Raw genomic sequence first — 57,671 nt, forward strand, 5'->3', positions numbered from 1 at the left:
GACGCAGTGGTCGATGGCCTGGAAGAAGCGCATGGGGGCACCTCCCACGCCTTCAGCAGTGGGGGAGGGCGGCTCGACGATCGGCTCGGCGGCCACGAAACCGGGCAGGTAGGGCCCGTCGTAGCCGGTGCGCTCGACGAGGGTGTGCCGGGTCTCGCCGTACGTGGCGATCGCGGCGAGGACGACGGTGCCGTGCTCGTCCTTCAGCTCGTACGGCTCGGCGAGCGGGCGGGCGCCGTGCTCGACGGCGTAGGCGAACGCGGCGCGCGCGTCCGGGACCTCGAGGGCGAGGTCGACGACGCCGTCGCCGTGGGCGGCCACGTGCTCGGCGAGGAAGGCGCCCTGTTCGGTGGACTGCTTGATCACCGAGGTGAGGACGAAGCGGGCGGAGCCGCTCTCCAGGACGTAGCTCGCGGTCTCGCGGCTGCCGTTCTCCGGTCCGGAGTAGGCGACCAGCTTCATGCCGAAGGCGGTGGAGTAGTAGTGCGCCGCCTGCTTGGCGTTGCCCACGGCGAAGACGACCGCGTCCATTCCCTTGACCGGGAAGGGATCGGCCTGCCGGGCGGTCGGGTCGGGAGCGTGGTGTGTGGTCTGCGTCATAGGTGCAGGGTGGGCCAGCTCCGCAAGGTGCGCAATAGTTCGCCTGTTCACTGGGCATAGTGTCCAGTGACCTGCCGCGATCGGCGGGCTTTCTGTACAGGATGACCAGGCGACCAGGAGCGGAGGCCGGCATGGCGATCGATCGGCTGGACGGCCGGATCATCCTGCTCCTCGCGCGGGAGCCCCGCGTCGGGGTGCTGGAGATGTCCCGGCGGCTGGGGGTGGCGCGGGGGACGGTGCAGGCGCGGCTGGACCGTCTTCAGTCGAACGGAGTCATCCGCGGCTTCGGTCCCCAGGTGGATCCGGCGGCCCTCGGCTACCCGGTCACGGCGTTCGCGACGCTGGAGATCCGGCAGGGTCAAGGGGCGGATGTCCGGGCGCACTTGGCGACCGTTCCGGAGGTCCTGGAGCTGCACACCACGACCGGCAGCGGGGACATGCTGTGCCGGCTCGTGGCCCGCTCCAACGCCGATCTCCAACGGGTGATCGACCGTGTCGTCGGTTTTGATGGCATCGTCCGGGCCGCCACGGCGATCGTGATGGAGAACCCCGTTCCGCTGCGGATCATCCCGCTGGTGGAGCAGGCCGCGCTCCTCGAACCGCCGGGCGGGGACCCGGACGGACCGGACTGAGCCGGACCGAGCCGGGCCGACCGGACGGGCGTGGCCGAGGTGGGGTGAGCGGACGTGAACTTCTGGGAGTACCTGGGCAACCGCCACCAGCAGCTGCTCGTCGACACGTACCAGCACGCGAGCGTGGTCTTCCAGTGCATGGTGGCGGCGACCGTGATCGGCGTGCTGATCGGGGTGGCGACGTACCGCAGCGACTGGGCGGGCAGCATGGCCACGACGGCCACCTCCACCCTGCTGACCATCCCGTCGCTGGCCATGATCGGCCTGCTGATCCCGATCGTGGGGCTCGGGGTGCCGCCGACGGTGATCGCGCTGACGCTGTACGGGCTGCTGCCGATCGTGCGGAACGCGATCGTCGGCCTGCGCGGGGTCGATCCCGCGCTGGTGGACGCGGCCACCGGTATCGGCATGTCGCGGGTGGCCCGGCTGGCCCGGGTGGAGCTGCCGCTGGCCTGGCCGCCGATCCTCACCGGGATCCGGGTCTCCACGCAGATGCTGATGGGCATCGCCGCCATCGCCGCGTACGCCTCCGGCCCCGGCCTCGGCAACCTGATCTTCCGCGGGATCGCCTCGCTGGGCAGCAGCAACGCGCTCAACCAGGTGCTCGCGGGCACCCTCCTGATCATCCTCCTCGCGCTGCTGTTCGACGCCGGGTACGTCCTGATCGGGCGGCTCACCATCTCCAGGGGGATCCGTGCCTGAGTCACCCGCTTCGGCGTCGCCCGGCTCACCCGAAGCGCCCGGCGCCGCCACCGGATCCGCCGCCGCCACCGGCGCGACCGGCACCACCAGCGCTACCGGCACCACCGGCGCGACCATCGAGCTGGAGAGCCTCACCAAGCGGTATCCGGGCAGTCCGCAGCCGGCCGTGGACAACGTCGACATGGAGATCAGGGCGGGCGAGACGGTCATCCTCGTCGGTCCATCCGGCTGCGGGAAGTCGACCACCCTGAAGATGATCAACCGGCTGATCGAGCCGAGCGGCGGCCGCATCCGCATCGGCGGCGAGGACGTCACCGACATGGACCCGGTGAGGCTGCGCCGCCAGGTCGGGTACGCGATCCAGTCCAGCGGACTGTTCCCGCACATGACGGTGGCCCAGAACATCGCGCTGGTGCCGAAGATGCTGCGCTGGCCGGCGGCCCGGGTGCGGGCGCGGGTGGAGGAGATGCTGGACCTGGTCGGGCTGGACCCGGGCGAGTTCCACGGCCGCTACCCGCGCCGGCTCTCCGGCGGGCAGCAGCAGCGGGTGGGCGTGGCGCGGGCGCTGGCGGCGGATCCGCCGGTGCTGCTGATGGACGAGCCGTTCGGGGCGGTGGACCCCATCACCCGCGACCACCTCCAGGACGAGCTGATCCGGCTGCAGCACGAGCTGCACAAGACGATCGTCTTCGTCACCCACGACTTCGACGAGGCGATCAAGCTCGGCGACCGGATCGCGGTCCTGCGCGAGCGCTCGCACATCGCCCAGTTCGACACCCCGGAGGCGATCCTCACCAACCCGGCGGACGACTTCGTGTCCGGCTTCGTCGGGGCCGGGGCCGCGCTGAAGCGGCTGAACCTCACCCGCGTACGGGACGTGGGGATCACCGACTATCCGACGGTGACCGTCGACGACCCGCTCCAGCGGATCTTCGACCTGCTCCGCTCCAGCGGCTCCAACGAGATCCTGCTGCTCGACCGGCGCCGCCGCCCCTACAAGTGGCTCCGGCGCGGCGACCTGATGCGGGCCAAGGGCTCGCTGGCCCGCGCGGGCACCCTGGTGCACGACACGGTGACCCGGGACGCCACCCTGCGGGACGCGCTGGAGGCGGTGCTCACCGACAGCTCCGGGCGGGTGGCGGTCACCGGCGGGCGCGGTACGTACGAGGGCGTCGTCGACGTGGAGACACTGATGAACTCCGTGCACGAACTGCTGGAGGCCGACCGGCTGGAGGCGATGGAGGCCCAGCACGAACTGGAGGGGCACCGGGCCGGCCGGACGCACGCCGAGCAGGAGGGTGCGGGCGGGGAGGCGGACGCGTGAGCGCCTCCTCCCGGCGGCGGACGCCCCGCGAGCGGCGGCCTCCCGGCGAGCACGAGGCCAAAGGAGGGCTCGCCTTCCGGAACGGGGACGAGGACCGGAACCAGGACGAGCACAGCGGCGGGGACAGCGGTGGCGGCGGGGCCGGGAAGGGGGCGGCCGGATCCGTGTCCTCGGCCGCGGACGCCTCCCGCGTGACGTGGCAGAAGCTGACGCTCCTGCCCGTGGTGCTGATCGTCCTCCTGTTCGCCACCTGGCTGTGGTTCACGCAGGCCGACCTGGACGCGCTGTCCGAGAACGCGCTCTCCGACGGGCAGGTGACCAAGGCGCTCCGGCAGCACGTCGTCCTGACCGTGATCTCGACGTTCTTCGTGCTGATCATCGCGATCCCGTCGGGCATCCTGCTGACCCGGCCGGCGCTGCGCAGGGCCGCCCCGGCCGTGATGGCGTTCGCCAACATGGGCCAGGCGACGCCCGCGATCGGTCTGCTGGCCCTGCTGGTGATCTGGCTGGGCATCGGTCGCAGGGCCGCCCTCATCGGGATCATCGCCTACGCCGTGCTGCCGGTGCTCTCCAACACCATCGCGGGCCTGCGGGCCAACGATCCGACGCTGCTGGAGGCGGCGCGCGGCATCGGCATGTCCCCGCCGGGTGTGCTGGCCCGCGTGGAACTGCCCCTGGCCGTCCCGCTCATCCTCGCCGGGGTGCGCACGGCCCTGGTCCTGAACGTCGGCACCGCCACCCTGGCGACCTTCGGCGGGGGCGGCGGCCTGGGCGTCCTGATCACCACCGGGATCACCAGCCAGCGGATGCCGGTGCTGGTGCTGGGCTCGATCCTCACCGTCGCCCTGGCCCTGCTGGTGGACTGGCTGGCCTCGCTGGCCGAACTGCTGCTGCGGCCGCGGGGGCTGGAGGCGGACGCGTGACGAGGCGGTACGGGTGTCCGCTGCTCGCCGGGGTGCTGCTGGCGGGGGTCTTTTCCTGCGGGCTGACCAGCGGGTCCCCCATGGTCGACGACGTGGAGCCGGGCACGATCGGGCGGGGGAAACCGCTCGAGGGCGCGAAACTCACCGTCACCTCGAAGGAGTTCACCGAGCAGCTGATCCTGGGCGCGATCATGGGCATCGCCTTCCAGGCGGCGGGCGCCGAGGTCGTCGACCGCACCGGCATCCAGGGCTCCGTCGGCGCCCGGGAGGCGGTGGTGGGCGGGGACGCGGACGCCGCGTACGAGTACACCGGCACGGCGTGGATCACCTACCAGGGCAACAGCAAGCCCCTTCCCGACCCGCGCGAGCAGTGGGAGGCGGTGCGCGAGGCCGACCGGAGGAACGGGGTGGCCTGGCTGGAGCCGTCGGAACTGAACAACACCTACGCCCTGGCCATGAACCAGGCCAACTTCAAGAAGTACGGCACGAGGACGCTGTCCGAAGTGGCCGCGCTGGCGAAGTCCGATCCGGCCGCGGTGACCCTGTGCGTGGAGGGCGAGTTCGCCAACCGGACGGACGGGCTGCCGGGCCTGGAGAAGGCCTACGGCATGAACCTGGCCGCGGGGAACGTCACACAGATGGACACCGGGATCATCTACACCCAGACGGCCAAGGGCGCCTGCACCTACGGCGAGGTGTTCACCACCGACGGCCGGATCAAGTCCATGAACCTGGTGGTGATGGAGGACGACAGGAAGTTCTTCCCCAACTACAACGCGGCGCCGGTGATCAACGCCGGCACCCTGAAGGAGTGGCCGGCGATCCCCGGGGTCCTGGACCCGGTCTCGTCGAAGCTGGACAACGAGGTGGCGCGGACCCTGAACGCCAAGGTGGACGTGGACGGCGAGGACCCCCACCAGGTGGCGCTGGACTGGATGGTGGACGAGGGGTTCGTCAAGGAGAAGTAGAGCGGTGCGGCGGCGCGGCCGTGCCGGGCGGTCAGCAGCTCGGGACCTTGCCCGCGCCCTTCTCCAGGTCGACCAGCGCATCGACGGTGCCCTCGAGGGTGGTGACCGGGATCAGGCGCAGGCCGTCGGGGAGTTCCGCCTGCGCGTCGGCGCACTCGGCCTCGGGGACCAGGAAGACGGTGGCGCCGTCCCGCCGGGCGGCCTGTGTCTTCAGCGGCACTCCGCCCACGGTGCCGACCCTGCCCTCGGCGTCGATCGTCCCCGTACCGGCGATGATCCGGCCGCCGGTGAGGTCGCCGCCGCTGTCGTCGCCGTTCAGCTTGTCGACGATGCCGAGGGAGAAGAGCAGGCCGGCGCTGGGGCCGCCGACGTCGGCGAGTTTCAGGTCGACCTCGATGTCCTTGCCGTCCAGGTCCAGGTAGCCCAGCGCGGCCCGGGTCGCCTCCTCCTGCGAGGAGCGCATCTGCTTCTCGTTGTACTGCTCGATCTCCTCGAGGTTGTCCCCGGTGGGGTAGACCGAGTCGCGGGGCATGACGGCCCGGTCGGTGTCGAACCAGGCGTCGAGGACGTCCGGGAGGCTCACCCGGGTGTCGGGGGAGGTCGCCTCGATCGTCGTCATCCGCAGCTGGCCGGTGGTCGCACGGGTCTTCGCGCCGGAGATGGTGATGACCTGCGTGCCCTTGTTCTCGCCGAGCACGTCGGCCGTCAGCCCCGGCTGCGCCACCGAGAACGGCAGCGGCGCGAACACCGCCGTGGCCAGCAGGGCGACGACGGGAACGGCACAGACGGCCAGGGTCTGGAGACGCGTGAGGCGAGAGAGCACGGGATCAATCTAACGTGACGCTCCGGCCCGGCCCCGGCCGCCTGCGGGCGGGGCCGGGGCCGCCCCTGCGGCACCGGCCGTCAGCGCAGCGCCTCCGCGACCTCGCGGGCCGCGTCCATGACGCGGGGGCCGACCCGTTCGGGGACCACGTCGGCCAGCATCACCACGCCGACACTGCCCTCGACGCCGGTGACCCCGAGCAGGGGCGCCGCCGCTCCGCACGCGCCGGCTTCCAGTTCGCCGTGGGTGAGGGTGTATCCGGGGTCGCGCGGCCGCTGCCGGGCCGCGATGATCGCCCGGCCGGCGGCGCCCCGTTCCAGCGGATGCCGGAATCCGGCCCGGTAGGCCACGTGGTAGTCCGTCCACGACGGTTCCACCACGGCGACGGCCAGCGCTTCGGCCCCGTCCACCAGCGTCAGGTGCGCGGTCGCGCCGATGTCCTCCGCCAGCGACCGCAGGGCCGGCATCGCGGCCTCGCGTACGAGCGGGTGCACCTGGCGGCCCAGCCGCAGCACCCCGAGTCCGACCCGGGCCCGTCCGCCGAGGTCACGGCGGATGAGCGCGTGCTGTTCCAGGGTGGCGAGCAACCGGTACACGACAGTCCGGTTCACGCCCAGTCTGTGGGAAAGCTCGGTGACGGTCAGACCGTGGTCCGTGTCGGCCAGCAGTTTGAGGACCCGCAGTCCCCGGTCGAGCGTCTGAGAGGTCTCCGCGGTCACGACGCCCACTCCTTCGGGGTCAGGTCGGCGGCCTCTCGCGGCAGGTGCGTCACCGAGTCCCGTCGGTGACGCGCTCCAGAGGCCGCCGATCGGCCGGCGGCCCGGCTGTGTCCCGGGCGCAGTCGCTTCACGGCTGCGCTCCGCGGCGGCGCTGCCACGGGGCGTGTGCGTAGCGGGACAGTAGCGAGCCGGTTCGGTCAGCGGAAGGCTCCGTCCAGAATCCGGGCACCGATGACCGTGAAGTGGCACCGTTTGACGCGATATGCACAGAGGGCGAAGGGAATTCACCGCATGCGGGTGGCCCACTCCTGCACCTTGGCGATCCGCTGACGCAGCTGTCCCGGTGTGGCCTCGGCGGCGGGCGGCCCGCCGCAGGCTCGGCGCAGCTCGGTGTGGATGACGCCGTGCGGTTTGCCGCTCTGGTGCACGTAGGCGCCGACCATGTTGTTGAGCTGCCGGCGCAGTTCCATCATCTCCTTGTGGGAGACCACGGGGCGCCGCTCGGCGGGCAGTTCGAGCAGATCGGCCTCGGTGTCCGGCTTCTTGCGGCTGTGCGCGATCTGCCGGGCCTGCCGCTTCTGCAGCAGCAGCTCCACCTGGTCGGGTTCGAGGAGCCCCGGGATGCCCAGGTAGTCCTGCTCCTCCTCGCTGCCGGGGTGGGCCTGCATGCCGAAGTCGGCGCCGTTGTAGGTGACCCGGTCGAAGACGGCGTCGGACTCCAGCGCCTCGAAGGGCAGCATGTCCTCGCCGGTGTCCTCGTCCTGCTCCCGGTTCGCCTCGTCCATCTCCTGCTCGGACTCGGCGTACGGGTCCTCCTCGCCCTCCTTCTTGGGCTTGTCGAGGACGTGGTCGCGCTCGCGCTCCATCTCGTTGGCGAAGGTGAGCAGGTCGGGCACGGTCGGCAGGAACACGGAGGCGGTCTCGCCGCGCCGCCTCGACCGCACGAAACGGCCGACGGCCTGGGCGAAGAACAGCGGGGTGGAGATGGTGGTCGCGTACACGCCGACGGCCAGGCGCGGCACGTCGACGCCCTCGGACACCATGCGGACGGCGACCATCCACCGGTCGTCGCTGCCGCTGAACTCGTCGATGCGTTTCGAGGCGCCGGTGTCGTCGGACAGGACGACGGTGGCCTTGCTGCCGGTGATCTCGCGGATCAGCTTGGCGTAGGCGCGGGCGGAGTCCTGGTCGGCGGCGATGACGAGGGCCCCGGCGTCCGGGACGGACTTCCTGACCTCGGTCAGCCGCTGGTCCGCGGCGCGCAGCACGGACGGCATCCACTCGCCGCGCGGGTCCAGGGCGGTGCGCCAGGCCTGGCTGACCGCGTCCTTGGTCATGGGCTCGCCGAGGCGGGCCTCGATCTCGTCGCCGGCCTTGGTGCGCCAGCGCATGTTGCCGCTGTAGGAGAGGAAGATGACGGGACGGACGACGTTGTCGCGGAGCGCGGAACCGTAGCCGTAGGTGTAGTCGGCGGCCGACCGGCGGATGCCGTCGTCGCCCTCCTCGTACGCCACGAACGGGATGGGGTTGGTGTCGGACCGGAACGGCGTACCGGTCAGCGCGAGCCTGCGGGTGGCCGGCTCGAACGCCTCCAGGCAGGCCTCGCCCCAGGACTTGCTGTCACCGGCGTGGTGGATCTCGTCGAGGATGACGAGGGTCTTGCGCTGCTCGGACCGGTTGCGGTGCAGCATGGGGCGCACGCCGACACCGGCGTAGGTGACGGCGACCCCGTCGTAGTCCTTGCCGACCGGGCCCGCACTGTACTCGGGGTCCAGCTTGATCCCGATCCGGGCGGCGGCCTCGGCCCACTGCTTCTTCAGATGCTCGGTGGGCGCGACGACGGTCACCTGCTGCACGACGTGGTGGTGCAGCAGCCAGGAGGCCAGCGTCAGCGCGAAGGTGGTCTTGCCGGCGCCGGGGGTGGCGACCGCCAGGAAGTCGCGCGGCTGCGTCTGGAGGTACCTCTCCATCGCCCCCTGCTGCCAGGCCCGGAGCTTTCCGGCGGTGCCCCAGGGGGCCCGGCCGGGAAAGGCGGGGGACAGGTGGTGCGAGGAGGAAGCGGCGGTGGTAGTCACGGTCTCCGTTGTGGGGACGGGGGCGGGTTCGGGCGGCTCGGCCGCGCCGGGAACCCGGCCGCAGGGGCAGCCGGCCGCACCCGGCGGTCGGCGTACGGCAACCGGGCCACCCTATCCGCGCCCCGGCCCGGACGACGCCCGGGCCGGGCGGGGGCACTCGGGGGTGGGACCGACGTCACAGCCTCCGCAACCGCCCCGCGATGCTTCCCACATCCGCCTCCGCTCCTGAGGCCACCTCGATGACCAGCGCATACGCCGCGTCCTGGTCGACGGAGGCGAGATCGACGCCGTTGAGGGCGAGGAAGGTCGCGGTGGCCAGCCAGGCGGTGCGCTTGTTCCCGTCGACGAGGGGGTGGTTGGTGGCGATGGCGTGGAGGAGGGCGGCTGCCTGTTCGTACAGGTCCGGGTAGGCGGCCGTGCCGAACATGCGGGCGCGGGGGCGGTGCACGGCCGAGGCCGGCAGGCCCGGCTCCCGGGTCTCGGGCTGACGGCCGCCGAAGGCGACCTCCGCGAGGGCGGTGACCTCGTCGACGGTGAGGTGCCGGGTCGCTCCCCGCGGAGCGGCCGGCTGCCGGTGCGTGGTCATTCGCCCAGCCTCCGCAGCAGGTCGGCGTGCTCGCGCGCGAGGTGCTCGCCGACGGCGCGCACCGTCCGGCGCTCGGCGCGCAGGTACGCGCGCACGGCCTCCTCGGCCACGGCTTCGGGCGTGCGGCCCTGCGCGTCGGCGAGATCCTGGAGGGCGCGCAGCCGGGCGGGGTCGAGCTGAAGGACGAACTCGGTCATCCCCGGAGGCTATGGTCCGCGATCATCCGGAAGCGACCGGTTTACGGCTCGCGTTCCCGCAGCCGCCTCGTCACCCACACCCCCGCCAGCGCCACCGCCGCCATCGGCAGGAACACGGCGACGAAGGCGGCCGGGTGGGAGCCGGTGGCGTCCGTGGCCCCGTGGGCGACCGCGCCGCCGCCGAGGGCCGCGAAGGCCGCTCCGCCGGCGGCCAGCAGGAGGACGTTGGAGAGGCCGTCGGAGATCTGGAGGGCGGCGGAGTTGGTGCCCGCCTCCTCGGGGGCGGAGAGCTGGAGCAGCAGGACGCTGGTGGAGGAGATCACCAGGCCCATCCCGAGACAGCCGAACGCCCAGGCGACGGCCAGGGCCCAGGCGGGGACCGCCTCGATCAGCACGCTCGGGGCCGCCGCGATGGCCCCCGCCACCAGGAGCATCCCGAGGGTCGTCAGCCGCTCCCGGTGCGGTTCCAGACGGGGCCGCGACTGGATCCAGGAGCCCAGTGCCCAGGTGACGCCGCCCGCCGCGAGGGAGAACCCGGCGAGGGTCGGGCTGAGGCCGCGCTGGGTGACCAGCATCAGCGGGACGAAGGACTCGGCGGCGATGAAGGACCCGGCGGCGACGCCGCGCAGCAGCACCACCGAGGGCAGGCCGCGCGCCGCCCGCCAGGTGCCGCGCGGGAGCAGTCCCAGCACCGCGGGCACCAGCAGCGCCAGGCCCGCCGCGCCGGGCAGCAGGGAGAGCCAGCGCAGGTCCTGGGCGGCGTACTGGAGCAGCCCGGCGCCGAAGGAGATCGCGAGGGCGAGGCGGATGCGGCGGCCGCCCGAGGAGGCCGGCGCGTCCGCGCCGTCGCCCGCCGGACCGGACGCCCGGCGGCGTATCTGCGGGAGGGCGAGGGCGAGGGGGAACGCGACGAGGACCGGGATGCCGAGGAACACCCACCGCCAGCCGAGGTGTTCGGTCACCGCTCCGGAGGCGAGCGGGCCGACGATCGACGGCACCACCCAGCTCGCCGCGAACGCGGCCATGATCGCCGGACGCAGCCGCTCCGGGTAGGCCCGGCCGACGACGACGTACAGCGCGACGATCACCATCCCGCCGCCGAGGCCCTGCACGGCCCGTCCCAGGATGAACAGCCACATCGAGCCCGCCGTCCCGCCCAGCAGCAGCCCCGCGGCGAAGGCGGCGATGCCCGTGGTCAGCGGCGCGAGCGGCCCGCGCCGGTCCGACCACTGGCCGGAGAGCACCATCGCGAACAGGCTGGTCGTGAAGAACGCCGAGAACGCGAACGCGTACAGCGACACCCCGTCCAGCTCGCGCGCCGCGACCGGCATGGCCGTGCCCACCGCCGTCGCCTCGAAGGCGATCAGCAGCACCACGGAGACGATGCCGATGCTCAGCGCCCGGTAGGGACCGCTCAGCACGCTGTCGCCCTGCTCGCCGCCGGGGGCGGTGAGCCCGGACGGCGTGGTGGGCCCGGGCGGGGCGTCGGAGGTCTTGGCGACAGAGGTGTCGCGCGGGTGCGGGGCGGCCATGGGCGTCAGGGTAAGGGTCACAGGGCGCTGTGACGCCTGTCGGGGGTCGGACCGGCACCGGGACCTTGGTCGTACTCCCCCGGCCGCCCGCCCCGCCGTTCATGAACGGCGTGTGGCAGTCCCGTTGCACCGCACCGGAATACCTTGAGCGCCGCTCCCGCCCCGCCGTACGGTCGGTGTACCGAGTTCGCGGCGGCGGGGTGGCGAAGGCCACACCCCGTCCCCGGCCTTGGCCGTGTGCCCGAGTGGCTCAGGGATTCGCCTGCAAAGCGAATAACGCGGGTTCGATTCCCGCCACGGCCTCCGGTACGGGCGGGGTGCCCTCAGAGCACCCCGCCCGCTTCGTCCTGGAACAGCTCCGTCCAGTAGTGCCAGTCGGCGTCGCCGGTGGCGCCCGTCGGGTCGACGGAGGACAGGACCTGGATCATCGTCATGGCCAGCTGGTCGTACGTCTCGCTGGTCAGCGCGTGGCCCGACTCCTCGTCGATGGCGTGCTCGCGGCGCAGCAGCCAGAGGGTGAAGGCGAGGGTCGAGATGTCCGTGTTCAGCGGGTACAGGACGGATTCCGGCTCGCTCCAGTTCAGGACCGCGCCGGTGGCGCCGTCGACGACCAGGCTGTTGTCCTCGACCAGATGACCGAGGCGGACGAGCCGGTCGGCGTGGGCGGGGAGACGGCCGGCCGGGAACGCGCCGGGGTCGGCGCAGCCGTCGCCGCGGTCCTCGTCGTGGTACTCGGCGAGGGTCCGCAGCGGCAGGTCGGTGTCCAGCTGGAACAGGAAGCCGTCCTCGGGCAGCCCCGTCTCGCGCAGGAAGCGGCGGGTCGGCTCGTGCGTCAGCGTCGCGGGGAAGTCGAACTCCTCGAAACGGACCACGCCCCGCCGGCCGAACTCCTGGTCGAGCAGGCGGAGCGGGAGGTCCAGGGCGAGGCCCGAGACCGTGCCCGGACCGGCCACCAGGGCCAGCGGGCGGATCAGCGCGGCCATCCGCCACAGCGGCGCCGGCTCGCCGTCCGCCCCCTCCTCGAACACCGCGAGCAGCTGCCGCGAGGCCTCCGCCACCGCCTTCGTGCCCCAGCGGTCCGCGTAGGCGGCGAACTGGCCGCGCAGCCCCGCCAGTTCGTCCGTCGCGGCGGCGAACCGCACCAGGGTCGGCAGCGACGGGGCGAGCGGGCGACGGTCCATCAGATCGGGCCGGTCGTGGAAGAAGTACGTCGTCGACACCTCGCCGGTGGCGCCGTCGAGCAGGACCGACTCCGTCTCCAGGCCGGCGGGGCCGAGCAGTCCGCCGATCACCAGCTGGTCCCGCAGCTCCGCGGAGAGCCCCTCGGCCGGGTCACCGGTCGAGCCGGCGACCGTGCGCAGGCCCTCGCCCCGCAGCTGCGTGAAGCTGAACAGACCGCTGTCGCAGGGCAGTCCGGGGCCGGTCAGCCAGCGGCGCGTGGACGCGTGGGTGACAAACGGATCGAGGTCGCCCTCGGTCAGGGTGATCGCTGCCGCGGTACCCGTGGCGTTCATGGCATCCGTGACAACGGTGTCGGTCGTGCTCATGGCTCCCCCGTGCATACGTGTGCTCAGTCCCGTGCTTCGCCGCTCCGGACCGCACCGTCCCGCCCGGACAGGACGGATCCCGGCCCTCCGAACCCGGCAGCCGTCCCCACCACTCGGAACACTACGTGCCACCACTGACAACACCCCGGAGCGGGAACGGGCGGGCGACCGGCCGGAACACGGATACGGACGCCCCACCCCACAAGACGCTCGAACACCCCCTGTGCGTTGCCTTCGCACGGAAATCGACGTGAACGTTCTCCGGCCGCCCGGCCCCGGCGGCCGGCGGTCGGCAACCGGCGGATGCCGGCCGGCGCATGCCGACCGGCTGACGCCGACCGGCGGAGGTCAGTCGGTGGACCTGACCGGCCGGTCGCGGCCGCCGGTCACCACCGCGGCCTGCGGGCGGATCGGCAGGCGGTTGACCGGGCGGCCGGTGGCCGCGCGGACGGCGGCGGCGATGGCCGCGGGCGAGGTCACCACCGGCACCGCGCTGACCGCCTTCGCACCGAACGGCGCGACCACGTCCCGCTCCTCGACCAGCTTCACGATCTCGATGTCGGGCGCGTCCAGGGCGGTCGGCAGGGCGTAGCCGGTGAGGTCGGGGTGCCGGACCAGACCGCGCGGCGTGCGCAGGTTCTCGGTGAGCGCGGCGCCCATGCCCTGGGTCACTCCCGCCTCGATCCGGGCGGCCAGCTGGGCCGGGTTCAGCACCCGCCCCACGTCCTGGGCGACGGCCAGTTCCACGACCCGTACGGAGCCGATCTCGATGTCGACGTCGACCACCGCGCGGATCGCGCAGAAGGACATTCCGACGTAGGCGTCGCCCTGGCCCGATGTGTCCAGGGGCTCCGTGGGATGCGGACGGCACTGGGCGGTGGCCCACAGTTCCTTGCCCTGCAGGGCCTCGGTCACGGGCGTCGACAGCACTCCGTCGTACGAGGTGATCCGGCCGTCGGTGATCTGGAGCAGCTCGGCGGACATGCCGAACTTGTGGGCCAGGGGCTGGAGGAGCTGGGTGCGGACCATCTTCGCCGCGCGTTCCACCGCGCCGCCCGACACCCAGGTGTGCCGGCTGCGGCTGCCCGCGCCCGCGGCGGGCTGGTCGGTGTCCACGGGCGCCACGCGCACCTCGTCGACACCGAGGATCTCCTGGACGATCTGCCGGGCCAGCGTGGTGAAGCCCTGGCCGGTCTCGACGGCCGCGCACAGCACCGTCGCCACCCCGTCCTGGACCTTCACGGTGGCCGTGGACACCTCGTCCGCGCCCTCGCCGCCGAGCATGTGCACCATGCCCAGGCCGTAGCCCACCCCGCGGCGTACCGCGCCCGGTTCGCCCGCGCCCTCGGGGCCGCCGGGCAGCAGCCACTCGTCCTCGGGGGTGTCCTTGGGCAGCGGCGGCAGCGGGTGGTCCCGCACCGCCTCCAGGAGTTCGGCGACCGGGGCCGGGCAGGTCACGGTCTGGCCGGTGGGCAGGACGTCGCCGGTCGCCATGACGTTGCGCATGCGCACTTCGGCCGGGTCGAGGCCGAGCTTCTTGGCGAGCTTGTCCATCTGCGCCTCGTAGGCGGCGCACACCTGCAGGGCGCCCTCGCCGCGCATGTGGCCGGAGGGCGGGTTGTTGGTGCGGACCGCCCAGCCCTCGATGAAGGCGTTCGGGACGACGTAGGGGCCGCAGGCGAAGGCGACGGCGGCGGCCAGCGCGTCCGACGACGTGTCGGCGTAGGCGCCCGCGTCGAGCAGGATCTGCGCCTCGACCTTCACCAGCCTGCCCTCGGCGTCGGCGTGGTGGCGGTAGCGCAGCAGGGTGGGATGCCGGTGGGCGTGGCCGAGGAAGGACTCCTCGCGCGTGGCGGTGAGTTTGACGGGGCAGCCGGTCTTCAGCGCCAGCAGGCCGAGCGGCAGCTGGAAGCTCTGGTCCTCGCGGTCGGCGGTCGCGCCGGGCACCCCGGTGACGACGACCTTCACGCGGTCGGGTTCCAGGCCGAACGCGGCGGCGGCCGCGTCCCGGTCGCCGTGCGGGTCGGTGGAGGCCAGGTACAGCTCGACCCCGCCGTCCGGGCGGGGGACGGCGAGTCCGGCCTCGGCGCCGATGGGGGCGGGGTCCTGCCGGCCGATGCGGTACAGGCCCTCGACGACGAGGTCACCGGCCGCGTCGGGGTCGCCGTGCCGCAGCGGGATGTGCCGGATCAGGTTGCCGTCGGGGTGCAGCGGCTCGGCCTCGAAGGCCTGCTCGGGGTCGATCACCGGGTCGAGCACCTCGTACTCGACGATGACGGCGGCGGCGGCCATCCGCGCGGTGTCCGGGTGGTCGGCGGCGACGGCGGCGATGGCCTCGCCGTGGTGGCGCACGACGTCGGAGGCGAAGAGCGGGCGGTCGGACCGGCCGCGCTCGTACAGCGGGGTGCCGGGGACGTCCTCGTGGGTGACGACGGCGTGCACGCCGGGCATCTCGCGTGCGTGGGTGGTGTCGATGGACGCGATCCGCGCGTGCGGGTGCGGGGAGCGCAGCACGGCCGCCCACAGCAGGCCCTCGGCCCACAGGTCGGCGGCGTACGGGAAGGTGCCCTCGGTCTTGGCGCGGGTGTCGGCGGCCGGCAGGGAGACACCGAGTCCGCGCGGGGGCGATTCCGTCCCGGTGGTTTCCTCCGTGGCCTGTGCGGCCTGCACGGTGGTGGCCTCGTTGCTCATGCCTGGCCTCCGTCCCGGCCGTAGAGCCGGTCATGCGGTCCGGGGTCCGGGAAGGCGGCGGGGCCGACACCGCCGGCACCCGGTCCCGCCTGGTGCGGAATGCGGAACTCGCCCGTTTCGCCGCCGGCGCCCCGGCCCGCGCCCCGGGCGCCGTCCTGGCCGGCCTCGGCGAGGGCCTCGCGTTCGGCGACGACCTCCTGGACGGCCTCCACCACGCCCCGGTAGCCGGAGCAGCGGCACAGGTTGCCGCACAGGGCCTGGCGGGTCTCCAGCCGGGTGGGCGCCGGGTTGCCCTCCAGCAGGTCGTGCACGGTCATCGCCATGCCCGGCACGCAGAAGCCGCACTGCACCGCGCCGCACCGCGCGAGCGCGCGCTGCACGTCCGACGGCCGGCCGTCCTGGGCGAGGCCCTCGACGGTACGGACCTCGCTGCCGGCCGCGGTGACGGCCGGGACCAGGCAGGACGCGACGAGCCGGCCGTCGACCTGCACGTTGCAGGCCCCGCACTCGCCCTGTGAGCAGCCGTCCTTGGCGCCGGCGAGGCCGAGGCGCTCGCGCAGCACGTAGAGCAGCGACTCGCCGATCCAGGCGTCGGTGACGGGCCGGTCGGTGCCGTTGACGCGCAGCACGTAGGAGGCGAGGGGATGGTCGTCGTGCGCGGCACCGGACAGCGGTTCGTGCCCGGGTGACGTGCCGTCGGGTGCGTCCGGGCCGGTTCCGGTGCCGGTCTCGGTGCCGATTTCGGTGCCGATTTCGGTGCCGATTTCGGTGCCGATTTCGGTGCCGATTTCGGTGCCGACGGCGGATGCGGGGCCGGCGCCGGCGGGTTCCGGTCCTGCGTCCCCGGCCGGGGACGTCCCGGCGTGGTCCCTCGCGCCCTCCGGGGCCGCTATGTCTTCCGGCGCTGCCGGGCCCTCCTCGGCTCCGTGCGGGCTCTGGGGCCTCTGGGAGCCCCTGGCGGCCTCGGCGGCCCCCGGAGCCTCCCCGGGGCCGCCGACGGGCCCTGCGGTGCCCTCCGGGCCCGGCTGCGGGTGCTCGCGGAGCTCCGGGACGGACGGACCGCCGGCCGCCTCGGGGTGGGCGTCGGCGCCGGGCCGCCAGGAGGGCTCGGCGAAGGCCGGCTGCGGCACCCCGCTCGACAGGGGCGGTGCGTCGTGGCCGGGGGCGGGCCGCGCGTCGGGCCGCTCCCGGACGGGGTCGGCGGTGCCCGCCCGGCCGTGCGCGGGGGCTCCCTGGCCGTGGTCCGCGTGCCAGTCGGGTTCCGGGCCGCCCTGCTCCCGGCCCTGCTCCCGGCCGGGAGCGGTGTCGGGGTGAGCCGGATCCACGCCCGGCACGCCCGGTCCCCACGGCTGCCCGATGGCCTGCGTGGCCCAGGGCGCGGAGGCGCCGCCCGGGAGGGTGGGGGGCGGGGTGACCGGCGGGACGGCCCCCCACTGCTCGGCCAGCGCGGAGGTGGTGAACTCACCGGACTCGTCCGGGAGGTCGCCGCCCGCGACGGGGATCGACCACTGGCCGGTCACGTCGGAACCCGGTGCCGGGTCGCCTGCGCCGGGCGTGTCCTCGAAGTGCCACTGCCCGGAGGCCCCGGGGTCGTACGTGAACCGGTCCTGGCCGCCGTGCTGCTGCGCCGCGCGCGCCCCGGGGTCCTCCCCCGGCCGGCCCGCCTGCGGATCGTGCCACTGGGCGCCGTCGACGGGGGCGCCCGGCACTCCGGTGCCCGGCGCCGCCCAGCTGCCGGTGACCGCGGGGTCGGTACCCGCCGTGGTGGCGGGGGTGACCGTGATGGGCGGCGGCACATAGCCGTGGCCGGGCGCGGCCAGCGGGCTCTCCATCGAGTCCAGCAGGGCGTCGATGCCCCCCTCGGGGAGCTTCACGAAGGCCGTGGCGCCGTCGTCGTAGTCCCCCTGGGGCAGCGGGTCCCAGCGGCTGCCGCCGTTGCGGGACGTTCCGGACGTGCCCTCTCCGTGCTGGTCGTCGGTCACGACAGCGCCCTCCCCAGTGCTCGTCGGGCCAGTGCGGCGACGGTGCGCCGCAGGTGCAGTACCGCGGGCGGCAGCGACGGGACGGAGCCGTCCTCGTCGGGGGCCGGATCGGGGATGCAGGCCGCGGCGACGTACTCCCCGAACGCTTCCAGCGCCTCCGGCACGAGCGCGCGGTTGTTGTCCCAGTCGATGAGCTGGGCGACCCACTGCTCGGCCTCCAGGGGCCGCAGCGCCATCGGCGCTATGGCGCCCACCGCGCAGCGGACACCGCGCCGGCCGGGGTCGAGCACCAGGGCGACGGAGGCGACCGCGCGGCCGGGGCCGGTGCGGCCGGTGGCCTTCAGGAAGACCTGCGGGGCGTGCAGCAGCGGCACGCGCACGTAGCCGATGAGTTCACCGGCCCGCAGCATGTCCATCCCGGCCAGCAGGTGCGACACCGGGATCTCCCGGCGGGCTCCGCCCTGACCCGCGATGATCAGCGTCGCCTCGAGCGCGGCCAGCACGGGCAGCGAGTCGCCGGTCGGGGCGGCGGAGGCGATGTTGCCGCCCAGGGTGCCCGCGTTGCGGATGTGCGGCGGTCCGGCGGCACGCGCGGAGGCGGCGAGCGCCGGGATGAGGGCGGCGAAGTCGGGGCGGCCCATACGGGCGTGGGTGAGGCCGGCGCCGAGCAGCGCGTGGCCGTCCTGGTACTGCCAGCCGCGGATCTCGCTGATCCTGCCGAGGCCGACCAGCGCCGTCGGTCTGAGCTGCCCGGAGTTGACGGAGGCCATCAGATCGGTGCCGCCCGCGACGGGCACTGCGGCGGGCATGGCGGTCAGCGCCGCCACCGCCTCGTCCAGCGTCGTGGGCAGCGTCACGGCCTGCGCCGCCTGCGGTGCGTGCGTGCTCAAAACCGGCTGCCCCTTCCCGCGGCCCCACCTGGTCCCACCTGTTGCAGCCGTACGGTACGACCTGACAGGGCGGACGTGGCAACTCTGGCACATCTTCGCGAGCGCCGAAGACAGGGGTCCGCTAGGAGACGTTCACCCACCTCACAGACCACTTGACCCGTTTTCGCACCTCATCGCCCGTGTGATCGAACGGGCACCGTTCGGTGATTCCTGCGACTTTTTCGTGCGCCCTGTTCGATGAGGGGACGAACTTCCGTGCGCGGCCGGTTCCGGAGGCGGCACGCGCCACCGGTCCGGCACGCGCCACCGGTTCGGGGGGCACCGGTGCGGGGGCCCCATCGGCGCGGAGAGCTACCGCTGCGGGGGTGCGCCGTCGATGGGGCGGCCCAGCACGCCGGGGCGCCGCTGCCAGGGCAGCGGTCCGGCGGGCGGGCGGTAGGCGACGCCGAGGGCGTCGAGTCGCCGGTAGTGGGCGGCCATCCGGCGCTCGAAGTCCGCGAAGTCCCGTTCGGCGGGGGCGGGCAGCGCGCTCCAGGCGACCTCGGCGAGGGCGGCGAGCCGGGGAAAGACCTGGTAGTCCACCCTCGCCTGGTTCTCCGTCACCTCGGACCAGGCGTTGGCCTGGGTGCCGAGCACCCGCCCGGCGTCCTCGGGCGTCAGCTCCGCCGGCACGGGCTCGAACCGGTAGACGTCCTCCAGGGTGCGCACGTACCCGATCGGCACCGGCTCCTCGGGGCCCGCGTCCTGCCGGTGGTCCAGGTACACGTGCTGTTCGGGGCACATGACCACGTCGTGTCCCGCGCGGGCGGCGGCGACCCCGCCGGCGTAGCCGCGCCAGGAGGACACGGCGGCGCCCGGGGCCAGGCCTCCCTGGAGGATCTCGTCCCAGCCGATCAGCCGGCGGCCCCGCTCGGCGAGCCAGCCGGCGAAGTGCCCGATGAACCAGGACTGGAGGGCGTCCTCGTCGGCCAGTCCCAGATCGGCGATCCGTTTCTGCGCGACGTCCGAGGCGCGCCACTGGTCCTTCGGGCATTCGTCGCCGCCGATGTGGACGAACGACGAGAACGACGAGAACGAGGAAAAAGACGAGACCGGCGGGGCCGGCGAAGACGGCGGGGCCGACGCGAACGCGGAGGGCCCCGTGGCGTCGGCGGGGAACAGTTCCAGGACTTCCTCGAGCACCCCTTCGTAGAAGCGCAGGGTGGTGTCGGTGGGGGCGAGTACGTTCGGATTGATCCCCCAGGTGTCCCAGACGGCCAGCGAGGAGGTGTCGACGACATCGGTGTTGCCGAGTTCCGGATACGCGGCGATGGCGGCCTGCGAGTGGCCGGGCACGTCGATTTCGGGAACGACGGCGATATGCCGTTCGGCCGCGTAGGCGACGATCTCCCGGATGTCGTCCTGCGTGTAGTGGCCGCCGTGCGGCGTGTCGTTCCACAGGGGCGAGGCGCGGTGGCCGAGTTTCGTCCGGGCGCGCCAGGAGCCGGTCTCCGTCAGCCGCGGGTACCGCTCGATCTCGATGCGCCAGCCCTGGTCGTCCGTCAGGTGGAAGTGCAGCACATTGAGTTTGTGCGCGGCCATCAGATCGAGATAGCGCAGCACGCCTTCCTTGGGCATGAAGTGCCGTGCCACGTCGAGCATCAGTCCGCGCCACCGGAAGCGGGGCTCGTCCTCGACGATCCGGTGCGGGACGGTGCGGGTGGCGCCGGGGCGTACGGGCGCTTTGCGGAATGCGTCGGGGCCGAGCAGCTGGCGCAGTGTCTGGGCGCCCCAGAACACCCCGGCCGGGCCGCCTCCGGCGATCTCCACGCCCCGGCCGGGCAGCACGGCGAGCCGGTACGCCTCGGGGGCCAGGGTGTCGTCGAGGCGCAGCCGCAGGCCGTCGCGGGTGTCCTCGGTGCCGGGGGGAAACCGCAGGCCGAGGGCGGGTCCGAGGGTGGAGCGCAGCCAGCGTTCGGTGGTCCCGGTGCCGGGCCCCGCCCACAGGGGGGTGTCCGGGGTCAGCGGGAATCCGCCGGGCGCCGCCCCTTCGACGGTGCGCGGCGCGGGAACGAGTGCCGGTTCCACCGGTGACATCACATCGGTCCCGCCGGTTTCCCCGGCCCCTTCGTTCGCGTCGTTCTCGTCGGTCACGTCGGTCACATCAGTCCTTTACCGCGCCGCCCAGTCCGGAGACCAGGCGTCGCTGCACGAGTACGAAGAAGACCAGCACCGGAATCGTCATCACCGTGGAGGCCGCCATCACGCCGCCCCAGTCGGGATCGTCCGGCTTGTAGAAGACCAGCAGGGCCATCGGCAGCGTCGACTGCGAGATGTCGCTGATGATGAAGGACTTCGCGAACAGGAAGTCGTTCCAGGTGGAGATGAAGGAAAACACACTGGTGGCCACCAGCCCCGGCAGAACGAGCGGGAAAAGGATCTGCCACAGGAACCGCGCACGGCTCGCGCCGTCGATGTAGGCGGCCTCCTCCAGCGCCTCGGGAACGGCTTTCACGAAACCCCGCAGCATCCAGATCGCGAACGGCAGCGAGAACGCGATGTGCGGCAGGATCAGCGACCACAGCGTGTTCAACTGGCCCGCGTCCCGCATGAGGAAGAACAGCGGGATCGTCAACGCCTCCACAGGCACCATCTGGGCCACCAGAAACATGATCAGCAGAGTGGTCCGCATACGGAACCGGAATCGCGTCACGGCGGTCGCCGCGAGAAAGGCGATCAGCGCGGAGGCGAGCACCACGGCGACCGCGACGACCAAGCTGTTGAGGAAGTACCGGCCGAATTCCCCTTGCCCGAACACCCGTCGGAAGGAATCCAGGGTGGGGGTCAGGGTCCACGGCCGCGGCCGGTCCGATTCGATCTCGCCGGCCGGTTTGAAGGCGCTCAGCACCATCCAGTACAGCGGGAAGGCCACCACCGCCGCGACCGCCAGCGCGGTCGCCTCGGCGGCGAGCCGCCACGGACGCCGTACGAACCTGCGCACGGGATTCACCGGGCGCACTCCGTCCCGGCTCACGAGAGTCACAGTTCCTCCCCCTGGCGGCGCAGCAGCCGCAGGTACACCAGCGTGACGGCGAGCAGGATCAGCAGCATCACCACGCCGATCGCGGCGCCCAGGCTGTACTGCGAGGACGCGAACGCCTTCTGGTACGCGTAGACGTTGAGGACCAGGTTCTGGCCGGCGATGCCGCCCCCGCCCGTCATGACGTAGATCTGGGTGAAGACCTTGAAGTCCCAGATCACCGACTGGATGGTGACGACGACCAGGATCGGCCGGAGCATCGGGGCGAGGACCGAGCGCCAGACGCGCCACTGCGAGGCGCCGTCCAGGGCGGCGGCCTCCAGCACCTCGGCGGGCACGGCCCGGATGCCGGCGTAGACGGTGACCATCACGAACGGGAAGGAGCACCAGACGACTTCGAGCAGGACGAGGAGGAAGGCGCTGTATTTCCCGTACGTCCAGGAATGGTCGCCCAGGCCCAGGATCCGGTTCACCGGGCCGAAGTCGGCGTCGAAGAGGAGCAGCCACACCGTGGAGCCGGTGACGGCCGGGGTCGCCCAGGCGCCGAGCGCGGCCAGCATCAGCGCGAGCCGGGGCACGGCGCGCACCCGGGTGAGCAGCACGGCGAGCGCGCAGCCCACGGCCAGGGTGGAGACCACACAGGCCGCCGCGAACAGGACGGTGGTGAGCAGTACCTGCCAGAACTGCTCGTCGGCGAAGAGTCCGGTGTAGTTGCCCAGGCCCCGGAAGGTGGTCGGTTCGCCGCCGCTGACCTGTGCCTGGGTGTAGTGGAAGAGCGAGATCAGGCCGAGTTGGTAGACGGGGTAGGCGAGCAGCCCGCCGAGGACGACGAGGGCGGGGGCGAGATAGAGCCAGGGGGTGGGGCCGGCCCTGCGGGCCCGGCCCCGTGGGCCCCGTGGCGGGTGGGGTGGGGTGGCCGTGCGGGGCGCGGGACGCTTCCGCACGGCCACCGTGTCCTGTGCGGCCACCGAGTCAGCCCACCGAGCCGAATGCCTCGTTCATCTTCTTCGCGGCGCCCTCCGACGCGGCCGCCACGTCCTTCTTGCCGCTGACGACCTCCTGGAACATGGTCGGCAGCACCAGCGAGGCGTCGATCTGCGCCCAGGCGGGCGAGGCCGGCACGAACTTGGTGTCGGCGGCGAGGGTCTCGACGAACGGCTTCAGGAAGGGTTCCTTGGCGGCCACCTGCTGCCGCACGTCCGAGAAGGTCGGCAGGAAGCCCATCGCGTCGAAGAGCTCGCCCTGCGCCTTCTTGGAGGCGAGCCGCTGCATCAGGTCGACGGCGAGGGTGCGGTGCGAGGTCGACTTCAGGACACCGAGGTTGTTCCCGCCCGCGAAGGCAGGGGCGATGGACCCGGACTTCACACCCGGCAGCGGTACGACGGCGTACTTGCCCTTCACCGTCCCGGCCTCGATCGCCGCGTGGCTGAAGTCGCCGCCGATCGCCATGGCGGCCTTGCCCGAGGCGAAGGCGGTCACCGTGTCGTTGCCGCCCATGCCGGCGCACTTGGCGGCCGGGCAGTTGTCGTCGCCGAAGAGGGAGGTGTACGCCTCGATGCCCTTGCGGGCCTCGGGGGTGTCGATCGCGGAGGCGTACGAGCCGCCCTTGCCGGTGGCGAGTTCACCGCCGTGGGCCCAGAGGAACGGCATCGCGCCGTAGGTGTAGGCGCCGCCGACGGCGATGCCGTACAGGTCCGGCTTCGCGGCGCGGATCTCCCGCGCGGTGGAGATCAGTTCGGCCTGCGAGGCGGGGGGTTCGAGCCCGAGTTCGTCGAAGACGTCCGTGCGGTAGTAGAGGGCGCGGACGCCCACGAAGTACGGCGTCCCGTAGACCTTGCCGTCGACGGTGACCGACTGCCGGGCGGTCGGGTCGGTGTCCTTGGCCTCGTCCCAGGCGCCGAACTCCTCGGTGACGTCGGCGAGTCCGCCGTCCTTCACGTAGCCGGCGGTGTCCGTGTTGCCGTACTCGACGAGGTCGGGCGCGGACTTCGGGTCGTTGAAGGCGGCCTTGATGCGCTCGGCGCGGGTCTCGACCGGGATGTACTCGACGGTGACCTCGGCGCCGTCGTGCGCCTTCTCGAATCCGGCGACGACGGACTCGACGACCTTTTCCTTGGGTGCGTTGTTCACCTCCTGGAAGAGCCAGACGCGTAAGGTTCCGGTCTTCTCGTCCTTGCCGGAGGAGGAATCCCCGGATGCCTGGGGCGCGCAGGCGGCGGTGGCGATGACGGCCGCGAGGGCGACCAGACGGACGGACAGCTTCATGGACTGCTTCCTCCGGTGAAGTATTGCAACATGCGCAACGCTGGTTTCGCTGTGCACAACAACACCGGAGGCTAGGGACTAGGCGAACGAGCCCACAAGAGGTCTCCACCACTCTGTGACCGGCTGACGCATTCCGTGCAACGCGCGGACATCACAAAGGCCCCCAGGGCGCGCAAAACGCGCCCGGGGGCCCCGAGAGCGAGGCGGGCGCGGCTACTTGTCGCCCTTGCCCTTGCCGCCCTTGCCCTTGTCGTCGCCGTCGCCGCTCATGGACTCGTAGATCTCCTTGCACATGGGGCAGACGGGGTACTTCTTCGGGTCCCGGCCCGGCACCCACACCTTGCCGCACAGCGCCACGACGGGCGTGCCGTCCAGGGCGCTCGCCATGATCTTGTCCTTCTGGACGTAGTGGGCGTAGCGCTCGTGGTCGCCGTCGCCGTGAGAGGTCTGCGGCGTCGGCTCTACGAGGGTTCCCGTACCAGTACCGCGCTCGGGCTCAAGAGTGCTCATGAAACAAAGGGTACTGAAGGTCACACGCATCAGTTGAGCGAAGGGTCGTCCGGATAGGTGGCCACCATCGCCAGTTCGCTGCGCTGACGGCGCAGCACCTCGCGCCAGAGCCGCTCCGGCACCGGGTACGAGATGTCGCCGGGCTCCGACTCCACGACGTACCAGGCGCCTTCCAGCAGCTCGTCCTCCAGCTGGCCGGGACCCCAGCCCGCGTATCCGGCGAAGATGCGCAGCGAGCCGAGAGCGGCCGCGAGCAGCTCCGGCGGCGCCTCCAGGTCGACCAGTCCGATCGCCCCGTAGACGCGGCGCCAGCCCAGCGGGGCGGCCCCGCCGCCCGTCCCCCCGGGGACGACGGCGACACCGAGGGCCGAGTCCAGCGACACCGGACCGCCCTGGAAGACGACTCCGGGTTCTCCGGCCAGGTCCGCCCAGCCCTCCAGGATGTCCCCCACGTCCACCGGGGTCGGGCGGTTGAGCACGACGCCGAGGGAGCCCTCCTCGTCGTGGTCGAGGAGGAGGACGACCGCACGGTCGAAGTTCGGGTCCGCCAGGGCGGGTGTGGCCACGAGCAGCCGCCCTGTGAGCGAGGACACCTCGGTCATGCCAGACATGATCCCGCATCTTCCCTTTCCGTGGGGAGGCAATCGGGGTACGGGGGTGAACGCGGCCGGCCGGCCCGCGAGCGGCCTGGTGAGGCACCGGCCGGAGCGGGCCGGAGCGGGCTTCGGGCGCCCTGCGGGCGTACGGAAGCACCCCCGGCGCACGGTGACGGCGGTCACCCCGAGTGGCCGGAGGGGAACTGCTCGTGTCCCGGTGGACACGGGGACGGGACCGGGTCGTGCACGGGCTGGTGGAACCGGTGTGGGGGGCGACTACCCTTGCCCTTCTGGCCCCTGCCCCCTCCACGGAACGCGAGATCCATGACCGTCAACGGCGCTGAAGACGTCCTGCTTGTCCACGGCGGAACCCCACTGGAGGGGGAGATCCGTGTCCGTGGTGCGAAGAACCTCGTACCGAAGGCCATGGTCGCCGCCCTGCTGGGCAGTGAGCCCAGCCGACTGGGCAACGTTCCGGACATCCGTGACGTGCGGGTCGTACGAGGACTGCTCCAGCTGCACGGGGTGACGGTCCGTCCCGGCGACGAGCCCGGTGAACTGGTGCTCGACCCCACGCGGGTGGAGAGCGCCAACGTCGCCGACATCGATGCCCACGCGGGTTCGTCCCGCATCCCGATCCTGTTCTGCGGCCCGCTGCTGCACCGGCTCGGGCACGCGTTCATCCCCGGTCTGGGCGGCTGCGACATCGGCGGCCGGCCGATCGACTTCCACTTCGACGTGCTGCGCCAGTTCGGCGCGACGATCGAGAAGCGGGCGGACGGCCAGTACCTGGAGGCCCCGCAGCGGCTGCGCGGCACGAAGATCGAGCTGCCGTACCCGTCCGTCGGCACGACGGAGCAGGTGCTGCTGACGGCGGTCCTCGCGGAGGGCGTCACCGAGCTGTCCAACGCGGCGGTGGAGCCGGAGATCGAGGACCTGATCTGCGTCCTGCAGAAAATGGGCGCGATCATCGCGATGGACACCGACCGGACCATCCGCATCACCGGTGTGGACAAGCTCGGCGGCTACAACCACCGCGCCCTCCCCGACCGCCTGGAGGCGGCCTCCTGGGCGTCCGCGGCGCTGGCCACCGAGGGCAACATCTACGTCCGCGGCGCCCAGCAGCGCTCGATGATGACGTTCCTGAACACCTACCGGAAGGTGGGCGGCGCCTTCGAGATCGACGACAAGGGCATCCGGTTCTGGCACCCGGGCGGCCAGCTCAAGTCGATCGCGCTGGAGACGGACGTCCACCCGGGTTTCCAGACCGACTGGCAGCAGCCGCTGGTGGTCGCCCTGACCCAGGCGACGGGGCTGTCGATCGTCCATGAGACGGTCTACGAGTCCCGGCTCGGCTTCACCTCGGCGCTCAACCAGATGGGGGCGCACATCCAGCTCTACCGCGAGTGCCTGGGCGGCTCCCACTGCCGCTTCGGCCAGCGCAACTTCCTCCACTCGGCCGTCGTCTCGGGCCCGACCCGGCTCCAGGGCGCCGACCTGGTCATCCCCGACCTGCGCGGCGGCTTCTCCTACCTGATCGCCGCCCTCGCCGCCCAGGGCACGTCCCGCGTCCACGGCATCGGCCTGATCAACCGCGGCTACGAGAACTTCATGGACAAGCTGGTGGAGCTGGGCGCGAAGGTCGAGCTTCCCGGCAAGGCGCTGGGCTGACGGACGGAACCCGACGACCACGGCACCGGCGACGGGCCCCCGGCCGGGGGCCCGGGCGTCGCCCTTGGCAGACACGGCGTGGACAAGCCGGTGGAGCCGGGGGCGAAGGCCGGGTTTCCCGGCAGGGCGCTGGGCCGGGTCACCGGGGCGGCTCCCGTCCGGCTGGTTTCGGTCTCGCCAAAGGGGCGGCCACCGATCGGTGGCCGCCCCTTTGGCGTCACTATGCGTCGTACGCCGTCCCGGGACGTACGAACGGCAGGATTACTTGCCCTTGGCGGCTTCCTTGAGCTTCGAGCCCGCGGAGACCTTCACGCTGTAGCCGGCCGGGATCTGGATCGGCTCGCCGGTCTGCGGGTTGCGCGCGGTGCGAGCGGCACGGTGGGTGCGCTCGAAGGTCAGGAAACCGGGGATGGTGACCTTCTCGTCGCCCTTGGAGACGATGTCGCCGACGATGTCGGCGAACGCGGCCAGCACGGCGTCGGCGTCCTTGCGGGTCACCTCGGCGCGGTCGGCCAGCGCGGCCACCAGCTCACTGCGGTTCATGTTCTTACTCCCGTGTTCTTCTTGCCGTTGGGGCGTGCCACGCGGCGGGGCCGCACTTGGGGCACGACCAAGCCGATGCTGCCAGGGTCCTCGGTGAGTGCCCCGGACCCGGGTACTTACTCGGGCCCGCACGCACCTGGAGATGCTGCCCCCTGAACGTGGTCCCGGTGGAGCATCCTGCCTCTACCTGCGGCGGTAAAGCCAATCCGGCACCCGCAGAAGCCGCGATACCACCCGTGGAGTCACCCGTGGGAGTCATCCGGGAGACCCCCACGGCCCGACCGACGGTGACGCTGCGTCCGCTGTCGGCAGCGGACCGCGGACACCGGGGGTCCGAGCCACGGCCGCCACCCTAAAGGGCCGCCGCATGTCACGGGTTCCACGACGCGCCGACCGCACACCTACCGTGGTGATGGTCACAGCCGCGGCGGCCCTCCGGGACCTCCCGCTAGACGGCCGTGGCCTCCGTGCTCTTCGCGGCTTCCCGCACGGCGCCGGCGACCGCGCCCGCGACCTTGTCGTTGAACACGCTCGGAATGATGTAGTTCGGGTTCAGCTCGTCCTCGGTGACCACGTCGGCCAGGGCCTGCGCGGCGGCGAGCATCATCTCGGTGTTGACGGCACGGGACTGGGCGTCCAGCAGGCCGCGGAACACACCCGGGAACACCAGCACGTTGTTGATCTGGTTCGGGAAGTCGGAGCGGCCGGTGGCCACCACGGCCGCGGTCTGGCGGGCGACGCCCGGGTCCACCTCGGGGTCGGGGTTCGCGAGCGCGAAGACGATCGCGCCGTCGGCCATCGCGGCGATGTCGTCGCCGTCGAGGACGTTCGGGGCGGACACGCCGATGAAGACGTCCGCGCCACGCACGGCCTCCTTCAGCGTGCCGGTCAGGTTCTCCGGGTTGGTGTGGTCGCCGATCCAGCACAGCGGGGAGTCGGCGGGGGCGTCCACCAGATCCGCGCGGCCCGCGTGCACCACTCCGTGGATGTCGGCCACGACGGCGTTCTTCACCCCGGCCGCGAGGAGCAGCTTGAGGATGGCCGTGCCGGCCGCGCCGGCGCCGGACATGACGACCCTGATGTTCTCGATCGCCTTGCCGGTGACCCGCAGCGCGTTGGTCAGGGCCGCGAGGACGACGATCGCGGTGCCGTGCTGGTCGTCGTGGAAGACGGGGATGTCGAGGGCCTCGCGCAGCCGGGCCTCGATCTCGAAGCAGCGCGGCGCGGAGATGTCCTCCAGGTTGATGCCGGCGAAGCCCGGGGCGATCGCCTTGACGACCTCGACGATCGTGTCGGTGTCCTGCGTGTCGAGGCAGAGCGGCCAGGCGTCGATGCCGGCGAACCGCTTGAACAGGGCCGCCTTGCCCTCCATCACGGGCAGGGCCGCCTTCGGACCGATGTTCCCCAGGCCCAGCACGGCGGAGCCGTCCGTCACGACCGCAACGGAGTTGCGCTTGATGGTGAGGCGGCGGGCGTCCTCGGGGTTCTCGGCGATGGCCATGCAGACGCGGGCCACGCCCGGCGTGTAGATCATGGAGAGGTCGTCACGGTTGCGGATGGGGTGCTTGGACGCCATCTCGATCTTGCCGCCGAGGTGCATCAGGAACGTACGGTCCGAGACCTTGCCCAGGCTGACGCCCTCGACCCCGCGGAGCTTCTCCACGATCTCTTCGGCGTGGCCGGTGGAGGTGGCCGCGATGGTGACGTCGATACGGAGCTTCTCGTGGCCGGACGCGGTGACGTCGAGACCGGTGACCGTGCCGCCGGAGGACTCCACGGCGGTGGTGAGCTGAGAGACGGAGGCGCCGCTCGCCGGTACCTCCAGCCGGATGGTCATCGAGTAGGAGACGCTGGGCGCCGTTGCCATGGCCGACTTCCTCTGCTTTCACCGTGTAGCTGCTTTGTGCCGTCCGATCGTCGCACCTACCGCCGAGTACGCGGTAGCCGCATCCGATTGCGAACGTTTTGGTCATGGCGGAAGCGGGTGACTGCGAAAACTGCCGGAAAGACTGTTCCACCATACGAGAAGTCGGGGGCCGTTCGTAAGTCAACGCGAGAGGCCCACGCCACCCGGAAGTGACGTGGGCCTCTCGGTTGTTCAGTGACACCGACCCGCCATGCTCGCCTCGCGGCAAGTGGTCGCTCGTAGCGACGAAGGTTGGGCCCGGGGGCTTGGATCGGGCCGGTGTCACTTGCCAGGCTAACAAACGGATGCCGTAGGACCATTCCCGCGGGCGGGTCATGTGCCGAGGGACGCCCACGGATACCGGCCGACCGGCGGATCGTCAGTCCCGCAGCAGGTCCGGGACGCCGGACGCGTCCGGCTCGTCGCGTTCGGTGGAGACGACGGTGAGCTGCTGGGTGGCGCGGGTCAGGGCGACGTACAGGACGCGCAGGCCGGCCGGGGACTCGTCGGCGATCTCGGCCGGGGAGACCACGATCGTCGCGTCGTACTCCAGGCCCTTCGCCTCCAGGCTGCCGAGGGCCACCGCCCTCCCCCAGTCCAGGCTCCGCTCGCCCGGGGGGACCTCCGTGCCGAGCCCGTCCAGCCAGCGCCGCGCCTCCTCGCGGCGCTGCATGGCGACGACCACACCGACCGTGCCGTCCACCCGCTCCAGCAGCCGGGCCGTCTCCGCGCGCACGGTCTCGGCGAGCGACGCGCCCGCACCGGCGCCGTTCCCCTGCACCTGCACCTGCCCCCTGCCCGTCGTCACGAAGCGCGGTTCGACGCCGGTGGAGCGCACCGCCCTCGGCGACACCGAGCCCGGCATGGCGAGCGCGAGCACCCTGGCGGCGAGTTCGGCGATCTCGGCCGGGTTGCGGTAGTTCACGGTGAGCTCGAAGCGGCGGCGGGGCCTGCTGCCGAGGGCCTCGTCGCGGGCCTGGGCGGCCTCGTCGGGATCGGACCAGGACGACTGGGCGGGGTCGCCGACGACCGTCCAGGTGGCGTGCCGGCCGCGCCGGCCGACCATGCGCCACTGCATGGGGGTGAGGTCCTGGGCCTCGTCGACGATGACATGGGCGTACTCGGTGCGTTCCTGGGCGAGGCGTTCGGCCCGCTCGCGCTGCGACTCCTCACGCACCGGCATCAGCTCCTCCAGGCCGGTGAGCTGGTCCAGCGGGTCGAGTTCCCGCCTGCGCCGGGGGCGGGCGGGGGCGCCGAGGACGGCCTGGAGTTCGTCGAGCAGCGCGATGTCGTGCACCGACCGGCCGTCCCGCCGCAGCGAGCGGGCGACCTTACGGACCTCGCCCGGGTTGAGGACGCGCCGGGCCCAGCGGCCGAGGCGCCGCTCGTCGGCCATGGCGCCCAGCACGGCGGCCGGGGTCAGCTCGGGCCACCAGGCGTCGAAGAAGGCGAGGAAGTCGTCCTCGGTGGTGATGTCGTCGTCGAAGGAGGAGCGCAGTTCGGCGGCCAGCTCCGGGTCGGTGTGCCGGCCGCCCGCGCCGGAGCGCTTCCACAGGGCGTCCAGGAGCAGCTTGCGGGCGCGGGGGCGCAGCAGGTTCACCGGGGCGGTGCCGCCGAGGGCGGCGTGGCGGACGGCCGCCAGTTCGTCGGCGTCCAGTTCGAGCCGCCGGCCGAAGGCGACGACGCGCAGCCGGGTCGGCGTGGCGGCGCTCTCCAGGGCGCCGCGCGCAGCCTTCCGGATCACCCCGAGCATGCGGGACGAGCCCTTGGCGCGGGCCACCGCCGGGGCGTCGTACAGGGTGGCCTCGGCGCCGTCGACCAGGGAGCCGATGGCGCGGATGGCGACCTGGCCCTCCTCGCCGAGGGAGGGCAGGACGCCCTCGGTGTAGGCGACCAGGAGCGGGGTGGGCGAGACGATCAGGATGCCGCCCGCGTACCGGCGCCGGTCCTGGTAGAGCAGGTAGGCGGCGCGGTGCAGGGCGACGGCGGTCTTGCCGGTGCCGGGGCCGCCCTCGACATAGGTCACGGAGGCGGCGGGGGCGCGGATCACCAGGTCCTGCTCGGCCTGGATGGAGGCGACGATGTCCCGCATGCTGTGCGTCCGGGCCTGGCCGAGCGCGGCCATCAGCGCGCCGTCGCCGATGACGGGCAGCTCGCGGCCGTCCAGGGAGGCCGTCAGCTCGGGGCGCATCAGGTCGTCCTCGACGCCGAGGACCCTGCGGCCCTTGGAGCGGATGACCCGCCGGCGCACCACCCGGCCCGGGTCGACCGGGGTGGACCGGTAGAACGGGGCGGCGGCGGGCGCCCGCCAGTCGATGACCAGCGGGGTGTAGTTCTCGTCGAGGACGCCGATCCGGCCGATGTGCAGCGTCTCGGCGATGTCGGCGGTGTGGTCGGGGCGGACGGCGCCCTCGGCGGGCTCGACGGCGGTGTAGGCGCCGTCGGGTCCCTTCTTGCCGTCCTTGCCGAGGAGCAGATCGATCCGGCCGAAGAGGAAGTCCTCGAACTCGTTGTTCAGCCGGTTGAGGTGGACGCCGGCCCGGAAGACCTGGGCGTCCCGTTCGGCGAGCGCGCCGGGCGTGCCGACCTGGCCGCGCCGGGCGGCGTCGTGCATGAGGAACTCGGCCTCGTGGATTTTTTCCTCGAGCCGTCGGTACACCCGGTCGAGGTGTTCCTGTTCGCCGCTGATCTCCCGGTCGCGAACGGAATCGTGAACCGGATCGACCGCGGTTTCCTGCTGAGCCTGAGCGGCCACCGGGCCCCCTTCTGACGTGCTGGGCAGCCGTCAACCGTACGCGAAGGGGGCCCGTCCTGCTACGCGTCGACCTCGACGAGCTTCTCGCCGTCGAACGTCACGAACTCGTAGCTGTCGATCTCGTCGGGATCGAACGAGACGCCGCCCTGGACGTGGAGCGGCAGTTTGGCCTTGTCCGTCGTGGCGTCCGGCAGGCCGTAGCCCCACTCCGGGATGCTCCAGGAGGTCGCGGTCTCCCGCTCGCCGTTCTTGCCGACGACGATCATGGCGCACTTCTGGGAGCCCTTGACGTTGGTGATCTGCGCGACGAGACCGGTGCCCCAGTCCTTCTTCTGGGACGCCACGGTCACGGAGACCTTGGTGTCCGGGTCGGTGGCCGTGAGCTTGTCGGGGATCTGGTCGAAGAGGTCCTTCGCGGGGTCCGCGGACAGGGTCCGGTTGGTGCCGACGCCCCCGCTGCCGCTGTCTCCCCCGCCGTTCGCCGCGACGGCGACGAAGGGGCCGCTGACGATCAGGGCGCCCGCGGCGGCGACCATGTAGAAGTTGCGGCGGCGCTTCTTGGCGCGGCGCTCGGCGACCTCGTCGACCAGCTTCTCCACCACGCGTGGCGCCGGCTTGGCCGACAGCGACTCGCCGAGCGACGGTGTGCCGGTGCCGGGCAGGTCCGCGAGGGCGGCCAGCATCGGTTCCATACCGGCGAGTTCGTCGAGCTGCTGGGCGCACCACTCGCAGCCGGCGAGGTGCGACTCGAACGCGGTGGCCTCGGCATCGTCGAGGATGCCGAGGGCGTAGGCACCGACGGTCTCGTGCTCGTTCGGCGCCGGTGATTCCTGCATGGCACCAGACATACCCGTACCGCCCGCTCCGAATCCCCCGTACACGCTCATCACGCCGTCACCCCCCGCTCCTCCAGTGCCAGCTTCATCGAACGCAGGGCGTAGAACACCCTGGAGCGCACCGTGCCGCTGGGTATCCCGAGGGTCTCGGCCGCCTCGTTCACGGTACGTCCCTTGAAATACGTCTCGACGAGGACCTCCCGGTGGGCAGGGGTCAGGTCGTCGAGTGCGTCCGACAGCGTCATCAGCCACAGCGCCTTGTCGATCTCGTCCTCCGCGGGGATGACCTCCAGCGGCGACGGATCGACCTCCTGCGGCCGGGCCTGCCGGCTGCGGTGGCCGTCGATGACGATGCGCCGGGCGACCGTCACCAGCCAGGGGCGTACCGATCCGGTCGCCCGATTGAGCTGACCGGCGTTCTTCCAGGCACGGATGAGCGTCTCCTGCACGACGTCCTCGGCTCGCTGCCGGTCACCGGCGACCAGTCGAAGGACGTAGGCGAGCAAAGGCCCGGCGTGCTCTCGATACAGCGCACGCATCAACTCCTCGTCGGGTTCGTTCGACGAGGACGGGGACATGCGATGTCGGGCCCTCGCTCCGTGTTCATTGGCCACGGCCGCATCCTTGCGCACGCCCACCTCCGGTGTCCCGGGGATCCCCCCGTCGGTCGCTCGACATCGGGTACGGACGTGGCGCTTGGGGTGTTCAAGGCGAGGTGGCAGTTTCTTGAAGGGCGGGACGAAGACCGGGACATGGGAGCACATTCCCCCCGCTTCTCCTTCACATTTCCACCACGGGCCGGCGGCGAGCCGGGTTGCCCATGCCGACCGCAAGGCAAACCGGGCGTGAGCGAAGTCACTTGAGCACTTGGGGGGCGGCGAGCGGCAGGAAACGGCAGAAGGGGTGACGCAAGCCGCATACGGGACAGTGGAGTTGAGGGTGCCCGTGAGGTGAGGCCGGATCAGGCGCGGGTGAGGGCGGCGGCCCTGCGGCGGTGGCGTGCCACGCGCTCGCGGTTTCCGCAGACCTCGCTGGAGCACCAGCGCCTGCGGCGGCCCCGCGAGGTGTCCAGGTACACGATCGGGCAGTTGTCGCCCTCGCACTGCCGCAGGCACGCGCGCGCGAGCGGGTCGGTGAGCAGGTCCACGGCGTCCCGGGCGATCGCCGCGAGCAGCGCGGCGCGGCCGGGCGGCTCCTCCAGTCGCCGCACCAGTGCCCCGTCGTCCCCCGGGACCGCTCGCGGCGCCGGGGGCGCGGCGCGGGCGATCTCGTTGACGCGGGTGAGCGCGAGGTCGTACGCGGCGCCGCCGGGCGCCGGCCGGCCGTGCACCAGACGGGCGAGGTGGCCGCGCAGTTCGCGGAAGGCGACCGGCCAGGCGCCGTCGGCGTGGGTCAGCGGGGTGCCGGCCGGAACGAGTCCGGAGCCGGTGATCCAGGCGCTCAGCACGTCGACGGAGCCGAGCCGTTCCTCGGGATGCGCGGTCGCGAGGAGATCCAGACAGATCCGCCCGGTGTCGAACCGCAGCTCGTGGGGCGCCGTGACCGTACCCAGTGCCATGTGCCTGTCACCGCCTAGGGTTCACTCCGGTCGCGTGGGGCCGGGGCGATGCGAGTGAGGAATCTGTTCCGGAATCCGCTCTCCCTACAGTGCCCCTCCGCTCCCCCGCCCGGAACCCCCCGACCGGGAACCCACGGGCCCGGAGCCTCTGCCCCCGGGCCGGCTGCGCTCAGGCGTCGTCCCCGTACTTCGCGTCCGCCTGCGGGTCCAGGGCCAGGCGGTAGCCGCGCTTGACGACCGTCTGGATCAGCCTGGGCGCGCCGAGGGCGGCGCGCAGGCGGGCCATCGCGGTCTCCACCGCGTGTTCGTCGCGGCCGGTGCCCGGCAGCGCGCGCAGCAGGTCCGCGCGGGCGACGACCCAGCCGGGGCGGCGGGCCAGCGCCCGCAGCAGCGACATGCCCGCGGGCGGTACGGGGCGCAGCTCGCCGTCCACCACGACGGCGTGCCCGCGGATCTCCACCCGGTGCCCGGCGACCGGCAGCGAGCGGGCCCGGCCCGGCAGTTCCCGGCAGAGCAGCTGGACGAGGGGGCCGAGCCGGAAGCGCTCCGGCTGGACGGTGTCGACGCCCCGGGCCTGCAACGGCAGCGCGGTGACCGGGCCGACACAGGCGGGCAGGACGTCGTGGCCCAGGGCGGCGAGGACCTCGTCGAGCATCCCGCGCTGTTCGGCCCGGGACAGCAGGGACGCGGCGGCGGGCGCGCTGGTGAAGGTGACCGCGTCCAGGGTCCGGGCGACGACGGCGTCCAGCAGCCGGTCGACGGGGGTGATGTCCTCCGGCGGCATCCACCGGTAGACGGGCACCCCCACCACGTCCGCTCCCGCGGCCCGCAGCGACTCCACGAACCCGGGCAGCGGTTCGCCGTGCAGCTGGAGGGCGATCCGCAGCCCGTCGACGCCCTCCTCCAGGAGCCGGTCGAGGACCTCGGCCATCGATTCCGACGACGGCGACCACTCCTCCGTCAGCCCGGCCGCCCGGATCGCGCCCTTCACCTTCGGTCCGCGCGCCAGGATCCGCGCCCCGCTCAGCTTCGCCAGCAGCTCCTCGCCCAGTCCCCAGCCGTCGGCGGCCTCGACCCAGCCGCGGAAGCCGATCGCCGTCGTGGCGACGGCGATGTCCGGGACCCGCTCGATGATCTCCTTGGTCGCGGCCAGCAGTTCGCTGTCGTCGGCGAGCGGCACGATCCGCAGGGCCGGGGCATGCAGCACGGCGGCGCCCCGCCGCTGGAGCAGCGCGCCCAGCTCGTCGGCCCGGCGCGCGGCGGTCACGCCCACGGTGAAGCCCGCGAGCGGCCCGTGGGCGGGGGTCTGCTCCGTGGGCGGCTCCGTGGACCGGTCGGGTTTCTGCTGTTCGTCGTGCATGGTTCTCGTCCCGCTCTCGTCCCGCACTCGAGTCGGTGTGCTGCGTTCCGGTGTGCTGCGTGAGGCACGGCTCGTCCTCATGCCGACCGAGCCTGCCAACGCTCCGTGACAGGCTCGGTTCGGCTTCATGTCACCAGTGTTACGTCACACCTCGGCATAGTTGAGCCGGGGCTTCTCCTCCGCGACGGCCGTCGGGGCGGCCGGCCGCGCCGGGCGGCGAAGGTACACGGCCCGGGTGACCGCCAGGCAGACCGCGTAGAAGGCCAGGAAGGCGACGAACGCGCCGGTGCCGGAGCCGTAGGAGAGGAAGGACTGACGGAAGGCCAGGTTGATGCCGACGCCGCCGAGCGCGCCCACCGCGCCGATCAGCCCCATGGAGGCCCCGGACAGCCGGCGCCCGTAGGCAGCCGCCTCCTCCCCGCTCAGCCCCTGGGCCAGCGCCTTGGCCTGGAAGATGCCCGGGATCATCTTGTACGTCGAGCCGTTGCCCAGGCCGGTGAGCACGAACAGCACCACGAAGGCGACGGTGAAGAGCGCCGGCGACTTCTGCGTGGAGGCGACGACCAGCACCCCGGTCGCCGCGCCCATGCCGACGAAGTTCCACAGCGTGATCCGCGAGCCGCCGTACCGGTCGGCGAGCCGTCCGCCCACCGGGCGGATCAGGGAGCCGAGCAGCGGGCCGACGAAGGTGACGTACGCGGCTTCGAGCGGTGTGCGGTCGAACTGGTTCTGCAGCACCTGCCCGAAGGCGAAGCTGTAGCCGATGAACGAGCCGAAGGTGCCGACGTAGAGGAAGGACATGATCCAGGTGTGCGGATCGCGCGCGGCGTCCTTGGCGGCGCCGGTGTCGTTGCTCGCGGTGGCGAGGTTGTCCATGTACCGCGCGGCGAGCACGGCGGCCACGACGATCAGCGGGATGTAGAGGCCGAGCAGTACCCGGGGCCCGCCGCCCGCCCCGATGACCGCGAGGGCGGCGAGCTGGATCACCGGGACGCCGATGTTGCCGCCGCCGGCGTTCAGACCGAGCGCCCAGCCCTTCTTCCGCAGCGGGAAGAAGGCGTTGATGTTGGTCATGGAGGAGGCGAAGTTGCCGCCGCCGATGCCCGCCAGCAGGCCGACCAGCAGAAACGTGGAGAAGGACGTCCCCGGTTCCATCACGGCGAACGCGGCGACCGTAGGGACGAGCAGCAGGGCGGCGGAGACGACCGTCCAGTTCCGCCCGCCGAACACCGCGACGGCGAAGGTGTACGGCACCCGGACCACGGCGCCGACCAGCGTCACCAACGACGTCAGCAGGAACTTGTCGGCCGGGCCCAGCCCGTACTCCGGGCCCATGAAGAGCACCAGCACCGACCACATCGTCCACACCGAGAACCCGATGTGCTCGGACAGCACGGAGAAGAGGAGGTTCCGCCGGGCGACCGGCTCCCCGGTCCGCTTCCAGAAGTCCTCGTCCTCGGGGTCCCAGTGCTGGATCCAGCGACCGCCAGGGGCTGTCATGACGCCTCCACTGTTCTCCGGGGCGCGGCGGACGGATGCCGCGAGGGACTGACCCCGAAGGTAGGAGGACAGCGTTTCCGCCCTGTGGCAGCGGATGACCACCGGGGAACATTGCTCTCACTCCCGGCGGGTGCGGGGCGAGAGGCGCCGGACGTACCGGTCGGGTGTCACCCCGCGCCCCGCCGCCCGCCCACCTCGAACCACAGCAGCTTCCCCGCACTTCGCCCCAGCACGCCGTCCCCGAGCGCCCACCCGCCCCAGCTGTCCGCGTACTCCGTCACGAGGCGCAGCCCTCGCCCGGATTCGGCACCGGCCGGGGCGAGCGCGCCCCGGTCCCCGGGAGGCCCGTCGAACGGCGCGGGGATGTGCGGGTGGCTGTCCCACACCCCGACCCGCAGCCGGCCGTCGCTCAGGCAGGTGAGCCGCAACGACGCGGGGCCCTTGGTGTGCCGGTAGGCGTTGGTGACCAGCTCGGACGTCAACAGCTCCACCGCCTCGACGGCATCCTGCTTCCCGTGTCCACTGAGCACGGCCCGCACCGTCATGCGTGCGACGCGTACGGCACGAGGGTCATGGGGCAAGCGAAGGGCGTACGCCCAGGGGTGGGGCGGGGCTACGGTGACCATGAACGGCTCCACGGGAAAAGGTGACTTGAGCTCGCTCAACGGCGACGCCGGCGGTGGCAGTGCCGCGGTTACGGTGCGCTTCCGGAGCGGGCGGTCGAGCGTTACGTGACCACCGTAGAGCGGATGGTTAGATGGATCCTACGAAAACAAATGGATCCATCCACGTTTCACTCGTGTGAGGGAGAGAGGTGCCGCATTGCGGCCAGGAAGGAAACGCCGTGCCGCCCACCAACAATCCGACGCTGCGGCAACGGCGGTTGGGCGCTGAGCTGCGCAAGCTTCGCGAGCGGGCCGGCCTCACCGCCACCGGTGCCGGCGAGTTGCTCGGCGTCAACCAGGCGCGCGTCAGCATGATCGAAACGGGCCGCACACCTGTCAGCGCCGACCGGATCCATTCCATGGCACGCACATACGCCTGCTCCGACATCGCGCTCGTCGACGCCCTGGCCGCGATGACCGGGCGGCGATCACGGGGCTGGTGGGAGGAGTACCGCGAGAACCTGCCCGTAGGCCTCATCGATCTCGCCGAACTGGAGCATCATGCGGCAGCCCTGCGCGTGGCACTGGTGGTTCACATCCCCGCCCTCCTGCAGACCACCGACCATGCCCGCGCCCTCTTCCGCGAGGCGGTGCCACCACTGCGGCAGCACGAAATCGAGCACCGCGTGTCCCATCGCATCAAGCGCCAAGCCATTCTCCACCGCGAGGATCCGCCTCCTTACACGGCAGTGATCCACGAGTCCGCTCTTCACATGGGGTACGGCGGCCCCGCAATCGTCCGCGCCCAGCTCCAGCATCTGCTGGACATGAGCGAACTCGACCACGTCACCGTTCGGATCATCCCGTTCGGCAAGGGGTCCTTCCCGGGGACGGGACAGTCGATCGACTACCTGCTGGGTCTTGTCCCACAGCTCGACACTGTGCAGCTGGACACCCACCACGGGTGCGAATTCCTCGACGCGGAAGCCCAATTGGACAAGTACCGTTCAGTGCTGGACCGCATGGAGTCGAACGCCCTCGAACCTGCCGAGTCCCGCGACCTGATCCGCCGCATCGCCCGAGACAGCTGAGAGAGCCTCACATGACCGATGACCAATGGCGTAAATCCACATACAGCCCCGACGCCTCCAACTGCGTCGAGATAGCCGCCGCCCCGGCCACCGTCCTCGTACGCGACTCGAAGGACATGGCCGGCCCGCGCCTCGCCCTCTCCCCCGCCTCCTGGACCGCCTTCCTCACGCACGTCGCGAAGTGACCCTCTCACCTGCCGCCGGTGATCCGTACGGCGGCTCCGCAGGCCGTGAGCGCCAGCCCCGCCAGCAGGACGGGAAGGCCAGGGCCCGGAAGGACGTACATGAGGGCTCCGGCCATGGTGGCCACGGCTCCGACGGACATCAGCACGACGCCGAGGGAGGAATGGTTCACGGGGGTCTCCTGACCGGTGCGGCGGTCCGCCGCACCAAAAGCGTGAGCACTTCGGCCACTACTGTCCTGATACCGCTCATGTGAGCGCTTGCGTGACACATGCCCGCCGACTGCTCACGGCTTTCGGCACGGCACCCGTCTCCGGCCCCGCGGCGTCGGGATCGCGGAGATCCCTCTCACCAGCGGGCGGGACACCATCCGGCCCGGGGGCCGCCGGAACCCCTGTCCGGCGGCCCCCGGCCGTTTCGCACGGCCACGCCTCGCCCGTGCGCGGGTGAGGCGTGGCCGCCGCATCACGGCCGGAGCCGGGCGGTCAGGTGCGGTAGGCGTAGTACGACGCGTTCGGGTACGACGCGATGATGCTCGTCACCGACCTGCTGTAGGTGTTGGTGGAGTGGTACGTCAGATACGGCACGCCCTGGCTGCGGGACGTGACGATCATGGTGTGGTCCTTCGAACCGTTGTTGTCGAAGTCGATCTGGAGCACGTCGCCGACGTCCATCTGGTGGACGTTGGCGAGGCTGGTCGTCCGCTCCGAGTTCTGGGCGAACCAGGACCACTCGTTGACACCGACGAACGAGTGCGACTGGATGTCGGCGTTGCCGAACCACCGGGTGTAGTCGTACACGTAGCCGGGGACGTGCTTCCAGCCGCCCTCCTTCAGGGCCTGGCTGACGAAGTTGGTGCAGTCGCCGCCCGCGCCCGCCCCGTTGAAGTCCGGGTAGGCCGGGTTGTAGGCGGACCAGTGGCGCTTGGCGTAGTCGGCCATCGCCTTGTAGTCCAGCCCGCCGGCGGTGAGGTTCTTCGGGTTCGCCGGGCCGGGGTACGCGGTCGCGGCCTTGGGCGCCGCAGGCGTGGTGGTGGCCGACTTCACGGACACCGCGGCGGCGGCCGGCGGCGCGGTCGTCTCGTTCACGGCGAGGTTGTCCTCTTCGGCCGGGCTGATCCCGGTCAGCTGCCAGTCGCCCTGCCGGTCCGCGGTGAACGTCAGCTCGTGACGGGTCTGGAACCCCGTGGTGCCCGGCGCACCGCCGCGGGCCTTCGCGTAGGTGAGGGTCGTGGTCTCGGTGGCCACGGCCTTCGCCTTGCGGCCCTTCACGTTGGTGGCGCCCAGCGTGACGGTCGTGCTGCCCTTGCTGTACTTCTCGCCCAGCTTCGCGAGTGCGTTTCGACGCCGGTCCAGCTTCGACAGTGCGGCGTCCTCGCTGCGGGCCGTGCCGGAGGACAGCCGGACGTCTTGGGAGAAGCCGTCGGTCCGCGGCTTGTCCCGGTCGGTCTGGCCGCCGGCGACCAGTGCCTCCGTGCGGTCGGTGAAGACCGCGTCCGCGAGGCGCTGGAAGGTGGCCTTGGTCTTGGCGTCCACCGTCGGGTCGTCGGTGACCGCGGCGCCCGCGCTCCAGACGGGCAGCATCGCCGCTCCGGCGACGACGGAGACGGTGGCCGCCCCGAATATGGTGGCGCGGCGCCGCGTGCGGCTTATTCTTCTTGACTTCACTGATGTTCCCCTCTTGCCCCGGCGGGGGGATGCCGGGAGGCGCATCCTCGCATGAGGTGTGTGACAACTGTGAAGAGGGGAGCGCTAGTTGACCATGTGGTGACGGGGCCTCACTGCACGACGGTCGACCAGTCCGGTGACTGGGCCGGGTCGAGGGTGCGCAGCCGCTCCAGCGTCGCGGGGGTCTGCACGTCCATCCAGTCGGCCAGTTCCTTGAAGGACACGCACTGGACGTCCTTCTTGGTGCACACGTTCTCGATGGTCCGTTCCACGGCCCGCATGTAGATGCCGCCGTTCCATTCCTCGAAGTGGTTGCCGATGAACAGGGGCGCCCGACTGCCGTGGTAGACGCGGTTGAACCCCGCCATGTAGGTGTCGACGGTCTCCTCTTCCCACTGGGGGTACATGGCCGGGTCGCCCTCGGTCTTGCCGTCGGACTGGTTGTAGAGGAAGTTGAAGTCCATGGACAGACCCTGGTACTTGCCGCCCTCGTACGGGAGCATCTGCAGCGGGAAGTCCCAGACGCCGCCCTTCTTGACCGGCCATATCTGGAAGTCTCCCGCGGAGCTGGAGTCGTAGCGGTAGCCGTAGTCCTTGATGGCCTTCAGCAGGTTCGCCTGGCCCTCCAGGCAGGGGGCGCGTCCGCCGGTGACCTCCTTGTCGACGTCGAAGGGCAGCGCGGGCAGGTCCGTGTAGCCGGTGTTGGTCTTCCAGTTCTTCACGAAGGAGTTGAACTGGTCGATCTCGCTCTTCCACTCCGCGACGCTCCAGTCGCCGCCGCCCTTCTCGTTGCAGAAGTGCCCGTTGAAGTGGGTGCCGATCTCGTTCCCCTTCTTCCAGGCCCTGCCCAGCTGCTCCAGCGTGGTGCGGATGTGCTCGTCGGTGGGGTAGCTGATCGCCGCGGCCCCCCTGTCGTGCTGGGGCGGGTCGTACAGTGCCTTCTTGGTCTGCGGCAGCAGGTAGATCCCCGTGAGGAAGAACGTCATGTGGGCGTCGTTCTCTTCGGCCACGTCCAGGAAGTGCGAGAAGAGCCCGTCGTCGCCCTGCAGCGCGCCGTCCCAGGAGAAGACGACGAACTGGGGAGGTTTCTGGCCCGGCTTGAGCGGCTTCGGCTCCAACCGGTCCTTCTGCGGGCCGGTGTAGGAGGTGGAGCCGTCCCCCAGGATCTTGGTCCTGCCGTCCCAGTCCGGCTCCTCGGCGGCGGCCCCCGCCACCTTCTTCCGGTCCCCCGAGGAAGCGGTCGGCGCGGTGTCGTCCGTGCTGTTCAGCACCAGGTAGCCCGCCGTCAGCGACCCGGCGACGAGAAGCGCCGCCGACGCCAGGACCGCGGGACGGAGGGGGGCGGTGCGACGCGGTACTCGGGCCTTGCGGCGGCGCCCCGGCGATGGCTTCATGTGCGGCTCATTCTCCAGAGTCGGTGGGGGGACTGCGGTGCCCGCTCGGTGGTCACCCGAGGAGGTCCAGGGCACCGGACCAGATGCCGTAGGGGACGCCGTCGTCGGCGAGGCCCTCCAGCGGCAGCGGTTCGAGGCTCTCGGCGAGGTCGATGCGGTAGACGACGACCGCCGTGGAGACGGACTCGTGCGTGCCGACGTACCAGGCGGCGGTGTCCTTCTCCGTCGTCCCGGGCTTCCCCGCCACCTTCGCGGTGGCGGGCGCTCCGTCCGGGTGGGCGGTGCGGAAGGATTCCGTGAGCGCGGAGGTGACCTCCTCTGCCACCTCGGCGCGGACCGCCCGGCGCGGCTCGGGCAGGTCCAGGGGGATCTCGGCGCCGTTGAGGGTGATCCGGCGCACCGAGTACGGCTCGGTGTGCTCGCCGCCCGCGGCGAACGTCGCGTAGCCGCCGGCCATGCGGATGGCGCTGGGCGTGGAGCTGCCCAGCGACAGCGCGGGCACCCGGGCCCCGATGCTGGAGGGCAGCAGTCCGGAGGCGATGGCGGTGGCGCGCACCTTGTCCAGGCCGGTGTCCATGCCGAGCTGCATGAACGGCGTGTTCGCCGAGAGTGCCATCGCCCGGTGCAGGGAGATCTGCCCGTAGGACTCGTCCCCGTCGTTGCTGGCGGCGACCTTGCGGCCGCTGCGGTCCCAGTACGGCCCCTCCGGCGTGGTCACCGGCACGTCGTCGTCGCCGTTGTAGGGGGATTCGCCGGTGACGGGCGTCGGCTCTCCGTCGCGGGTGGTGCGGACGCCGTGCTGCAGTCCCGCCGCGTACACGAACGGCGTGAAGGCCGTACCGGCCGGGACGGTCGTGGCGTTGGACTCGTTGTAGCCCTGCTTGCGGTGGTCGGGGCCGCCGTAGACGGCGAGGATCCGGCCGTCGGCGGCCACCGAGGCGGCCCCGTAGTGCGCGGTCTTCGCGGTCTTCGGGTCGTCCTTCAGCGCCTTCTTGCGGGCCTTGGTGACGACGTCGGTGAGCCGGCTCTCCCGCTTCTTGTCGAAGGTCGTGTAGATCTGGTAGCCGCCGAGGTCGAACTGCTTCTCGGAGATCGCCCCGGACTTCTTGGCGTACTGGGAGACGAGTTCGACCAGGTAGTCGCTCTGCTCACCGGTGGAGTACAGCGGGTTGCTCTTCAGCGGCTCGGGGAACTTCTTGTACGTGGCCCGCTCGGCCGACGAGAGCTTGCCGATCTCGACCATCCGGTCGAGGGTCCAGGTCCAGCGCTCCTCGGCGCGGTCGCGGTTGGCGCCGCTCAGGGTCGGGTCGTACAGGCCGGCGCCCTTGAGCAGGGAGGCCAGGAACGCGGCCTCGCCGGCGTTGAGTTCGTTGACGTCCTTGCCGTAGTAGGCCTGGGCGGCGCGCTGAATCCCGTAGGTGCCGCGGCCGAACCAGCTGGTGTTGAGGTAGCTCTCGAGGATCTCCTCCTTGCTCATCCGGTTGTCGAGCTTGAGGGCGATCATCGCCTCGGTGAGCTTGCGGCGGACCGTCTGGTCCTGGTTCAGGTAGACGTTCTTGACGTACTGCTGGGTGATGGTCGAGCCGCCCTGGGTGTCGCCCTGGCCGAACGTGCGGAGCACGGCGCGGGTGATGCCCTTCATGGAGATGCCGGGGTCGTTGTAGAAGTTCTCGTTCTCGGCGGCGAGGACCGCCCAGCGGACGTCCTCGGGGATGTCCCGCAGCGGCATCGCCTGCCGCTGCACCCAGCCGGTACGGGCCATGGGCGTCCCGTCGGACCAGAAGTACACGTTGTCCTGCTGGGTGGCGTACGAGTTGAGGTTGTCCGGGATGTCGGTGGCCGCGTAGGCGACGACGAGGAGGAGGCTGCTGAGACCGAGGCCGGCGAACGCGCCGCCGAGCCACTGCCGCCAGGAGGGCAGCCATCGGCGCCAGCCGCTGCGCCCGGGCCGGGGGTATTCCGGTTTCACGCGGCGGGCGTAGGGCGCGAGGCGGGCGGCCGGCACGGCGAGGACGCTCAGCAGGGACGCCAGGCGGGGGTCGGCGGCGAGGCGGGAGCGGAGGGAAGGGCGTGGGGCCTTGCGGGGGTTCCGGTTTCTGGAGCGGGGCGATCGGCCGGTTTTTCCCTCGCCACGTATTCGCTCCGCGGAGGTCGCCTCCGAAGAGGCGGCTTTTTCAGCCGTCTCGGATATCCCGGATATCTGAGATGTCTCGGATCTTTCGTTCTCCGTGCCGGCCGTGTGCTGCGGGAGCATGCGCAACTGCACGGTCTCGTCCGCCTTGAACGAGCCCAGCGCTTTCAACTGCATGGTGGCGTCGGGCTCCTCCCCCCGCCCCTCCGGCGACACCATGTCCCTCCTCGCATTCGGCACCAGTCACGCAAGCAAGACGTACGAGCGTACGACTTGGTTGCGGTCGGCACGACCGCGGACCGACTGCCGACCTCACGTTTCAAGACACTGGAAAACACTAGCGTCCTACACAACACCTCCACACATGAAAAACGCGCATAATAAGGCCCGGCTGGTGATGAAGAGCACTCCGGAGCAAGGGTGGTGACACTCACTCAGGAGAAGCCGGCGGCAGGCCGTCCGATGCGTCGAATCGCTTCACCGGCGCGCGACATCCTTCCGCCGCCTTCCGGGCTTCCCTCGCGTTTCCGCGTCGAAGCACTTCGACGTGACGACTCACGGCTCGGCACCGGCCCGGCACCGAGCCGCATCTGACGGACCGCCAAGGCCGTCACGGCCGCCACCGCGATCGGACCGCGCCGCCCCTCTTCGAAGCGGTCCGTCCCTCCGCGTGCGGCGCGGAGACGAGCGCGCCGGCCTCACCCTTGACGGGGGTCGTGGAGGCACGGCACCGAACCGGAAACGGGCGGCACCACGGCCACTGGACGACCGGGACCGCGCGGACCGCCCCCCGACGTCAGCCCCGGCGGGCGGCCGCGTGCGGCGCGGAGACGAGCGCGCCGGCCTCATCCTTGACAGGGGTCGTGGAGGCACGGCACCGACCGGGAAGCGGGCGGCGCCACGGCCACTGGACGACCGGGACCGCGCGGACCGCCCCCCGACGTCAGCCCCGGCGGGCGGCGCGGCTCCCGGGCTGCCGGACGGCGGAGCGCTTCGTGCCGTTCGGCCACAGGCGGGGCTTCCGCTTCGCCGCGAGGTCCTCGACCCAGCCGACGGCGAGCACCGCCAGGCCGATGAGGGGCCAGATCAGGGCGAACATCCAGAGCGTGTACGTGCTGCTGATCGCCTCCACCCCGCGTTCGCTCTGCATGAACGGGAGCCGGTACAGCAGGTCGACGATCGGGACCGTCGCCATGATCAGCATGTTGTGCCACAGGTAGATGGTGACCGCCCGGTTGTTGGAGAGCGTCACCAGCTTGTCCCACTGCGCCAAGCGTCCCGGGAGCTCCCGCCAGGAGGGGGAGTACTGGAGCAGGATCACGACGAAGCCGAACGACCAGGCGGCCTGGGCCAGCGGAATGTCGTTGAGGTCCCAGCCGTCGGGGCCCAGATGGCCCGACGCCCACCACAGGCCGAAGGCCATCACCAGCGACGCGCAGGAGACCGAGACGTACCGCGGGATCCGCTTCAGCATGCCGTCGTTGTGGGCGAAGCCCAGCACCCAGCAACCGCCGTAGACCGCGAAGTCGGTGATCGCGCGGCCCGTTTCGCCGGGGATGGTCACCAGGCCCGTGCCGACGATCGCCGTCAGGCCCAGCGGGGCGAGCAGGGTCGGCCAGGGGGCCCGGCGGAACGCCCACAGCAGCAGCGGCGACGCGATCACGAACCACAGGTAGGCGCGCAGGTACCACAGCGGGCCCGCGGCCTGCACCGCCCAGGTCTCGTCCAGCAGGCCCGACGGGGAGCCGAGCTCCCAGGGGTAGGGCGGAGCACCGATCGGAACGATGTAGTTGAACAGTCCGATCAAACCCCAGGAACCGTCCTCCTTCGCCGGGTTCCAGCCGTTGGCGAACATCATCGCCAGCGCGACCGCGCCGAACGCCCACATGGGGGGCAGGAGGCGGCGGATCCGGCTGCGGATCACGCTCCCCGCCGGACGCTTCAGCGAACGCGCCATCAGCGAACCGGCCAGCGCGAACATCACGCCCATCGACGGGAACAGCACCGTCATCCAGGCCCAGCCGAACAGGTGGTAGACCACGACGCGGACCAGGGCGATGGAGCGCAGCAGGTCGAGGTACCGGTCACGGCCCGGCGCACCGGAGGCGGCCGTGGCCGGGGCGGCGGGGTCCGTTGCGGGTGCGGGCTCGGCCGTGCGCTGGCGCGGGAGGGCGGGCGGCACCCCCGGGGTCCCGTCGGTCTCCCCCGCGGGCGCCGTTCCGTACGGGCCGGCCGGCTCCGGGCCGGGGCCCGTACCGGTCGTGTATCCGTGGGTCATGCCACGGGCCTCCGATCGTCGTCGGTCCGCGCGTTCTGGCGCGGCACCGAGCCGCCGGGCGCCTCGACGACGCCGGTGCGCCGCAGCTTCTGCCAGCGCAGGCGGCCGCCGGTGAGCGCGGTGATCCAGGACTGGAGCAGCACGACGTACATGAGCTGGCGGTAGAGGATCTGCTGCAGCGGCAGCGAGATGAGATGGGTCATGCGTTCGCGGTCGAGGCGGAAGGCGAAGGCCGCGCAGACCGCCTGGATGGCCAGGACACCCAGCCACGCCATGATCGTCTTCTGGGTCGGGCCGAAGACGATGCCGTAGAGCAGGAAGACGTCGATCAGGGGGGCCAGCAGCGGGGCCACGATCATGAACAGGGAGACGAAGGGCAGGCCCACGCGGCCGAAGCGGCCCGAGGGTCCCTTGTCGATCACGGCGCGGCGGTGCTTCCAGATGGCCTGCATGGTGCCGTAGGACCAGCGGTAGCGCTGGGACCACAGCTGCTGGACGGTCTCCGGGGCCTCGGTCCAGGCGCGGGCGTTCTCGGCGTAGACCACGCGCCAGCCGGCGCGGTGCAGCGCCATGGTGACGTCGGTGTCCTCGGCGAGCGTGTCGTCGCTCATGCCGCCGATCGGGACCAGGGCCGAGCGGCGGAAGGCGCCGACGGCTCCCGGGATGGTCGGCATGCAGCCGAGGATGTCGTACATGCGGCGGTCCAGGTTGAAGCCCATCACGTACTCGATGTGCTGCCAGGCGCCGATGAGGCTGTCCTTGTTGCCGACCTTCGCGTTGCCCGCCACGGCTCCCACCTTCGGGTCGCCGAAGGGCTGGACGAGTTCGCGGACGGTGGACGGCTCGAAGACCGTGTCGCCGTCCATCATCACGACGATGTCGTACCGGGCGTTGGCCAGGCCCCGGTTGAGCGCGGCCGGTTTGCCCGCGTTGAGCTGGCGGATCACCCGGACGTTGGGCAGGCCCATGGCCTCGACGATGCGGGCCGTGCCGTCGCTGGAACCGTCGTCGATGACCAGGACCTCGACGGGGTGGTCACTGTCCATCAGGGAGCGGACGGTGTTCTCGATGCACTTGGCCTCGTTGTAGGCCGGGACCAGCACGGTCACCGGCTCGGTGACCGGCGGACCCCAGCCGAAGCCCTGGCGGCGCACCCGGCGGGCGTGGACGCCGGAAAGGACGAGCATCAGCACGAAGCGGCCGATGACCAGGGTGCCGACGATCGCCAGGCCCGCCGCCAGGCCGCTGGTGACCTTCTCCGAGGCCTGGACCAGGAAGATCCACGCCTTGCCCTTCCACAGCTCGGAGCCGGTCACCGCGCTCATCGCGCTGGGCGCGTCCAGGGCCTCGGTGAGGTTGTCGAACGCGTAGCCGTCCTTCTTCAGGTCGGGCAGCATCCTGTCCAGCGCCTCGACGGTCTGGCTGCGGTCGCCGCCGGAGTCGTGCATCAGGACGATGGCGCCCTCGCCGTTCTTCGGCGTGGCACGGCGGATGATCTCGTCGACGCCGGGCCGCTGCCAGTCCTCGCTGTCGGTGTTGTTGACGACGGTGATGTAACCGAGGCTGCCGATGTACTCGGTGACCGGCCAGGACTTGTTGTCCATGGCGGCGGAGAAGGAGGAGTACGGCGGGCGGAAGATCGAGGTGCGCACCCCGGCCGCGCCGGTGAGCGCCAGCTGGTTCTGCGACAGCTCCCAGTCGATGCGCTTCTTGGACTGGAGGGAGAGGTCGGGGTGGTTGAAGGTGTGCAGGCCCAGTTCATGGCCTTCGTCGACCATGCGCTGGACGAGGTCCGGGTGGCGGGAGGCCATGGTGCCGGTGACGAAGAACACCGCGTGCGCGTCGTGCTTCTTCAGCACGTCCAGCACGCGCGGGGTCCAGACCGGGTCCGGGCCGTCGTCGAAGGTGAGGACCAGACGCTTGTCGGGCACGCTCAGGCTCTCGGTGCGGCCGCCCCGGGCGTCGATGACCGGACCGCCCTCGAGGATCTTCTCCGGCACCTTGTCGGTGGGAGCGGGTGCCTGGATGCGGTGATCGGCGAGGATCTCGCTGTGCGTGTAGCCGCGCAGCATGAGCATCGCCGCCAGGGCGACGAGGACGAGCAGCGGAAGCAGCAGGCGCAGGGGCACACGGCGACGCCGGGAGCCGCCTCGGGCTCTGGTCGCGGGCCCGGGGCGGTGGGAGTGGGATGCCATCAGAGAACGTGCTCCGGGGACGGTGCGGTGGACGGGTTCGGCGGTGCGGCGGGGGCCTCCGCGGCCACGGCCGGCGCTTCGGCGGGTGCGTGGGCGAGGTCGTCGGCGCCGGCGGGTTCCTCGTCGCCGGGTTCTTCCCCGGCGGGCGGGGTGGTCGGATCGGCGCCGGTGCCGGTGCCGCCGGACGGGGTCGTCGGGACGGCGGGCACCGAGGCGGCCGGGGGGTCGGCCGGAGCGGTGGTCGTGGGACCGCCGGCGCCGGTGCCCGGCCCGGGGGCGGTCCGGTCCGGCGTCGGCGCCGGACCGGTGGCCTCGCCGGCCCCTCCCTCGGCGACGGGCGCGCCGCCCGCGGGGAGGTCGGCGCCGGGCGGGGGGAGGGTGTCGGCGTCGCCGGCGGTCGGCTCGGCGCCCGGGGGCAGGTCGGTACCGGAGCCGGGTGACGCGTCCGGCTCGGCGGGCTGCGGCGAGGTCTCGACCTTCCCGGCGGGCTGCTCCTGCTCCTGGTCGGGCACGGGGATCCAGGGGGCGTTGGAGTTGCCGGACAGCAGCGTGGCGACGATCACGACGGCGTAGGCGGCGCAGGCCAGGCCGACGGCCAGGCCGATCCGGCGGTAGAGGCGGCTGCGGCGGCCGGACTCGTCGACGAACACGGGTCCGTCGGCGACGTCGGGGCCCGCACCGGCGCGGTGCTTGCCCGGCATCGCCCGCAGTACGTCGTCGCCGAACTGCACGGCGTCGAGCTGGATCGTCACCTCGTGCGGGTCGTGGGTGTGCTCGGTGCTGTCCGCGTCCGCATCCGTGTCCGTGTCCGCGCCTACGGTGGGGAGGGCCCTGGTGGGCTCGGCCGCGGCGGGGACGGGCGTGGTGGGCCCGGCCGCGACGGGGGGGAGCACGGACGTCTCGGCGCCCTCCTGCCAGGGGTCGCGCAGGGGGGTGCGGGGCGGCCGGGAAGTCCCGGCGGCCTGGGCGGAGAGGCGTGCGGTGAAGCCGGCGGAATCGGCGGAAGGGGGCGCGGGGGTGGTACGGGGTCTGATCCGGAGGGCCCTGGTCTCCTCGGGGTCCTCGCGGCCCTCGGGGCTCTCGAAAGCCGCCGGGCGCGTCGGGGTGGCCCTCTGCGCCCTGCCCTCCCTCTCCGGCCCGCGCTGTGCGGGCATTCCGCTCGTGACGCCCGGTGCCGGCACCTTGCCCGTGCCGCCCGGTGGAGTCGCTGTGTTCATCGTGGTGGTCGTGGCCTTCGTGTCGTCCGGAGCGACCCGGTCGTCCAGGCCGGCCCGGTCGTCCGGGTCGGCCGCGCGGGGTGCGGTCCTCGCCGCGGCAACGTCGTTCGCCCCGCCGGTGCGGCCGGGCACGCTCCGGGAGAACCACGTTCCGTGGCCGGCGACGGAACCGCCGGAGGCGGACCGGTCGTCCTCAACCGGGTCGGCTTCGCTCCCGGTCCCGGATCGTTCAGGTTGGGCGTCTTCTCGCCACTGTTCCACGCGCACGTTTCTTCCCCCCACGGAACTGTTCAGGGTGCGCGTACGGCCCGAGCACTCGCCGCCGGAATTGGGCCCCCACCCTCTCCGAGCGCCCCGTTTATCACACCGTGCTCGAGCATCGAATGTAGCGCACGCGAAGGTTCCGTGTTCACCGGGAGGGGATTCGTGTCAATTGCGAGACATTAGGGAGAACTCATGACATCAAGATCACTGTCTGAAACCCATCCGCCGACGGGCCGGAGCAACCAGCCCTCCTCGGCGGCGATATCGGCCGCAGCCCTGCGAAGTCCCTCCAGAGCGGGGTGAATCAGCCCTTTCCTCCACACCAGGGACACCGGTGACAGCGGAACGGGGTCGACCAGCGGGCGCAGCACCATCGAGGGCAGCGGCGGGAAGTCCACCACGGCGAGGACCGGATTCCCCGTGCGGGCCATGATCCGCTGGAACTCCTCCTCCCCGACGGCCAGGGGAGCGGGCGACGCGACGCTGATGCCCCGCCCCTCGAACAGCAGCCCCGCGAGGTCGGTCCACTCCGGTGTGCGCGGATTGCCCGCCCCGGCGTACACCTCCTCGCCGGCCAGCGCGTCGAGCGGCACCTCCGCCAGGGCGGCCAGCGGGTGGCCCTCGGGAAGGATCACCGCCATCGGCTCGTACCGTACGGGCTGCTGGTCGAGCCCGGCCTTCAGCGCCGCGGGGAGCCCCGCGAACCGCCCGAACGACGCGTCGAGCCGTCCCGCGACCAACTCGCCCGCGGCCCAGGTCAGTCCGCTCTCGTAGCGGGCCATCAGCTCGTGGTCGGGGCCGAGTTCGCGGGCCCGGTGCAGGACCCGGCGGCCGGTGGCCAGTCCCGGGGAGTTGAGGTCCACCAGCAGCGGCCGGGTCCGTCCGGCGGCGGCGAGCAGGTCGTCCTGCGCCTGGAGGGCCCGGCGGGCGTACGGCAGCAGGCGTTCGCCGTCGGGGGTGAGCGTCACCTGGCGGGTGGTCCGTACGAACAGCTCGCTGCCCAGCTCCCGTTCGAGCCGCCGTACGTCGCGGCTGAGCGCCTGCTGGGCTACGTAGAGGCGCATCGCGGCGCGGGTGAAGTGCAGTTCCTCGGCGACGGTGACGAAGGCGCGCAGGAGACGGGGGTCGAGGTGGGCGGGGGCGGACACCCCGTGAACCTACAACGCGGGTGCGTGAATCGGTACCGGGTAGGTGTTGGACCGGCGCCGCGGGCGCGGGTGACGGTGGGCGCATGCCGCAACCGACCTTCCACCGGCGCCCTCCGGCCTCCCGGAACACCCCTCTGTTCACCGTCACCGCCGACGCCCTGGTCGCCGTCGACTTCTCGCCACGCGGGCGGGCGGACAGCGACCGCGGCCGGGTGGAGGGCCCCTACCGCCGTCTCTTCGCGCTGCCCGGCGCCCGCGCGTTCACGGCCTGGAATCTCCTCGCCCGGCTGCCGATGGGCATGCTCAGTGTGAGCGCGGTCATGATGATCGCCGCGACCCGGGGTTCGTACGCCCTGGCCGGCGCGGTCGTCGCGACCGGACTCGCGGTGACCGCGCTGGTCGCCCCGTGGACCGCGCGGCTGGTCGACCGGTACGGGCAGGCCCGCATCGCCCTGCCCGCCACGGTGTTCGCCGTGCTCGGCCTGCTCGCGCTGCTGCTCTGCGTGCGCCACGGCGCCCCCGACTGGACCCTGTTCGCCGCCTACGCCGCCACCGCCACGACGCCGAACACCGGCGGGATGTCCCGGGCCCGCTGGGCGTACCTGCTGGGCTCCCGCACCGGGGAGCCGGGGGGCGGTCCGGAGGCGGTCGCCGAGGCCCTGCACACCGCGAACTCCTTCGAGCAGGCCGCGGACGAGCTCTGCTACATGCTCGGTCCGGTGCTCGCGGCCTTCCTGTGCACGGCGCTCTTCCCGGAGGCGGGCACGCTGGTGGGGGCGGCGCTACTGCTGACCGGTGTGACGCTTTTCACCGCCCAGCGCTCCACCGAGCCGCCGGCCGGACGCCACGCGCCGGGCGGCCGGGCTCCCTTCCGGGCGCCCGGGATGCGTCCGCTGCTCGTCGTCTGTCTCGCGACCGGTGCGGTGTTCGGCGCGATGGAGGTCGTCACGATCGCGTTCGCGGACGTCCAGGGGCACCGCCCGGCGGCCGGCGCGGTGCTCGCCCTCCAGGCGGCCGGCTCCTTCGCGGCGGGGCTCGCGTACGGGGTGATGCGCCCGGCGGGGTCCGCGCGGTCCCGGCTGCCGTGGTGCCTGGCCGCCATGACCGCGCTGATGGTGCTGCCGCTGCTCGCGGCGTCCCTCACCGGCTCGCTCGTCCTGCTGGCGGGCGCGCTCCTGCTGGCCGGCATGGCCACGGCGCCGACGATGGTCACGGCGATGACGCTGGTCCAGCGCCTCACCCCCGAGGGCCGGCTGAACGAGGGCATGACCCTCGCGGTGACCGGCCTGCTCGGCGGGATCGCCTGCGGCAGCGCGGCGGGCGGCTGGACGGTCGAGCACGTCTCGGCCGCGGCCGGGTACGGGGTTCCGGTGACGGCGGCCGCGACGGCCCTGCTGACCGCCCTCGTCCTGCTCGGTCCGCTGAACCCCCGCCCGTTCGGGGCGCCGGTCCCGGCCCGCTCGGGCGGCTGAGCCGGGCGGTTCCCCTCTCCCCGGACCCCCTCCCGGTCGACCCTTCGGCCCCTTCGCCCCCTCACCCCTTCGCCCCTCCGCCCCTTCGCCCCCTCCGCCCTTCGCCCCTCCGCCCCTCCGCCCCTCCGCCCTTCGCCCCTCCGCCCCTCCGCCCCTCCGCCCTTCGCCCCTTCGCCCCTCCACCTCTCCGCCCTTCGCCCCTCCGCCCCCTCACCTCTCCGCCCCTCCGCCCCCTCAACCCTTCGCCCCCTTCAGCCCTTTGAATCCCTTCGATCCCGTTTCGACCCGGTCCGCGGTTCGGGCCGTCGAACCGCCCCACCGATTCCCGCACGTCCCATTGACGGCCCCACGGCCCGCACATACCTTCACCCGTCGAAGCGCTTCGACGCTCCCGGTTGCCGGTGCAGGACCCCCCGATAAGGACCCTCGATGGTGAAGATCACGGATGTGGCCCGGCACGCCGGGGTCTCCCCCAGCACGGTGTCGTACGCGCTCAGCGGCAAGCGGCCGATCTCCGACGAGACCCGGCGCCGCGTCCAGGCCGCCGTCCGCGAGCTGGGCTACCGCACGCACGTCCGGGCCCGGGGTGCGGCCGGGGCCGGGTCGCGGGTGCTGGCGCTGGCGGTGCCGATGCGCTCCGGCGTCCACGTGCCGGTGGTGACGCAGTTCGCGGTGTCGGTGGTCACCGCGGCCCGCGCCCACGGCCACGACGTGCTGCTGCTCACCCAGGGCGAGGGCGAGGAGGGCATCGGACGGGTCGCGGAGACGGGACTGGCGGACGCGCTGGTGGTGATGGACGTCCAGCTCCAGGACCCCCGGCTGCCGTTACTGCGCTCGTCGCCCCTGCCGTCCGTACTGATCGGCGTCCCGGCCGAGCCGGACGGACTGACCTGTGTGGACCTGGACTTCGGTGCGGCGGGCGAGCTGTGCGTGGACCATCTGGCGCGGCTCGGGCACCGGACGGTGGCGCTGGTCGGCTCGCCGCCGGAGGTGTACGTCCGGCGCACGGCGTTCGCCCGCCGGCTCGTGCAGGGCTTCACCGCCGCCGCGGACCGGCACCGGATCCGGTCCGCGGTGCACCCGTGCGGGACGGGCCTGGGCGCGGCCCGCGCGATCGCCGAGCGGCTGCTGCGCGAGCAGCCCGCGCTGACCGGGGTGGTGGTGCACAACGAGCCGCTGCTCGACCCGCTGATCGACGCCTTCGAGGAACTCGGGGTGCGCATCCCCGAGGACCTCTCCCTCACCGCCGTCTGCCCGACGCCGGTCGCCGCCTCGGCCCGTATCCCGCTCACCTCGGTCACCGTGCCGTCCACGGAGCTGGGCACCCGCGCGGTGCACCTGCTGGTACGGAAGCTGTCGGGTGCCCCCGTGCCACAGGCCACCCTGCTCCCGCCCCGCCTGACCGAGCGCTCCAGCACGGGCCCGCGCCCGGCCTGACCCGCCCGGCCCGCGGGTGTGCCGCAGAGGGGTGTGCCGCAGTGCGGCTCTGGTCCGCGTCACGGGAATGGAAGGCAGAAGCGTGAACCACCCCCCGAGAGGGGGCCGGGCCCCGAATCGCCGCCTTCGCCTGTGCGGCCGCATGACACAGGCCCCGCCGCTGACGCGACGGGGCCTGTGCCCACATGGGGTAAGTGGAGATGGCGGGAATCGAACCCGCGTCCAACGGTGCAGAATCAGGGCTTCTCCGTGTGCAGTCCGCTGTGCTTTTCTCAGCCCCGGAGATCACGCAGACAAGTCTCCGACGGGCTCAGTCACTGTTGGATTTCCCTCTTCACCCCGTGACCGGGATCAAGGTTTAGTTCCCTGAATGATGCCAGGATCCGGGTCGGGAACACCCCCGGGCTGACACTCCCTCTAGTAGGAGAGCCGCTGCTCGCTACCTGAAGATCAGGCAGCGAGGGCGAGCTCGCCCTGGGAGATGGATCGCTTGGAATTGGCGATTATTTTTTCGGCCTGTGGTTTACGAGATCATGGCCGCTTCCTCGACACGCTTCCCCTGCTTCGACAGCCGCTGTCGAAACCGATCATCCCCATGTTTTTTTCTCAAGGTGCGCACCCGCTGTGAGGTGCTGCCGCCATCGTACGTGACCAACGCGGGTCGGTGCCAGCGTATTCCCGCGCGACGGCTCCGAGGGCTCCGGGACGGTCCGGGAGCCGCTCGGACAGGCCCTACGCCTGCTGCTTGCGGCGGACCGCCGAGATCGCCCGCTCGGTCTCGCGCCGGTCCTGCTTCTCGCGGAGCGTCTGGCGCTTGTCGTACTCCTTCTTGCCCTTCGCCAGCGCGATCTCCACCTTCGCCCGGCCGTCCTTGAAGTACAGGGCGAGCGGCACGATGGTGTGCCCCGTCTCCTGGGACTTGGACTCCAGCTTGTCGATCTCCTCGCGGTGCAGCAGCAGCTTGCGCTTGCGCCGCGCGCTGTGGTTGGTCCAGGTGCCCTGGCTGTACTCGGGGACGTGCACGTTGTGCAGCCACGCCTCGTTGCCGTCCAGCTGGACGAAGCCGTCCGCCAGCGACGCCCTGCCCTGGCGCAGCGACTTCACCTCGGTCCCGGTGAGGACCAGGCCGGCCTCGTAGGTGTCGATGATGAGGTAGTCGTGCCGCGCCTTCTTGTTCTGCGCGATCAGCTTGCGCCCTTTTTCCTTAGCCATAGTGCCGCCCATTTTGGCACTACGGAGGGGGTGGGCGGAAAGCCGATTTCGGGGGCGGGGGCGGGAGCCGTCCGGCCGACGGGCCGAAGGACTCCGAGCGCGGGGCGATGTACGTGCACGGCCGCACCGGCGAGGCATGCCCCGTCTGCGGGGACGCCGTCCGGGAGGAGGTGTCCTCCGCGGGCTCCTCGCTCCAGTACCGCCCCCGCCTGCCGGACCGGCGGGAAGCTGCCGGCGGACCGGGGACGTCGAAGTTCCCCGAGCGAACCCGCCGGGAGCCCGAGCCCCTGGCCCCAGCCGCCTCCGGCCCGACGCCGTCCGTGAAATCGACGGTGTCCCCGCGGAGGAACCCGCGTTTCACGGAGGCGTTTCACGGACGGCGTTCCCGGGTGCCGGCGCCGGGAAGTGACGACCCGGTGAAGCGGTGGGGCTGCGCAGCGGGTGGCGCGGGCGCCGGCCGCCCCGGTGGAACGGCGCCTACGCCTTCGGCCCGCTGCCCGCCGTGTCCATGCTGGCGTCGTCCTGCGACTTCGCGGGCTCCACCACCGGAACGGCGCCTGTGGCGGTCATGCTCGGCGGCGTGAGCACCGAGGCGTAGTCATGCTCGGTGGAGTAGGCGAGGAAGCCCAGGTGCGCCTCGTAGCGGTCCAGGACGTCGTCGATCACCTGCTGGTGGGACAGGCCCATGAGGTCGTAGCCCTCGGAGCCGGTCTGGGTGAACACCTCGACCCGGTAGTAGACGTCCGTCTGGCGGGACATGCGTCCGCCGAACATCGGCACCGGGGCCTCGAGGGCCTGCACCTGGTAGTGGAAGTCGCGGTGCTCGGGAATCATGACCCCCAGCGCGTGACTGGAGATGCCGGTGAGCTCGTTCGGGACCAGGTCCAGCGCGGCCTGGTAGCCCTGCTTCCCGAATTCGCGGACCACGTCGGCCAGCGCCGGCTGCACGGTGCGCTCCATGAACTGGGCCACCTGCTTCTTCGAGGGGTAGGAGCGCATCCGCTCCAGCCGCTGGCGCCAGGTGCGCTCGGGCACCTGGCCGCCGTGCGCCGCCGTCGACTGCCGGCGCAGGACCCGGCCCTCGCGCTCGGCCCGCTCCATGCGCAGGGCCTTGGAGAAGGAGGCCATCACCAGCCAGGCGATGATCGTCACCGGCAGGGCGAAGATGAGCGTCGCGTACTCCATGGTGGTGACCCCGCCGGCCACCAGCATCGCGATGGTCAGCACCGCGGTGAGCACCGCCCAGAAGACGCGCAGCCATTTCGCCCCGTCCTGTGACGGTTTGGGGATCGAGGAGGAGAAGTTGGACATCACCATGGCGCCGGAGTTGGCGCTGGTGAGGTAGAACAGCATTCCGGACAGCGTGCCGAGGCCGATCAGGAAGGCGGCGCCGGGGAACATCTCCAGCAGCGCGAACCAGCCCTTCTCCGGGCTGTCCATGGCCTGCTGGGCGAACTCCGTGTTCCCGTTCAGGACCTGGTGCATGGCGCTGTTGCCGAAGACGCTCACGATCAGGAAGTCGCAGAGCACCGGGGCGGTGATGGCGGCGATGACGAACTCGCGCAGCGTCCGGCCCCGGGAGATGCGGGCGAGGAACAGGCCCACGAACGGGCCCCAGGCCAGCCAGAACGCCCAGAAGAACAGGGTCCAGCCGGCCATCCACTCGGAGCCCCCCTCCTGGTAGGCGAAGGTCTGCAGGGTCCGGTCCGGCAGCGAGAAGACGAACCGGCCGATGTTCTCCACCAGCGCGTTGAGCAGGAACGCCGACTCTCCGGTCACCAGGATGTAGAGCAGCATGGCCGCCGCGCCCCAGATGTTCAGCTCGGAGATCAGCCGGATCCCCTTGTCCATGCCCGAGGTGCAGGCGGCGATGGTCATGATCACGGCCACGACCACCAGCGCGATCTGCAGGGCCAGGCCCTCCGGGAGGCCGAACAGCCAGGCGAAGCCGACGTTCAGCAGCACGACGCCGATGCCCATGGAGGTGGCGACGCCGAAGACCGTGCCGACCAGGGTGACGATGTCGATGGTGTCGCCGATCCCGCCGCGGACGCGCTTGCCGAGCAGGGGGTACAGGGCGGCCCGGATGGACAGCGGCATGCCCCAGCGGTAGGCGAAGTAGCCCATGGCCATGCCGAGCAGCGAGTACATGGCCCAGCCGGCCACGCCGTAGTGGAACATGGTCCAGACCACGGCGTCCTGGGCGGCCGCGGCCGTCTGGCCCTCGCCCGTCGGCGGAGCCATGTACTGACTGATGGGCCCGGTGACGGAGTAGAAGAGCATGTCGATGCCCACACCGGCGGCGAACAGCATGGCCACCCAGGTGAAGAGCTTGTACTGCGGCCGGGAGTGGTCGGGGCCGAGCCGGACGGAGCCCTGCTTGGACAGCGCGACCCAGAGAACGAACACGATCACCACGGTGACGGTCAGGACGTAGAACCAGCCGAGGTTCTCCGCGATCCAGGCCACCATGGCCCGCATGGTGCCGGCGGCGTGCCCGGGCGCGAACATGGCCCAGAGGGAGAAGGCGACGATGACGGCCGAGGAGATGACGAAGACGCGCCAGTTGACCCTGGGGCCGGGCTCCTCGATGAGTTCCGCGGGGGCCTTGCTGAGTTCCTGACGGGAGACGGGAGGACGGCTCTCGGCCTCCTGGCTTGGGCGCCG

Annotated in this window: 46 protein-coding genes, 1 tRNA gene, 1 other RNA gene and 1 pseudogene (2 of these 49 only partly in view); 12 read left to right on the forward strand and 37 right to left on the reverse strand. The window is 71.9% G+C overall.

Features of this window, described 5'->3' with window-relative positions; genetic code table 11:
- Window positions 1–600: the 5' portion of a 4-hydroxyphenylpyruvate dioxygenase gene (gene hppD / locus OHB56_RS16770; RefSeq protein ID WP_326752994.1), read on the reverse strand. 579 nt of this gene lie to the left of the window's left edge; 600 of the gene's 1,179 nt are visible here — the first part of the coding sequence; its start codon is at window positions 598–600; its stop codon lies off the left edge, out of view.
- A gap of 131 nt (window positions 601–731) precedes the next feature.
- On the opposite strand from hppD, the gene OHB56_RS16775 reads away from it, so the two are divergent.
- From OHB56_RS16775 to OHB56_RS16795, 5 genes are all read left to right on the forward strand, one after another.
- Complete coding sequence (locus OHB56_RS16775; RefSeq protein WP_326752995.1) at window positions 732–1,232, forward strand: Lrp/AsnC family transcriptional regulator; 501 nt, start codon at window positions 732–734, stop codon at window positions 1,230–1,232.
- Between the two features lie 54 nt (window positions 1,233–1,286).
- On the forward strand, window positions 1,287–1,934 hold the full coding sequence (locus OHB56_RS16780) for an ABC transporter permease (protein WP_326752996.1): 648 nt from the start codon (window positions 1,287–1,289) through the stop codon (window positions 1,932–1,934).
- On the forward strand, window positions 1,927–3,258 hold the full coding sequence (locus OHB56_RS16785) for an ABC transporter ATP-binding protein (protein ID WP_406354163.1): 1,332 nt from the start codon (window positions 1,927–1,929) through the stop codon (window positions 3,256–3,258). Before OHB56_RS16780 ends, OHB56_RS16785 begins: the two co-directional genes overlap by 8 nt.
- Before the next feature lie 164 nt (window positions 3,259–3,422).
- Window positions 3,423–4,181 (forward strand): ABC transporter permease, encoded by a 759-nt coding sequence (locus tag OHB56_RS16790; protein WP_406359108.1) that lies wholly within the window; start codon window positions 3,423–3,425, stop codon window positions 4,179–4,181.
- Window positions 4,178–5,149 (forward strand): glycine betaine ABC transporter substrate-binding protein, encoded by a 972-nt coding sequence (locus tag OHB56_RS16795; protein WP_406354165.1) that lies wholly within the window; start codon window positions 4,178–4,180, stop codon window positions 5,147–5,149. Before OHB56_RS16790 ends, OHB56_RS16795 begins: the two co-directional genes overlap by 4 nt.
- A 31-nt stretch (window positions 5,150–5,180) precedes the next feature.
- On the opposite strand, the gene OHB56_RS16800 is transcribed toward OHB56_RS16795, so the two are convergent.
- The 6 genes from OHB56_RS16800 to OHB56_RS16825 all read right to left on the reverse strand — a co-directional run bounded on the left by OHB56_RS16800 (window position 5,181) and on the right by OHB56_RS16825 (window position 11,081).
- Window positions 5,181–5,972, reverse strand: a complete 792-nt coding sequence (locus OHB56_RS16800; protein ID WP_406354167.1) for a S16 family serine protease — start codon at window positions 5,970–5,972, stop codon at window positions 5,181–5,183.
- 80 nt (window positions 5,973–6,052) lie between these two features.
- Window positions 6,053–6,691 (reverse strand): helix-turn-helix domain-containing protein, encoded by a 639-nt coding sequence (locus tag OHB56_RS16805; RefSeq protein WP_326753001.1) that lies wholly within the window; start codon window positions 6,689–6,691, stop codon window positions 6,053–6,055.
- A 284-nt stretch (window positions 6,692–6,975) separates the two neighbouring features.
- Window positions 6,976–8,766 (reverse strand): DEAD/DEAH box helicase, encoded by a 1,791-nt coding sequence (locus OHB56_RS16810; RefSeq protein ID WP_326753002.1) that lies wholly within the window; start codon window positions 8,764–8,766, stop codon window positions 6,976–6,978.
- Window positions 8,767–8,941: 175 nt separating this feature from the next.
- On the reverse strand, window positions 8,942–9,352 hold the full coding sequence (locus OHB56_RS16815) for a type II toxin-antitoxin system death-on-curing family toxin (protein ID WP_406354170.1): 411 nt from the start codon (window positions 9,350–9,352) through the stop codon (window positions 8,942–8,944).
- Window positions 9,349–9,549: a hypothetical protein gene (locus OHB56_RS16820; RefSeq protein ID WP_406354172.1), complete on the reverse strand. Its 201-nt coding sequence runs from the start codon at window positions 9,547–9,549 to the stop codon at window positions 9,349–9,351. The genes OHB56_RS16815 and OHB56_RS16820 overlap by 4 nt, the downstream gene beginning before the upstream one ends.
- Window positions 9,550–9,590: 41 nt before the next feature.
- The gene (locus tag OHB56_RS16825) at window positions 9,591–11,081 is read right to left on the reverse strand and encodes an MFS transporter (protein ID WP_406354174.1); all 1,491 of its coding nucleotides are present in this window, start codon (window positions 11,079–11,081) and stop codon (window positions 9,591–9,593) included.
- Between the two features lie 231 nt (window positions 11,082–11,312).
- Between OHB56_RS16825 and OHB56_RS16830 the strand changes: the two genes are divergently transcribed.
- Window positions 11,313–11,384: transfer RNA gene (locus OHB56_RS16830), tRNA-Cys, on the forward strand.
- Window positions 11,385–11,404: 20 nt separating this feature from the next.
- Here OHB56_RS16830 and OHB56_RS16835 read toward each other — a convergent pair.
- The 10 genes from OHB56_RS16835 to OHB56_RS16880 form a co-directional block, all read right to left on the reverse strand.
- On the reverse strand, window positions 11,405–12,628 hold the full coding sequence (locus OHB56_RS16835) for an SUKH-4 family immunity protein (protein WP_406354176.1): 1,224 nt from the start codon (window positions 12,626–12,628) through the stop codon (window positions 11,405–11,407).
- 348 nt (window positions 12,629–12,976) lie between these two features.
- Window positions 12,977–15,319, reverse strand: a complete 2,343-nt coding sequence (locus OHB56_RS16840; protein WP_406354178.1) for a xanthine dehydrogenase family protein molybdopterin-binding subunit — start codon at window positions 15,317–15,319, stop codon at window positions 12,977–12,979.
- Window positions 15,316–17,301, reverse strand: a complete 1,986-nt coding sequence (locus tag OHB56_RS16845; RefSeq protein WP_406354180.1) for a 2Fe-2S iron-sulfur cluster-binding protein — start codon at window positions 17,299–17,301, stop codon at window positions 15,316–15,318. The genes OHB56_RS16840 and OHB56_RS16845 overlap by 4 nt, the downstream gene beginning before the upstream one ends.
- The gene (locus OHB56_RS16850; protein WP_326753008.1) at window positions 17,298–18,191 is read right to left on the reverse strand and encodes an FAD binding domain-containing protein; all 894 of its coding nucleotides are present in this window, start codon (window positions 18,189–18,191) and stop codon (window positions 17,298–17,300) included. Before OHB56_RS16850 ends, OHB56_RS16845 begins: the two co-directional genes overlap by 4 nt.
- A 351-nt stretch (window positions 18,192–18,542) precedes the next feature.
- A complete protein-coding gene (locus tag OHB56_RS16855) occupies window positions 18,543–20,267 on the reverse strand; it encodes a beta-N-acetylhexosaminidase (RefSeq protein WP_406359110.1) in 1,725 nt (574 codons plus the stop codon).
- Between the two features lie 67 nt (window positions 20,268–20,334).
- The gene (locus OHB56_RS16860; RefSeq protein WP_406359112.1) at window positions 20,335–21,180 is read right to left on the reverse strand and encodes a carbohydrate ABC transporter permease; all 846 of its coding nucleotides are present in this window, start codon (window positions 21,178–21,180) and stop codon (window positions 20,335–20,337) included.
- Between the two features lie 29 nt (window positions 21,181–21,209).
- Window positions 21,210–22,178 carry a carbohydrate ABC transporter permease gene (locus OHB56_RS16865; RefSeq protein ID WP_406354183.1) on the reverse strand — a complete coding sequence of 323 codons (969 nt, stop codon included), beginning with the start codon at window positions 22,176–22,178 and terminating at the stop codon, window positions 21,210–21,212.
- Between the two features lie 4 nt (window positions 22,179–22,182).
- Window positions 22,183–23,475, reverse strand: coding sequence for an extracellular solute-binding protein (locus tag OHB56_RS16870; protein WP_406354185.1), 1,293 nt, complete (start codon window positions 23,473–23,475; stop codon window positions 22,183–22,185).
- Between the two features lie 213 nt (window positions 23,476–23,688).
- Window positions 23,689–23,985, reverse strand: coding sequence for a DUF3039 domain-containing protein (locus OHB56_RS16875; protein WP_055596868.1), 297 nt, complete (start codon window positions 23,983–23,985; stop codon window positions 23,689–23,691).
- Between the two features lie 29 nt (window positions 23,986–24,014).
- Window positions 24,015–24,587, reverse strand: a complete 573-nt coding sequence (locus tag OHB56_RS16880) for a YqgE/AlgH family protein (protein WP_326753010.1) — start codon at window positions 24,585–24,587, stop codon at window positions 24,015–24,017.
- A 318-nt stretch (window positions 24,588–24,905) separates the two neighbouring features.
- Here OHB56_RS16880 and murA point away from each other — a divergent pair, with 318 nt between their 5' ends.
- Window positions 24,906–26,252, forward strand: coding sequence for a UDP-N-acetylglucosamine 1-carboxyvinyltransferase (gene murA / locus OHB56_RS16885; RefSeq protein WP_326753011.1), 1,347 nt, complete (start codon window positions 24,906–24,908; stop codon window positions 26,250–26,252).
- A 261-nt stretch (window positions 26,253–26,513) separates the two neighbouring features.
- On the opposite strand, the gene OHB56_RS16890 is transcribed toward murA, so the two are convergent.
- The 9 genes from OHB56_RS16890 to OHB56_RS16930 form a co-directional block, all read right to left on the reverse strand.
- Window positions 26,514–26,795, reverse strand: a complete 282-nt coding sequence (locus tag OHB56_RS16890) for an HU family DNA-binding protein (protein ID WP_042173245.1) — start codon at window positions 26,793–26,795, stop codon at window positions 26,514–26,516.
- 448 nt (window positions 26,796–27,243) lie between these two features.
- Window positions 27,244–28,662, reverse strand: coding sequence for an NAD-dependent malic enzyme (locus OHB56_RS16895; RefSeq protein ID WP_326753012.1), 1,419 nt, complete (start codon window positions 28,660–28,662; stop codon window positions 27,244–27,246).
- Window positions 28,663–29,080: 418 nt separating this feature from the next.
- The gene (locus OHB56_RS16900) at window positions 29,081–31,456 is read right to left on the reverse strand and encodes a HelD family protein (RefSeq protein ID WP_406354189.1); all 2,376 of its coding nucleotides are present in this window, start codon (window positions 31,454–31,456) and stop codon (window positions 29,081–29,083) included.
- Window positions 31,457–31,515: 59 nt separating this feature from the next.
- The gene (locus tag OHB56_RS16905) at window positions 31,516–32,292 is read right to left on the reverse strand and encodes an anti-sigma factor family protein (RefSeq protein ID WP_406354191.1); all 777 of its coding nucleotides are present in this window, start codon (window positions 32,290–32,292) and stop codon (window positions 31,516–31,518) included.
- A gap of 50 nt (window positions 32,293–32,342) precedes the next feature.
- Window positions 32,343–32,930 (reverse strand): sigma-70 family RNA polymerase sigma factor, encoded by a 588-nt coding sequence (locus tag OHB56_RS16910; protein ID WP_326753015.1) that lies wholly within the window; start codon window positions 32,928–32,930, stop codon window positions 32,343–32,345.
- Window positions 32,931–33,253: 323 nt separating this feature from the next.
- Window positions 33,254–33,850 carry a CGNR zinc finger domain-containing protein gene (locus OHB56_RS16915; protein WP_406354193.1) on the reverse strand — a complete coding sequence of 199 codons (597 nt, stop codon included), beginning with the start codon at window positions 33,848–33,850 and terminating at the stop codon, window positions 33,254–33,256.
- A gap of 169 nt (window positions 33,851–34,019) precedes the next feature.
- Window positions 34,020–35,210, reverse strand: coding sequence for a uroporphyrinogen-III synthase (locus OHB56_RS16920; protein WP_381029494.1), 1,191 nt, complete (start codon window positions 35,208–35,210; stop codon window positions 34,020–34,022).
- 144 nt (window positions 35,211–35,354) lie between these two features.
- Window positions 35,355–36,710 (reverse strand): nitrate/nitrite transporter, encoded by a 1,356-nt coding sequence (locus tag OHB56_RS16925; RefSeq protein WP_406354195.1) that lies wholly within the window; start codon window positions 36,708–36,710, stop codon window positions 35,355–35,357.
- Window positions 36,711–36,877: 167 nt separating this feature from the next.
- Complete coding sequence (locus tag OHB56_RS16930; protein WP_355893868.1) at window positions 36,878–37,336, reverse strand: ATP-binding protein; 459 nt, start codon at window positions 37,334–37,336, stop codon at window positions 36,878–36,880.
- A gap of 218 nt (window positions 37,337–37,554) precedes the next feature.
- Here OHB56_RS16930 and OHB56_RS16935 point away from each other — a divergent pair, with 218 nt between their 5' ends.
- Together OHB56_RS16935 and OHB56_RS16940 are read left to right on the forward strand one after the other, a co-directional pair.
- Entirely contained in the window at window positions 37,555–38,406 is an 852-nt protein-coding gene (locus OHB56_RS16935; RefSeq protein WP_406354197.1) for a helix-turn-helix domain-containing protein, read from the forward strand.
- Between the two features lie 11 nt (window positions 38,407–38,417).
- Window positions 38,418–38,591: a DUF397 domain-containing protein gene (locus tag OHB56_RS16940; protein ID WP_063793437.1), complete on the forward strand. Its 174-nt coding sequence runs from the start codon at window positions 38,418–38,420 to the stop codon at window positions 38,589–38,591.
- A 5-nt stretch (window positions 38,592–38,596) separates the two neighbouring features.
- Here the strand turns inward: OHB56_RS16940 and OHB56_RS16945 are convergent, their stop codons facing one another.
- From OHB56_RS16945 to OHB56_RS16980, 8 genes are all read right to left on the reverse strand, one after another.
- Window positions 38,597–38,761 (reverse strand): hypothetical protein, encoded by a 165-nt coding sequence (locus tag OHB56_RS16945; protein WP_406354200.1) that lies wholly within the window; start codon window positions 38,759–38,761, stop codon window positions 38,597–38,599.
- A 313-nt stretch (window positions 38,762–39,074) separates the two neighbouring features.
- The gene (locus OHB56_RS16950; RefSeq protein ID WP_406354202.1) at window positions 39,075–40,256 is read right to left on the reverse strand and encodes an amidase domain-containing protein; all 1,182 of its coding nucleotides are present in this window, start codon (window positions 40,254–40,256) and stop codon (window positions 39,075–39,077) included.
- 110 nt (window positions 40,257–40,366) lie between these two features.
- On the reverse strand, window positions 40,367–41,650 hold the full coding sequence (locus tag OHB56_RS16955) for a hypothetical protein (RefSeq protein WP_406354204.1): 1,284 nt from the start codon (window positions 41,648–41,650) through the stop codon (window positions 40,367–40,369).
- 52 nt (window positions 41,651–41,702) lie between these two features.
- Entirely contained in the window at window positions 41,703–44,000 is a 2,298-nt protein-coding gene (locus tag OHB56_RS16960; RefSeq protein WP_406354206.1) for a transglycosylase domain-containing protein, read from the reverse strand.
- A 724-nt stretch (window positions 44,001–44,724) separates the two neighbouring features.
- Window positions 44,725–46,059, reverse strand: coding sequence for an acyltransferase (locus OHB56_RS16965; protein ID WP_406354208.1), 1,335 nt, complete (start codon window positions 46,057–46,059; stop codon window positions 44,725–44,727).
- Window positions 46,056–48,254, reverse strand: a complete 2,199-nt coding sequence (locus OHB56_RS16970) for a polysaccharide deacetylase family protein (RefSeq protein ID WP_381029519.1) — start codon at window positions 48,252–48,254, stop codon at window positions 46,056–46,058. The genes OHB56_RS16965 and OHB56_RS16970 overlap by 4 nt, the downstream gene beginning before the upstream one ends.
- Window positions 48,254–49,603, reverse strand: coding sequence for a hypothetical protein (locus OHB56_RS16975; RefSeq protein ID WP_406354210.1), 1,350 nt, complete (start codon window positions 49,601–49,603; stop codon window positions 48,254–48,256). Before OHB56_RS16975 ends, OHB56_RS16970 begins: the two co-directional genes overlap by 1 nt.
- 311 nt (window positions 49,604–49,914) lie before the next feature.
- Window positions 49,915–50,883: a LysR family transcriptional regulator gene (locus OHB56_RS16980; protein ID WP_406354212.1), complete on the reverse strand. Its 969-nt coding sequence runs from the start codon at window positions 50,881–50,883 to the stop codon at window positions 49,915–49,917.
- Window positions 50,884–50,966: 83 nt separating this feature from the next.
- Between OHB56_RS16980 and OHB56_RS16985 the strand changes: the two genes are divergently transcribed.
- Entirely contained in the window at window positions 50,967–52,355 is a 1,389-nt protein-coding gene (locus OHB56_RS16985) for an MFS transporter (RefSeq protein WP_406354214.1), read from the forward strand.
- Window positions 52,356–52,784: 429 nt separating this feature from the next.
- A complete protein-coding gene (locus OHB56_RS16990; RefSeq protein ID WP_406354216.1) occupies window positions 52,785–53,792 on the forward strand; it encodes a LacI family DNA-binding transcriptional regulator in 1,008 nt (335 codons plus the stop codon).
- 192 nt (window positions 53,793–53,984) lie between these two features.
- On the opposite strand, the gene ssrA is transcribed toward OHB56_RS16990, so the two are convergent.
- Both ssrA and smpB read right to left on the reverse strand, forming a co-directional pair.
- Window positions 53,985–54,387: a transfer-messenger RNA gene (gene ssrA, locus OHB56_RS16995) on the reverse strand.
- Window positions 54,388–54,524: 137 nt separating this feature from the next.
- A complete protein-coding gene (smpB, locus tag OHB56_RS17000) occupies window positions 54,525–55,004 on the reverse strand; it encodes an SsrA-binding protein SmpB (RefSeq protein ID WP_055598071.1) in 480 nt (159 codons plus the stop codon).
- Between the two features lie 110 nt (window positions 55,005–55,114).
- Here smpB and OHB56_RS17005 point away from each other — a divergent pair.
- Window positions 55,115–55,247, forward strand: a pseudogene (locus tag OHB56_RS17005) (Fpg/Nei family DNA glycosylase); the annotation flags it as partial.
- A 234-nt stretch (window positions 55,248–55,481) separates the two neighbouring features.
- Here OHB56_RS17005 and betT read toward each other — a convergent pair.
- Window positions 55,482–57,671: the 3' portion of a choline BCCT transporter BetT gene (gene betT, locus OHB56_RS17010; protein WP_406354218.1), read on the reverse strand. Its footprint extends 87 nt past the window's final position; only the last 2,190 of its 2,277 coding nucleotides appear in the window; its start codon lies off the right edge, out of view; it ends in the stop codon at window positions 55,482–55,484.

The sequence above is a fragment of the Streptomyces sp. NBC_01635 genome (assembly GCF_045209715.1).
In the GTDB taxonomy this organism is placed as follows: Bacteria; Actinomycetota; Actinomycetes; order Streptomycetales; family Streptomycetaceae; genus Streptomyces; species Streptomyces hirsutus.

Bases quoted from the DNA above. Each gene is read 5' to 3' on its own strand.
- OHB56_RS16875 (WP_055596868.1), bottom strand. From the start codon at position 23,985: ATGAGCACTCTTGAGCCCGAGCGCGGTACTGGTACGGGAACCCTCGTA.
- OHB56_RS16880 (WP_326753010.1), bottom strand. From the start codon at position 24,587: ATGACCGAGGTGTCCTCGCTCACAGGGCGGCTGCTCGTGGCCACACCC.
- OHB56_RS16855 (WP_406359110.1), bottom strand. From the start codon at position 20,267: ATGTCACCGGTGGAACCGGCACTCGTTCCCGCGCCGCGCACCGTCGAA.
- OHB56_RS16835 (WP_406354176.1), bottom strand. From the start codon at position 12,628: ATGAGCACGACCGACACCGTTGTCACGGATGCCATGAACGCCACGGGT.
- OHB56_RS16825 (WP_406354174.1), bottom strand. From the start codon at position 11,081: ATGGCCGCCCCGCACCCGCGCGACACCTCTGTCGCCAAGACCTCCGAC.
- OHB56_RS16840 (WP_406354178.1), bottom strand. From the start codon at position 15,319: ATGAGCAACGAGGCCACCACCGTGCAGGCCGCACAGGCCACGGAGGAA.
- murA (WP_326753011.1), top strand. From the start codon at position 24,906: ATGACCGTCAACGGCGCTGAAGACGTCCTGCTTGTCCACGGCGGAACC.
- OHB56_RS16970 (WP_381029519.1), bottom strand. From the start codon at position 48,254: ATGGCATCCCACTCCCACCGCCCCGGGCCCGCGACCAGAGCCCGAGGC.
- OHB56_RS16870 (WP_406354185.1), bottom strand. From the start codon at position 23,475: ATGAAGCTGTCCGTCCGTCTGGTCGCCCTCGCGGCCGTCATCGCCACC.
- OHB56_RS16775 (WP_326752995.1), top strand. From the start codon at position 732: ATGGCGATCGATCGGCTGGACGGCCGGATCATCCTGCTCCTCGCGCGG.
- OHB56_RS16965 (WP_406354208.1), bottom strand. From the start codon at position 46,059: ATGACCCACGGATACACGACCGGTACGGGCCCCGGCCCGGAGCCGGCC.
- OHB56_RS16930 (WP_355893868.1), bottom strand. From the start codon at position 37,336: ATGGTCACCGTAGCCCCGCCCCACCCCTGGGCGTACGCCCTTCGCTTG.
- OHB56_RS16815 (WP_406354170.1), bottom strand. From the start codon at position 9,352: ATGACCACGCACCGGCAGCCGGCCGCTCCGCGGGGAGCGACCCGGCAC.
- OHB56_RS16915 (WP_406354193.1), bottom strand. From the start codon at position 33,850: ATGGCACTGGGTACGGTCACGGCGCCCCACGAGCTGCGGTTCGACACC.
- OHB56_RS16895 (WP_326753012.1), bottom strand. From the start codon at position 28,662: ATGGCAACGGCGCCCAGCGTCTCCTACTCGATGACCATCCGGCTGGAG.
- OHB56_RS16940 (WP_063793437.1), top strand. From the start codon at position 38,418: ATGACCGATGACCAATGGCGTAAATCCACATACAGCCCCGACGCCTCC.
- OHB56_RS16960 (WP_406354206.1), bottom strand. From the start codon at position 44,000: ATGGTGTCGCCGGAGGGGCGGGGGGAGGAGCCCGACGCCACCATGCAG.
- OHB56_RS16925 (WP_406354195.1), bottom strand. From the start codon at position 36,710: ATGACAGCCCCTGGCGGTCGCTGGATCCAGCACTGGGACCCCGAGGAC.
- OHB56_RS16990 (WP_406354216.1), top strand. From the start codon at position 52,785: ATGGTGAAGATCACGGATGTGGCCCGGCACGCCGGGGTCTCCCCCAGC.
- OHB56_RS16955 (WP_406354204.1), bottom strand. From the start codon at position 41,650: ATGAAGCCATCGCCGGGGCGCCGCCGCAAGGCCCGAGTACCGCGTCGC.
- OHB56_RS16985 (WP_406354214.1), top strand. From the start codon at position 50,967: ATGCCGCAACCGACCTTCCACCGGCGCCCTCCGGCCTCCCGGAACACC.
- OHB56_RS16920 (WP_381029494.1), bottom strand. From the start codon at position 35,210: ATGCACGACGAACAGCAGAAACCCGACCGGTCCACGGAGCCGCCCACG.
- smpB (WP_055598071.1), bottom strand. From the start codon at position 55,004: ATGGCTAAGGAAAAAGGGCGCAAGCTGATCGCGCAGAACAAGAAGGCG.
- OHB56_RS16890 (WP_042173245.1), bottom strand. From the start codon at position 26,795: ATGAACCGCAGTGAGCTGGTGGCCGCGCTGGCCGACCGCGCCGAGGTG.
- OHB56_RS16905 (WP_406354191.1), bottom strand. From the start codon at position 32,292: ATGCAGGAATCACCGGCGCCGAACGAGCACGAGACCGTCGGTGCCTAC.
- OHB56_RS16820 (WP_406354172.1), bottom strand. From the start codon at position 9,549: ATGACCGAGTTCGTCCTTCAGCTCGACCCCGCCCGGCTGCGCGCCCTC.